This window comes from Chryseobacterium sp. KLBC 52, assembly GCF_003347605.1.
Classification (GTDB): Bacteria; Bacteroidota; Bacteroidia; order Flavobacteriales; family Weeksellaceae; genus Chryseobacterium.
In genome coordinates, this window is record NZ_QDFZ01000015.1 from 1 (window position 1) to 57,671 (window position 57,671).

Consider the following 57,671-nt stretch of genomic DNA (forward strand, 5'->3'; position numbering starts at 1 on the left):
ATCCACGTACATTAAACGCACACAGAAGGATTACAGTTTAAGTTTAAAACTTCAAATCGTGAAAGAAGTTGAATGTGGAGCATCCACTATTACTAGTTGTCGTAAGAAATATGGTATTCAATCTCATGGTACTATTTTAAATTGGCTGAGAAAATATGGTAACTTTGATTGGGAAAACCAAAGACCTTATGCCATGGAAAAAACACCTGAACAACGTATTATGGAATTAGAAGCCCAGGTAAGGCTTCTTGAAAAGCAAAAGGCTTTTTTAGAAAAGCAGGCTTATATTGCAGATAAGAAGTCCATATTTTTTGATATGATGATTGATCTGGCTGAGAAAGAATATCACATTGATATTCGAAAAAACTCACCACCCGAACAATCGATTACTTCCGCAGTAAAGAAAAAGAAACTTTGATTTTTACTTGTGGATTGTTAGGGTTAAATAGACAAATCTATTATAGAAGTATCAAGCGTACGAAAGTTTGTAAAGATAAAGCTTCAGAGGTAGTAAAGCTGGTAGAGAATCTTCGTGTTAAGATGCCCCGGTTAGGAGGCAGGAAATTATATTTTATTTTACAGAGATCCTTAAGCTCCATTAAGGTAGGGAGAGATAAATTCTTTGCCATCTTAAAAGCTAATCATTTATTGATTGAACCTCGCAAAAGCTATCACATTACAACCAACTCTCATCATCGTTTTAGAAAGCATAAGAACCTGCTCCTTGACTATCAGATAACAAAGCCCAACCAGGTATGGGTTGCAGATATTACTTATATAGGGAACCGAAAAAATCCAAGCTATTTAAGTTTAATAACTGATGCGTATTCTAAGAAAATAATGGGACACTTTGTTGCAGACAATTTAAATACACAGAGTAGTATTATAGCTTTAAAAAGAGCTCTAAAGAAGTATAAAGGTATGAGAGAATCTTTAATCCATCATTCCGATCGTGGTTTACAATACTGCTCGAATGAGTATCAAAGACTTTTACAGAAACATCAATTAAAATGTAGTATGACACAAAACTCTGATCCTTATCAAAATGCAGTAGCAGAGAGAATAAATGGTATTTTAAAGCATGAGTTTGATATTGATAAACATGATATAAACAACAATTTAAGGAAAAAGATAGTAAATGAATCTATCGAAATCTACAATAATTTACGCCCACATTTTTCAAATCATTATCTAACTCCAAACCAAATGCATAAACAGTCACAAATTAAAATGAAAACCTATAAAAACAAAAACCAAAGCAATAGTAAAATTACTCTGGTTTAATTATTTATTTTTGTACTATAATCTGTATCAGATTTTCAGGACTAGTCATTAATATGTAAGCATTCAAAGTTAGGAATATGTCCATTATTACCCATTACTCATTACTTATTACTCATTACTCATATTCTAGTCCATTTCCTTCAACGTAATATTCTTGGAAATTTTGTAGCTTTTTTTCTTCTTGTGAGGTTTGGGCTCTTCTCCGAGTAGTCTTCCCCAAGGTTTGAGATCATCCACTCTTTCACAGATGATTTTTATAATTGCAATGGCCGGAATACACAGGAACATTCCCGCAATTCCCCAAAGATGTTCTCCTAAAAGGATTCCAATAAAAGAAAATAAAGCGTTGATCTTTACTTTAGACCCCACCACAAATGGCAGGACAATATTTCCATCTACAGCATGAATGGCAATATACCCTAAGGCGACATAAATGCAGGTTGAAGGCGTAGAAGTAGCAAACGCTATAAAACAGGAAATCAAAAGGGAAATAAAAATTCCCAGATACGGAATAACATTTAACAATCCTGTCAGAACTCCCAGAAGAATAGCATATTTTACTCCCAGAATGGTAAGAAGAGTGGATGTTAAAATGGAAACGATAATCACCTGAAGAAAGAGTCCGAAGATGTATTTCTTAGTCATAATCCGGATCTCGTTCACGGCTTCCTGTACACTCGCTTTATGTCTTTCGTTGAAAACCGTAACAATAAAATTATTTAAAAGTCTTCTGTAATTTAAAATAAAGATAAAAAACAGGGTGAAAAATATAATGAAGCCGAAGCCCGTTGAAAAAATTCCGAATGTAAACCCTAAAATGACTCCCGAAGAAGACAACAGTTTGGTTAATCCCTGGTTAATATAATCCACCTGTTCATCCACTTTCACATTGAATGTTCTGGAAACCCAATGCTGAAGGCTGTTAAAAACAGTGGTAAACTGTTCCTTGAGGTGTGGAAGATCCTTGCTGAAATCAGACAGCTGATTGGTAAAGAAATAAATAATACCGCCTAAAATCATCAGCATAATGAATACTGAAGTCATGGTCGATATAGACCTTGGAAATCTTAGTCTTCTTTCCATAAAAGTAGCTGCAGGCAGAAACAGCATTGCCATAAGGAATGCCAGGAAAAACGGAGCTAAAATACTCTGTCCCAATGCCAGAAGATAGCCAAGTCCAATGATGGAAACCACCACAAGCGTAAGCTTGACAAGGAAAGGAAGTCTAAGAAAATTCATAATCTAAAAATATGCGGTGTGGAATAAAAATAAGAAAACCCTTCCAAATTGAAAAATTTTTTATTCAAACCTTCAGGATTCTCTTGGATTGTATCAAATTTTATTCCACCCAGTCAGGTTGATTGTGATTTTTTTACCTAAAACAGAAACACGCCCTGAATATCAGAACGTGTTTCTTTATTGAGAAGTTAATATGTTATAAGTTGTTTTATTCTTCAATGGCGATGTCAATGACTTCTTCCATTCTGTTGACGTAATGTACTCTCAGATTTTTCAGATAATCTTTTTTGATTTCCTCCACATCTTTTCTGTTGGCCTCACAAAGAATAACATCTTTGATTCCTGCTCTTGTTGCGGCAAGAAGCTTTTCTTTGATTCCGCCTACAGGTAGTACTTTCCCTCTTAAGGTAATTTCTCCCGTCATGGCAAGGTGAGGTTTTACTTTCTTGTTTTTAAACGAAGAAACCATTGATGTCAGCATCGCAATACCAGCAGACGGCCCGTCTTTTGGCGTTGCACCTTCAGGAACGTGTACGTGGATGTTTTTCTTTTCAATATCTTCCTGAGGAATGCCCAATTCATCATGCTTAGCTTTAATATATTCCAAAGCAATAGTCGCAGACTCTTTCATTACCGTTCCCAGGTTTCCGGTCATGGTTAACGCTCCTTTACCATTGCTTAAAATACTTTCAATATAAAGGATATCTCCTCCTACACTTGTCCATGCAAGACCAGTTACCACACCCGGAACTCCGGTGATTTCAGATAAGCTTTTCGGTCTTGGAACTCCAAGAATCTCATCTACTTTTTCCACTGAAATTTTTGGATCGTACTCCTTTACCAAAGCAGTCTGTAGTGCTACCCATCTTCCGATGGCCGCAATTCTTTTTTCCAGGGTTCTCACTCCGCTTTCAGAAGTGTGAGCTTCTATAATATGTTTGAGTTCTGCATTTCCAAGTTTGAATGATTTCGCATCCAGACCATTTTCCTCCTGTTGTTTCCTGATCAGATGTCTTTTGGCTATCTCAATCTTTTCCTCCAAAGTATAACCGGCAATCTGAATAATTTCGGTTCTGTCTAAAAGAGGCGTCTGTATGGTTGAAAGTGAGTTGGCAGTCGCAATGAACATTACTTTTGAAAGGTCATAACCCATCTCCAGGAAATTATCATAAAAAGATTTATTTTGTTCAGGATCAAGAACTTCTAAGAGTGCTGAGCTTGGATCTCCGTGAAGACCCTGTCCGATTTTATCAATCTCATCAAGAACAATTACAGGATTTGAAGTACCTGATTTTTTGATAGACTGTAAAATTCTTCCCGCCATAGCTCCGATATATGTTTTTCTATGTCCGCGGATTTCACTCTCGTCATGAAGACCACCTAGTGATAATCTTACATATTTTCTTCCTAAAGCATCAGCAATAGATTTTCCTAAAGAGGTTTTACCCACACCCGGAGGCCCTACCAATAGTAGAATAGGAGACTTCATGTTGTTTTTTAATTTTAAAACAGCCATGTGCTCCAGAATTCTTTTCTTGATATCTTCCAGACCGAAATGTGCTTTGTCAAGTATTTTTTCAGCTTTTGCAATATCAAAAATATCTTTTGTATAAGTTTCCCAGGGAAGGTCCGTAAAGAAATCCAGATAGTTTCTCTGAACATTATAGTCCGGAGAATTAGGATTCTGACGTTGAAGCCTGCTAATTTCCTTTTGGAAATGCTCTTCTACCTCCTTGCTCCATTTTTTTGTTTTAGCCTTGGCAATCAGATCTTCCACATCACTTTCAGGTCCGCCGCCCAGTTCTTCCTGGATTGTTCTGATTTGTTGATTCAGGAAGTATTCTCTCTGTTGCTTATCTAAGTCCTTTGAGGTTTTCTGATGAATCTGATTTCTCAGTTCCAGTTTTCTGAAATCCTCGTGCATCAGCTCGTAGCATTGGTTGGCTCTCGTCATCAGGCTTTTCTCTTCAAGCAGCTTTTGTTTTGCAATCGAAGAAAAATTAGCATTGGTACAGATGAAATTCAGAAGATCATCATTATTGTTTATATTTTTGATCGCAAAGTTGGCGGCATTAGGAATATTAGGATCCAGTTCAATAATCTTTAAAGCAAGATCTTTGATGTTCTCCAGTAATGCTTCATACTCCTCCTGATCTGTAGGTCGTGTATCTTTTAATTTTGATATTTCAGCTTTGAAATAGGGTTGGTTATCAATGATTTTTTTTATCTTAAATCTGTGAAACCCTTTGGTAATAGCTGTAATATTACCTTCCGGCAGCTTAATGATCTTAATAATCTTTGCCAGTGTACCGGTAGTGTATATGTCTTTTTCGGTCGGCTGTTCCAGCTCCGAATTTTTCTGGCTTACAATGCCAATAAAATCACCGTTTTTCTGTGCCTCTTCAAGAAGCTGAATAGACGTCTTTCTCCCTGCAGTAATAGGAATTACCACATTGGGGAACATCACCATATTTCTTACGGGAAGTATAGGGAATATTTTCTGTTCGGAATTTTTATCAGTCTCTGCGAAGTCGGAAAGATTGATTTCTTCAGTTACGATATCAAATCCGTCACTGATCATTTCTTCTAAACTTATATCTTCAAATTCTGTCATAGTCAATCGAATGACAAATTGTCATTTTCGTTTTTTATCGTTAAAGGAAATTTTTATAATATACTCTGAAAACGTGTGGCATATTATAATATTCTAAAAATGCACAATACTTATGCCATTTGTTTTTTACTTAAAAATACGGTCAAAATTTCCTTTTTTAGATAATCTTTGCATTAAAAATCAAAATAAAGCAGTTCTGTTTCTGTAATTTCTTAAAAATGTGTATTTTCGCAAACTGATAAAAAACTATAATTTATAAAATGGCAATTTTAGGACAGATTAGGAGTAAGCCTTGGCTTTTAATGGGAGTAATAGCCTTAGCGCTTTTGGCGTTCCTGGTGAACCCCGATAGTATCGACAAGGTTTTTGGTAAGAATCCTGACGTTTTAGGAAAAGTAAATGGTGAGAAAATCACCCGCGAAGAGTTCAATGATCAGCTTTTCGTGTTGCAGCAGCAGGCTGAACAGCAAGGTCGTCCGAAAAACGGTCTTGAAGAGCAGGCGTGGCAGTTACTTGTACAATCTAAACTTATCAAACAACAGTTTGAGAAGCTTGGCTTTGAAATGACTGATGATTATTTCTGGAATCAGATCCAGTACGATCAGATGTTTGCTCAGAATCAACAGTTCTTTGATGAGAAAGGTAATTTTAAAACTCAAGAGCTTAAAAAAGAAATTGAAACATTACAAAACACCAATCCTCAGGGATATACTCAGTGGTTGAAAACAAGAAAGACTATCGAGTACAGACTAATGGCAAGACAGGTGTTTACTAATCTTTCAGCAGGGATTACTACAGGTAAAAAAGAAGCTGAAGAATTGATGAAGCAGAGAGATCAGCTTGCAGATATCGACTTTGTAAAAGTAGATTATACGGCTTATCTTCAAAAAACAAAGATCAATGTTACTACACAGGATCTTGCTGATTACATCAAGAAGCACCCTGTAATGTTCAAAGCTGAGCCAAGCAGAAATATCGGTATCGTATTTTTCCCATCTAAACCAAGTGCAGCAGATGATGCAGCAGCTCTGAAAGAAATTACAAAATTATATTCAGGAGGTACAGATGCTAGTGGAGGAACTGAAAACTTCCAGAATACTAAAAACGATTCTATGTTTGTAGCAGCAAATTCTGATGCACCATTCAATCCTCAGTATTTGAATCCTGCTCAATTGCCTCCAACAATCAAAGATCAGATCACTGCAGCAGCAGTAGGTCAGACTTTTGGTCCTTATAAAGAACAAGATGTATATGTAGTTTCTAAACTGGTAGGTAAAAGACCTTCAGATTCTACTTTATCAAGACATATCCTTATTGCATTCAAAGGAAGCCCTGCAGGTGAAGGAGTTACTAGAACCAAAGAGCAGGCTAAGAAATTGGCAGACTCAATTGGGGCAATTGTAAAAGCTACTCCTGCTAAATTTACAGAATTCCTTAAGCTGTCAAGTGACCCGAATTCTGCAGCTCAGGGAGGTAGCCTTGGTTGGACAACACCAGAGACACCTTTCGTTCCGGAATTCCTTGCTTATCTTGCAAACAATCCTAAAGGAGCTACTGGAGTAGTAGAAACACAGTTCGGTTACCATATCATCAATATTGAAGATAAAAAATCAGGATCAATGGGGTATAAAGTTGCTAACCTTGTGAAAGCAATCAAACCTTCAGATGCTACTGAGGCTGAAACAGACAAAAACTCAAGAAAATTCATTCAGCAGGTTCAGGGGAAATCTTTCAACGATTTCGTGAACATTGCTAAGAAAGGAAACTATCAGTTTTCTAATCCAAAAGCAGCAAAAAGATTTGAAGGTCAGCTTCAGGGCTTAGGTACTGAAAAAGATGCTGATATCCTTGCATGGGCTTTTGATAAGAAAAGATCGAAAGGAGATACTGAATTATTTACAGTAGACGGAACAGGTGATAAAATTGTAGTGTATCTGAACGGAAAACAGGAAGCTGGTCTTGCAGATCCTGAATCTGTAAGAGATCAGATCGAAGTTATCGTTAAAAATAAACTGGCAGCCAAACAAATTTCTGATAAAATAGCAGCAGCAAAAGCTTCAAGCTTAGATCAGATTGCTAAATTGTTTGCCGCTCCAAAACAATCTGCTCAGGTGAACCTATTGAATCCTTCAGTAGCAGGTGCTATGGAACCTAAAGTTGCCGGTGCAGCATTCGGTGTTGCAAAAGGTAAACTTTCCAACCCGGTTGAAGGTGGAACAGGAGTTTATGTTTTGATCAAGAAGTCAGAAACTGTAAACAAACAGCCTGGAGATCTTAAGCAGTTTACAGAATCTCTTACTCAGAGAAATGCAGGAATGTTCGGACAGGCCTGGATGAAGAGTCTTCAGGACAATGCAGATATCGAAGATTACAGAATCGAGATCTGGAACAAGCTGGGAAATCAGCAACAATAAGAAATTCATTTCAATGATATAAAAAGCGACAAAATTTTTTGTCGCTTTTTTTGTATTTATGGCAGAATAATAAAGGAAAAGATTTATTTAAAATGTATTATATTTGCTTATTAGAAAAAAATTAGCAAGTGAAGTTCAGTAAAGAATTAAAAGCTGGTGTGATTGCACTTCTAGCTATCGTAGGCTTTGTGGTGTTGTTTCAGTTTATGAAAGGGAAAAGCCTTTTTACTACCGACAATATATTTTACGCAAAATATGACAATGTAGAAGGTCTGGCGCAGTCTGCGGCAGTGTCTATTAATGGTCTGAAAGTAGGGCAGGTAGATAAGATTATTCCTATCACCTCAAAAGATGGAAAGATTAATTTTGTCGTAAAAATTACCGTTGAAAACAAATTCGAATTTTCAAAAAACTCATCATTGGAGATCTTTGAACCGGGATTAATGTCCGGTAAAGAAATGAGAGTAAACCTTATGTATGGAGGACCGACTGCAAAAGACGGAGATACCTTAAAAGGAGCTTTCAAACTGGGAACATTGGGAAGTCTTTCTTCTCAGGTTGGTCCGGTAAAAGATCAGCTACAGGTGGTTTTGCATAGAGTAGACTCTTTAATGGCCAATGCCAATCAGGTTTTTGATGCTCAAAACAGAGCTGAAATAAAAGCTTTATTAGCCAACCTTAACAAAACAGTAGGAGCGTTGCAGTCTACAGCAGGAAGTGTAAATACACTGGTAGGGCACAATGATCCAAAACTTCAAAAAGTGCTGGATGACGCAAGTCTTACGATGCAGAGTGGAAAAGTAACTTTAGATAAGTATGGAAATCTGGCTCAGAGCATTGATACGAAACAGTTGAATGCTACAATTGCCAATTTGGATGCTACCGTTGGAAAATTGAATCAGGTGATTGGAGGTATTGATAAAGGAGAAGGAAGCTTAGGTAAACTGATGAAGGACGATCAACTGTACAACAACCTGAATTCAGCTTCTTCCAATCTGAATACATTAATCGAAGATATGAAAGCGAATCCGAAGAGATATATCAACTTCTCGGTTTTCGGTAAAAATAACAAAGACTAATATGCCTTATGCAGTACATCGATAACATTATTTTCCTGATTTTATTAGTGGCGGGATTTGGGCTGTTTGCCAAAAGTCTCCAGAAGATCTATAGAAATATCAGGTTAGGTCACGAAATCAATAGAAACGACAGAAAAGGAGAGCGCTGGGAAACGATGGCCCGTGTAGCCATGGGACAGAGTAAAATGACAGCACGTCCTGTTGCAGGAATTTTACACCTTTTTGTATATGTAGGTTTTGTGATTATTAATATTGAATTAATAGAAATTGTTGTTGATGGAATATTTGGGACCCACCGCTTTTTATCAAGCATTTTCGGGCATACCTTCTATAGTTTCTTTACTGCAACATTAGAAGTGCTGGCACTTTTAGTGGTGGTTGGGGTTGTCATTTTCTTTATCCGTAGAAATTTTTACGGAGTGAAGAGATTGACGATGAAAGAACTTTTCGGTTGGCCAAAAAATGATGCCAATTGGATTTTGATTATTGAATTCGCCTTAATGATGGCTTTCTTTATGATGAATGCTTCAGATTTTATTTTACAATCAAGAGGTGTTTTACCGGAGCACGGAAGCTTCCCGATCAGTGAGATGACGTTTGTTCCGTTCTTGGAAATCTTCAGCTTTGATAGCGGATTTTTAATGTTCACAGAAAAAGCTGCATGGTGGTTCCACTTTGTAGGGATTCTTTTCTTCATGAACTATCTTTATTATTCAAAACATTTACATATTATCCTGGCATTTCCAAGTACATGGTATGCCAATCTTGATAAAAAAGGAAAATTCAACAACCTTGAGTCTGTAACAAAGGAGATCAAATTAATGATGGATCCTAATGCAGATCCGTATGCTGCTCCGGCTGAAGGAGCTGAGGCTGATGTCCCTTCTAAATTTGGAGCCGAAGATATTTTTGATCTGAATCAGGTACAATTGCTGAATGCTTATTCATGTACAGAATGCGGACGTTGTACTTCTGTTTGTCCGGCTAATATTACCGGTAAAAAACTTTCTCCGAGATTGATCCTGATGAAAACCAGAGACCGATTGGAAGAAGTAGGACGAAACATTGATCAAAACGGAAAATTCGTTGATGACGGTAAAAAACTGTTGAACGATTATATTACAAAAGAAGAACTTTGGGCTTGTACCACATGTAATGCATGTACGGAAGCCTGTCCGGTATTGCTTGATCCGCTTTCCATTATTTTTGAAATGAGAAGATTCCTGGTGATGGAACAGTCTGCTGCTCCACAGGAACTGAATCTGATGATGACAAACGTGGAAAACAATGCCGCTCCATGGCAGTACAACCAGGCTGACCGTCTGAACTGGGCAAACGAAAATTAATGTAACAATGTAAATAATGTAACGATGTAACAATCATTGGTAAACTGTTACATTGGTATATTGATAAATTTGATTTAGAATGGATTTCACTATAAAAACAATGGCAGAATATGCTGCCGAAGGAAAAGCCCCTGAAGTTTTATTTTGGGTTGGATGTGCGGGAAGTTTTGATGACCGTGCTAAAAAAATTACGAAAGCATTTTGCAAGATATTAAATAAAATAGGAGTTGAATTTGCAGTTCTGGGACAGGAAGAAAGCTGTACCGGAGATCCTGCAAAAAGAGCCGGAAACGAATTTGTATTCCAGATGATGGCACTTACCAATATTGAAGTATTGAATGCTTACGAAGTAAAGAAAATCGTAACGGCTTGTCCGCACTGTTTTAATACCCTTAAAAATGAATATCCAAGCCTTGGCGGACACTTTGATGTGGTACACCATACTCAGTTCCTTAAAACCTTAATGGAAGAAGGAAGACTGAAGATTGAAGGAGGTGCATTCAGAGGGAAAAAAATTACTTTCCATGATCCATGTTATCTGGGACGTGCCAATGACGAATATGAAGCTCCAAGAATGCTTCTGGAGAAACTGGACGCTGAGCTTGTAGAAATGAAACGCTGCAAGACCAATGGTCTTTGCTGTGGAGCAGGTGGTGCACAGATGTTTAAAGAACCTGAAAAAGGAAAGAAAGACATCAATATTGAAAGAACGGAAGAAGCTTTATCTTTTGAACCTAAGGTAATTGCTACAGGGTGCCCTTTCTGTAATACCATGATGACGGATGGTGTAAAACATTTTAACAAAAATACAGAAGTTGCCGTAAAAGATATCGTTGAACTTCTTGCTGAAGCAGAAGACTTATAATTGAAATCTTATACAGGCTTATGAAGCTGAAATGGAGACTCTCCTTTTTGTTTATCATTTCGATACTTGCTCTTCTTACATTCTGGAATTATCAGAACAGAGTGTATGACTGGGATATGCCGGGCTATATGGGATGTATGTATACTTCCGAGTTCCCGGATTCTCCTGATAAAGTTAGAATCCTTACGTATGAGGAAATAAAAAAAGAGGCTCCCGCAGAACATTATACGGACATTATCGGAATAAAGCAATGGGACATTCCCAGGCAGTATTTCGTAAAAAATACACAATCTTTTACAGAACAATTACCCTATTTTCAGATCAAAGTAGGGTATATTCTTGTGATCACCCTGTTTTATAAACTTGGGTTTACAGCACCAATGGCCGTATTGTTTACCAGTCTTATTTCTTACTTTTTTTCAGGAATATTATTATTTTATATTCTAAAACTCCTGTTCCCGAAAAAATACTGGCTTGCTATCGTATTAACCATTGCAGCAATGCTTTTGCCACCAATGACGTACATGTCAAGGGTCTCTACACCGGATATGTTTATTTTTCAGTTTATGCTGATCTTTATTATCGGTTTACTTAAAAAATGGAGCAAATGGGCCATGTTTGTACTTCTGTTTGGGATTACCTTTATACGGCCGGATTATATTACATTCACCCTGACTTACATTGTCGCTGTTTTCTTTTTTCATTATTTTCAGGAAAAGAAAATTGATGTTTCTTTTATTGTACAGGGAATAGTTCTTCTGGTCATGTATCTGGCCATCATTAAGTTTTATCATTATCCGGGATGGAAAGATCTCTTTTATGACACTTTTATCGATAGAAGACCTATTATTTCAACACATCCGATAGACGTTAGTCTAATGGACTATCTCAGTATCATTTACATCAAGATTATTTATTTCAAAAAGGTAACTTTATCCTTAGCCATTATGATGGGAATTATCTTCTGGCGTTCCAAAGATGCATGGGTAAGAATGATTTCCATTCTTTTCGTGGTGAATGTCTATATCAAGTTCTTCTTCTTTCCGCAGTCTGCTGCATTAAGGTTTTTCTTTCCATTCATTTTTCCCCTTTTCATTATGACGCTCTATGTGTTGAGTAAAAAATACAATGATCTTAAACTCGGGAAAATTGCGTAATTTTGTATTTAAGATGATAAGGATATTCAATCAGCGTTAAATTGATGTTCTGGTCAGTGATCAGAATTTATTATACTTGATAAGTCCTTGAAAAATAAATATTTACATTATGAAAATCGAAGAATCTAATATTGTAGAAACCAACGACTACAGAGTCATTATATACCCGGCTTCAAGACCTTTCGAAACAAAAGAAGCAAAAGCCATTACGGAGAAACTATTTGATTTCCTTGCAACGTGGGCTGCTCATGGAAAACCCCTTTCTTCTTCCTTTAAAATTGAGAAGAATCAGTTTATCATCGTGTGTGTGGATGAAGAAAAGGAAATGGCTTCAGGATGCAGCATTGATGCTTTGGGAAAGGTGATGAGAGAAATTGATGAAGAATATCAATTAGGCCTTTTTGATAGGATGAAAGCAAGCTTTGTGGAGAATGGTGAAGTGAAGACTTTAAAATTAATTGATTTTAAAACAAAGTTGAGAAACGGAGAACTTGCAGAAGATATCCAGGTTTTTGACTTCTCTAAAAATACGTATCTTGACTTTTTAAGCCACTTCCTTCTTCCTTTGGAGAAGAGTTGGGCGGCTTCTATAAAATAATCGCTGTAAAGCTGATACAAAAGAATAATCATAAAGTGGAAAATATATTTCCACTTTTTTGTTTTAATGTATATTTGTATAGATTCGAGCAGTGACTAATGCCTAAAGTACTTTTTTTAACGACTTCCCACAGCTATAATGATGACCGTATTTTTTATCATCAGGCGAAAGCTCTTAGAGATAATGGGTATGAAGTGAAAATATGCAGTTTATATGCAGAGTATAAAGGCTATATAGAAGGGATTGAAATAGAATCTTTTGCCATTCTGGAAGAAAGTATAGAAACTAAAATGGAAACTTTCCAGAAAGTTTGCAATACCTTTCATCCCGAATGTATCATTTGTTCTGAACCATTGGCTGTTGTAGCGGTAAAGAAATTTGTAAAAGAGCATAAGATAAGTTGTATCTATGACGTTACAGAATGGTATCCTTCCATGTCAATGCTTCAAAAATACAGGTTTCCGGCTAGCATTTTTCAGGCCATAAAGTTTTCTCTTATTCAGTTGTATGCCGGATTTTTAAGTACTCATTTCATTTTTGGTGAAACCACGAAAAAGTTTCCTTTAGCATATTTTTTTGGATTTAAAAAACAGATCGTTGTTCCTTATTATCCAGATTCTATTTACATCAATGAAAGTATAAAGCAACTCGATCCGAACGTCATCAAGTTATGCTATACCGGTCAGATTTCTAAAGATAAAGGAATTGAAAATTTCTTTAAGGCAATAGACAGGCTTCGTCAAAAACTGCCTGCACTCCATATCAGGATTCTGATTATTGGCTCAACGGTACAGGAAAGCGATGAATTCTACTTTTCATCATTATTGAAGAGCTATTCTTTTGATGATATTGAGATCAGAAAACCAACAAGTTTTGAAACATTTACAGAAGCATTTGCTGATGCGGATCTATGTTTTGATCTCAGGGAAATTAACTTTGAAAATAACTATTCTCTGCCAATAAAATTGTTTTACTTTATGGGAGCAGGAAAACCCGTCATTTATTCAAATTTGAAAGGAATCCGGAAGCATATGGGAGAGCTTTCGTTTGGTAGCCTGGTAGAGCCTCATAATGCTGAAGAAGTCTCAGAAGTGATCATTAATTATATCAGGAATCCTGAATTGTATCATTCCCACGCACTCAATGCACGAAAAGAATTTAAAGAAAAATATAATTGGGAACTCATAAAAGATTCCTTCGTTGATTTTGTAAAAAAATCTATTGATAAATAATCACCATGCAGCTTACTATCATTAAAACATTTGTCTCACGCTTTCTTATTCTGATCCTGAGTTTCGGCCTGGTGATCTATTCTACGAATATGTGGGGAAGTGAGGGTAAGGGAACCATTTCTATTGTGGTGGCCAATGCTGCAGCAGTAAGCTTTTTCAGCAGTATCTTTTCCGGAAGCAGTGCGTCTTATTTCGCATCAAGGTTTAAAATAGAAAAGGTTTTATTGTATGCCTATCTGTGGTCTCTTTTGACAGGGCTTTTGATCCCGTTTTTATTCAGTATAGCTTCTATCCAGGGTGAATATCTGTTGTATCTGATCGGAATATCTGTTTTTTCTTCACTTTTATCTACCAATATCAGCTTGTTTATTGGAACACAGAATATTAAAAGATTTAATGTGTATACTGTTTTACAGCAACTGGTCCATATTATCTTTATAGGAATATTGGTGTATGGGTTTAGAAAGAAAGATGTTACTGTGTATTTTCTTGCACAGATCGGGTGTCTGGCGCTTCTTTTCCTCACTAGTTTCTTTCAGATTATCAAAAAATGCAATATTTCTGAAATATCATTCTGTAAAGAGGTAGGAAGAAATATGTTTGAATATGGCTGGAAAACTCAATTGAGTGCTTTTGTTCAGTTTTTGAATTACAGGCTTTCGTTTTATTTCTTAGAATATTTTGAAGGCATCGCCAGTGTTGGAATATTTTCTATCGGAGTTACTTTTTCAGAAGCTATATGGACTATTACCCGCAGTATTGCAGTGATTCTATACTCGGATGTTGTCAATAGTAAAAGCAAGGAAGAATCTATTGAGAAAACCAAAGAATCTTTAAAGCTGACCTTTTTTCTGATGATTGGTTTTGTGCTGGGAATCATTATCATACCCTCTCAGGTTTACGAGATGATTTTCGGAAAAGAATTCAGAGATACCAAAGAAATCATGCTCCTTTTATCGCCGGGAATTTTTGCTATTGCGGTAAGTGATATGGTGGGACATTACTTTTCAGGAATGAGAGAACTGAAAATTCTTAATGTCAAATCAATTGTAGGCCTTGTGGTTACCGTTGTATTTTCTTTCATTGCAATACCAAGATGGGGAATTATAGGCGCTTGTGTTGCTACTACATCGTCCTATTTTGTTTCTGCTTTTCTGTTGTTCAGAAAGTTTTATAATTCTACTCCGTTTACTTTGAAAGACTATATGATTACAAAAGAAGAAATACAGCTTTTAAAGCAAAAATTTGTTAAGAAATAATTACTTCAGAGCTCCCCTTACCATAATGTCATTTTTCCTATTTTTACATATCTATTAATCCTTTACTATGTGCGGAATCACCGGTTATTATTCATTTCATAAAAGTATTTCCTCAACAAATATTCTGGAAATGAATCAGGCGATCAAACACCGCGGGCCGGATGATGAAGGATTCTGGTTATACAGTGCTGATCAGGGAATTTCTTTTTCAGGGAATGATTCCACGCAAAAAATTAAAGAACAGTTTCCGGTTTTACAGGATATAAATTCAGATATTGCCCTGGGTTTCCGTAGATTATCCATTATTGATCTGTCTGAAAAAGGGCATCAGCCTATGCTCTCAGAAAATGAGCAGATCATTATTACCTTTAACGGAGAGATCTATAATTTTAAAAAATTAAGGAAAGAACTTGAATCTTTAGGGTATTCTTTCCACAGTACTTCAGACACTGAAGTTATTCTCAAAGCTTACCAAGAGTGGGGAAACTCTGCTTTTGCAAAACTGGATGGAATGTTTGCAATCTGTATCGTAGATCTTATCTCACAAAAACTGATATTGGTAAGAGATAGAGTGGGGATGAAACCTCTTTTTTATCATCACAGTAAGGATGGACTGGTTTGGGGATCAGAAATAAAAATATTACTGAAAAATGAACTGGTAAAAGCTGAAATCAACTGGAATGGAGTCTATACGAATTTTCTTTTTCAGACAACATTGGCTCCGCAAACCTGTTTTCAGCATATTTTTTCCCTGGAACCGGCTTCTTTTATGACTATTGATTTAAAGGATTATAAGATCTCCAAAGAAAAATTCTGGAAATTACCTTCACCGCTTTCAAACGATATTTCCGAAGAAGAAGCGGTAAAAAAAATAGATGAACTTCTTTCTGAAAGTATTTCTGAACAATTATATGCGGATGTTCCTGTGGCTATTATGATGAGTGGTGGAATTGATTCTACCTTAATTGCTTCAAAATCAAAATCTTTTAATGCTAATATCAATACATATACTATATCTTATCCATTTTCTGAAGAAGAGGTAAAAAATGCATCTCTGGCAGCAAAACATTTTGGAGTTCCGCATGAGATAAAAAAAGTAAATGATGACGAGGCATTAGAAGACCTTAAAGAAAATATTCAGCATTTTGAAGAGCCTTACAGCAGTTTTGAAGTCTTAATCAATGCGGCAAAATACGCTCATGATAAAAACTTTAAAGTTGTATTAAGCGGAAATGGAGCTGATGAACTTTTTGCCGGCTATTCCCATACGCTAAAGCTGAATAAATGGCTTCTGATGAGGAATTTCAATTTTGTAAATCCTTTTATTTTTACAAAAGATAAATTTTCACAACGGGTAAAAAATTATTTCTCCCAGGATCATATGTTTGATTTTTTCAGACAAAGCCAGATCAGTATGAGACCGTTGGAAGTTAAAAGTCTTATAAACCCCGATATTTATGGTAAAATAGATTTACATCTTTCAAAATACCACCTTTCAGAAGCAAAAAACTATGCCGGGTATTTTGAATATGACATGAAATATTCACTCTCTTCCCACCATGTTTTCCGGGATGATCTGAGTGCCATGAAATACAGCGTGGAATTCCGTTATCCTTATCTGAGTAACAGCCTGATAGATTATGTATCTGTACTTCCACAGAATATCAGATTTAATGGAGTTCAGAATAAACCTCTATTACGTAAAACCGCTGAAAAATATCTTCCTCAGGCAGTTTTGAATATGCCTAAAAAAGGATTTTCATTTCCTGTCAGTCATTTCATTAAAAACGAAAAAAGAGTAAGAGACTTTATCGTTGAAAATCTTGAAAGCTTAAAAAAGAGAAATTTCTTTAATGCTGCAGTGATTGATGAGTGGTGGAATCATCAGGAACATGAGTATGATTGGGTGAAAATATGGCAGCTGGTTACCTTTGAGCTATGGTATCAGAAATATTTTGAAGAATAAAGAAGCAGTCTAAAGATTAATATTTTACCTTTGTATTATGATGAAATATTTTTGGGGCATATTGGTTGCAGTTTTCGCACTTATCAGTTGTAAAAATGATGATGATTCTTTGCAGAGAATAGATCAGGAGCTGAATATTTATATGAAAAACAGTGCGGGTCAAGATCTTCTGAACAGTAAACTTACAGGATCTTATACGGGATATTCCGTGAATGATATTTTTGGAACGAAAGATATTTCTCCGGTAAGTATTTCGTTAAAAACGTCACCCGAGTCATTATACTATATGGAATATCTTGCAGGAGCAAAAAGAAGAAGACTGGATTCTATCAGCCCGGATCAACCAGGTACAGGAACTTCTTACCATTCCAAAATGTTGATTACTTTTACAAAGAGTACCAATGTTAGTGATAATGTTACCGGGACATTGGAAGTTCAATATCGTAATACTCCTACGGCTTTTCAGGTTTCAAAGGTTTTGTATGACGGAAATGAAGTGTTTTCAAAAGATGCTGATGCACCTACTTCAATAAATACCGTTACGATCACAAAATAATTTTTAAATTTGTATAATTGTTAGCTTATTATGAGCTAAACATCTAATATTTAACATCTAAATAAAATGTTACAAGTCAATTTTTTGCGCGACAATAAAGAACGCGTTTTAGAAGGTCTTAAGAAAAGACAATTCAAAAATCTTGAGTTGGTAGACGAGGCTATCGCTGCCGACGACGAAAGAAAAAGAATCCAGTTTGAACTAGATTCCCAGCTTTCCGAAATCAACAAAATTTCGAAAGAAATCGGACTTTTGATGAAAGAAGGGAAAAAAGAAGAAGCGGAATCTGCAAAGTCTAAAACAGCACAATACAAAGAGTCGAGCTCAGAATTGAAATCCCAGTTAGAAGGTAAAGAAAACGACTTACTGAATATTCTGTACCTGCTTCCCAATATTCCGAATGAATTGGTAAAAAGCGGAGCTTCTGCTGATGATAACGAAATCATTTTCCAGTCTCATCCGGTAGAAGGTCTTGGTGAAGGAGCTATTCCTCACTGGGAACTGGCGAAGAAGTACAACCTTATTGATTTTGAATTAGGGGTTAAAATTGCCGGTGCAGGTTTCCCTGTGTATTTAGGGAAAGGGGCAAGATTACAAAGAGCTTTGGTTCAGTATTTCTTAGATAAAAACGTAGAAAAAGGATATACAGAAGTAAATCCTCCTCACGTTGTCAATGAAGCATCTGGTTTTGGAACCGGGCAGCTGCCGGATAAAGAAGGACAGATGTATTATATCAATGAAGATAAATTATACCTGATTCCTACTGCTGAAGTGCCTGTAACAAACCTTTACCGCGATGTATTATTTGACGAGAAAGATCTTCCGATTAAGAATACAGCTTTCTCTCAGTGCTACAGAAGAGAAGCGGGAAGCTATGGTGCTCACGTAAGAGGATTGAACCGTCTTCACCAGTTTGAAAAAGTAGAAATCGTAAGAATTGAAAAACCGGAAAATTCTTATGCTGTTTTGGAAGAAATGGTAGAGCATATCAAAGAAATCCTTACCGATCTTGAACTTCCGTTCAGAGTTTTAAGGCTTTGCGGTGGTGATACAGGTTTTGGATCTGCAATGACTTATGATTTTGAAGTTTGGAGTGCCGCTCAGGAAATGTGGCTGGAAGTAAGCTCTGTTTCGAATTATGAAACATTTCAGGCCAATAGACTGAAATGCCGTTACAAAGGAGATGGTAAATCTCAGTTGGTTCATACCTTAAACGGATCAGCAATGGCATTACCAAGAATTATGGCCGCATTGCTGGAGAATAACCAGACAGCGGAAGGAATTAAGCTTCCTAAGAAGATTGCAGAATATGCGAGATTTGATGTTATTAACTAAGAGAATATTTTGATTAAGTATATAAAAAACCACCGATCTCCGGTGGTTTTTGTTTTTTATTCTGTAACGATGGTAATCTTTTTATCTTCGTTTTTGAGTTTTGTATCTTTATCATAAATGGCTTTCAGATCATAGTCTATTCTTATGGAATGGTCGTCAATCTGTTTTACCCAGTCATGTTTACCTGAAATGGATTTTATTTTATTTTCAAATTTTAAGGTTGTACCAATATTTTTGAAAAACATTACCATCATACCGGCTACTTTCTCAGCTTCTTCCTTTGAACTTTTGGTCTTTACAGCCTCTTCAATACTTCTAAGATTAAAATTTTCTGTATCAATAGTGAGCGTTTTTCCATCCCAGTTATTATAAATATTTTGATCTAAAGGGATTTTTTCAGTCTTTGTAAAACTTTTCAAAACCAAATAATCTTCGGGAGTAAAATGTTCCATTTTAAAAGAAAATCCTGCCAGCTTGTTGTCCTCCTTTGTGGATTTCATGAAAACTTTTTTCATGATTCTGATGGAGTCCGGATTTTCGGTTTTTAACTTTCCTTCTTTTTTGGCAAGATCATACATGCTTGTCCAGGTAGTCGGAAGCCTGTCCATTTCCCCAAATTCCTTCTGCTTTAATGAATCCGGTGTCATCGCCATCATTTCAGCCATAAACTCTCTTGTATCAATATCGGTGACAGAAGAGGAGGCTGCATCTTTATGATAGACAATTTCAGAATTGATACTGCAGGATTGCAATATAAAAAGACTGATCAGAAATAAGATGATGGTTTTCTTCATAATAGATTTAAATACAAATTAATGGCAGTTAACAGCTCCGTTCGGATCTTTAATAATTGTCATGGCTTCCGCTTTCGGAGAAACATACGGTATTCCCAGCTCAAGACCCCTCAGAATGAATAATCCTCCCAAAATAATCATAATTACCGGAACGGCTTTTAAAACTTTTACTCTGAAGGCCTGATTCATCAGATTTCCGGCCAGAACGATAGCAAACATGAACGGAAGGGTTCCCAAACCAAATAAAGCCATATACAAAGCTCCCTGCCATATTCCTCCTCCTGCAAGGCTGGCGGTAAGTGCCATATACACCATTCCGCATGGTAAAAAACCATTTAATAAGCCTGTTGTAAATCTTGAACGGTAATCTGCTTTCTGAAGAAGTTTTCCCAGGTTCATTTTTACGCTGTACAGAAATTTGGAGAGAAAAGGAATTTTTGAAGCAAAATCCTTTCCGCCAAATGAAAATACAGCCATAATAATCAGGAGAACTCCTGCTGTTATAGTAAGATATTTCTGGAAGCCTGCCATTTCAAATCCCTGCCCGATAATTCCGAGAAGTGCACCCAATAATGAATAGGTGAAAATTCTTCCGAATTGATAAGTAAGGTTCTGAAGATAGAAATTAGCAGTCTGTTTTTTGGTTAATCCCATCGATAATGCAATAGGTCCGCACATTCCGATACAGTGAAATCCGGAAGCAAAGCCTAAAGCAATAGCCGATACAATAAGTCCTATTTCCATATCACATCATAATCCATTCGGTAGTCTGTTTTATCTTTTGTCCAGCTTAATCTTAAGGTGTAGTTTCCTACTTTCAATACCTGTGCAGGAATTGTGAAAGACTGGCTGGCATCAAGCTGAACAGATTTTTTAATGTCTAAATTCTGGTCGTCGGTTCTGTTTAAAACAAATTTTACCGTAGTATTGGAGTTATTATATTCTTTAGGAAAAGTAATTGTAATGCCTTTAGTATCCTGGCTGTATGCAGGTTTTTCCTGAAGATCATCTGCTTTTTTCTTAGCATCAATCACATCCTGGTACTTCAACTCTTCTTCGTAATAATTATCGGTTACCATTTCAGAGTTCTTCTGCCCGTTCGGGAAAAGAAACATCATGGATAATATAAAAACTATAAATGCTAATAATGCAATTACAACACCATGTCCCCAACTAAAGTTCTTCATTTTTTTCTAATTAAAATTGCAGTTTAAAAGGTCCTTCAAAATAAGTCTGGTATGAATCAATCAGTTTACCTTTCATATCATAAACACCGATAGTAATATTCTGTTTAGAGAGTTTCATATCATTTTCCGGGAAGCTGATATTGATGGTTCCCTTGGAAATTTTATCTCTGTCTACCTGAATCTTACTCGATGCACTATAGGTAATTTCACCATGTGCCGGATCTATCACTTTGATGGTAACGATTTTTTTCTCGTTCGTTTTATTAAGGAATGTATAATTATAAGTATTGGTAATTTTACCGTCTCTTACAAAGAATGTACTTCCCGCAGGTTTGATGAATTTAGCCTCCATCTCACCACGGCTGTAAAGAAGATATCCTAAGAATCCTACAAGAAGGAAAAGGAATATAGAGAAACCTTTCATTCTTCCTGTAAACTTGAACTGAGTTTCTTTTTCAATTTCGTTTTCAGAAGCATAGCGGATCAATCCTTTTGGAAGACCTACTTTTTCCATTACTTCATCACAGGCATCAATACACGCAGTACAGTTGATACATTCCAGCTGTTGTCCGTCTCTGATGTCAATTCCGGTAGGGCATACCACTACACACTGGTGGCAATCGATACAATCTCCTTTTCCGGCAGCTTTTCTGTCTTCACCTTTTCTCCATTTAGATCTGTTTTCTCCTCTTTTGAAATCATAGAATACGTTGATAGTATCTTTATCAATCAATACTCCCTGAAGTCTACCGTAGGGACAAACCAATGTACAAACCTGCTCTCTGAACCATGCAAATACAAAGTAAAATGCAGCGGTAAGAAGAATCATTACAATAAAATTGGTAGGATGTGCAAATGGTCCTTCACCAACAATTTTAAATACTTCTTCATATCCTACAATATACATGAACATGAAGTGAGTGATCACCAATGAAATGATAATATAAACAGTCCATTTCAAACTTCTTTTCCAGATCTTTTCACTGTTCCACTCCTGTCTGTCCAGCTTCATCTGCTTATTTCGGTCTCCTTCAATCAGATATTCGATTTTACGGAAGATCGATTCCATAAAAATTGTCTGAGGGCAAATCCACCCGCAGAAAATTCTTCCGAACGCAATCGTAAAAACAATAATAAAGATTAAAGAGGCGATAGCACCCAAAGTAAGGATAAAGAAGTCCTGTGGATAGAAAGGCTGTCCAAAGATGAAAAACTCCCTGTCTATTACATTAAACATCAGTAATGGGTTACCATTGATTTTGATGAACGGTAATGTAAAATAAATAATTAATAGTAAATAGCTTACAATGTTTCTGTAGTTGGTGTATTTCCCTTTTGGTTTCCTAGGAAATACCCATCTTCTTTTTCCGGATTGCTCCATTGTCCCTATAGAATCTCTGTAAGTCTCAGGGTCCAGAACCTGTCCCTGTCCGCCGCGTACTTCTATTTCTTCTATGTCTGACATATGTAATAGGTTTTAAAAAAGAAAAAACATAATTCGTTACTATTTTAATCTAATAACAAATTATGTTTCTTCATATATTTTCTAATTTTTTTAAATTATTCTTTTTCCCAATGTGCTTCAGTTCCCTGAGGAGCTGCTCCTCCCTGAGCTGGAGTCACTGGTGGTTGTTCCTGGTTGATGTGATATACATACGCTGCAATCTTCTCAATCTCTGCACCTGAAACTTCTCCGTTCTTACCGAATGCTCTCATCGCAGGGTTAGTAGGAGAACCATTCCAGTCCATATGGAATACGTTTTTGAATAACGTTTTCTCAGGCTGGTTGATCCAGTAGTTATCAGTAAGGTTGGGTCCGATACCTCCACTACCATCTTCTTTGTGGCAAGATGCACAGTTTGTTTTGAATAATTCTTTACCTTCTGCAATATTATCCGCTGAATACTTAGCGGTTTCAATAGTTACAGGAGGCTGAGATTTCTGGTATTCTTCAATACTTGCCAACTGCTCTTTATATTCTTTTTCATATTCGCTTAACGGGTGAGCGAAGTCTGTGAAAGAGTATGCTGCAATATATACAATACAAAAAGCGGTCCCAAAATAGAATAAACCTACCCACCATTTCGGTAATTGGTTATCCAACTCCATGATTCCATCGAAACCGTGGTCGATAAGGATATCCTTTTCTTCAGAAGCAGATTGCTTTTTGAATGCACTTTGGTACAATCTTTTGAAATAAGGAACTTTCTTTTCAGCTAAATAAGCTGCCTTTTCTTCAGGAGATAATTTCTTGAATTTGTTGTTCTCGATAAGGTCTCCGATTGCTCCATGAATGTAAGCAAGGATCCCGGCGATTACAACAGTTCCCCAGAAGTAAGGTGAAGAAAGGAACGCGTAGCTCTGTACAAATAAATAATAAAAAACTATTAAAAGTCCGATTATTATTAAGATGTTTATAACAACAGGTGTTCTTTGTTTCATAAAAAATAGTTTAATTTTTTAAATTAAAATCGTCATCTTCATCATCCCCAAGAGGTGCCTCTTCTTCTTCTTTGTAATATTTTTTAGGTCTGCTAAAAACATAGATTACCAAAGCGATGAAGAACAGCATAAAGAAAATCAGAGCCAGCGTCTGGTAGAAACCAGCGTTTTCTGTATTGGATAATATATCTTTAAAATTCTGAGGAATCATAGTATGAACCTTTTAATGTTTTTTAGTTATTACTTGCTGTTTTGATTTCAGTTGTTTTGATATCCGTACCTAATCTCTGAAGATAAGAAATAAGAGCTACAATTTCTTTTTTCTCTAGTTCTCCCTGAGGTCTCTTAGCATACGCCTGCTTAAGGTCATTAGCTTCAGAGAAGATATCTTTCACAATTTTTGCCGATTGGTTGTTAGCCCATTTATCCGCAGAATCGATTTCAGCCTTAGTATAAGGTACATCGAATACATTCTTCATCAGCTTCATTTTGTCTACCATCTTAGTTCTGTCTAAGTCAGTAGCAATTAACCATGGGTAACGAGGCATGATAGAACCTGCAGAAGTAGATCTTGGGTTGTACATGTGCTTGTAGTGCCAAGAACTTGGGTTTTTACCACCTTCTCTATGTAAATCCGGTCCTGTTCTCTTAGAACCCCATAGGAATGGTCTGTCGTATACGAATTCTCCAGCTTTGGAGTATTGTCCGTTTTTACCGTTGAATCTTGTAATCTCATCTCTGAACGGTCTGATCATCTGAGAGTGACAAGCGTTACATCCTTCACGGATATAGATATCTCTACCTTCAAGTTCCAGCGGTGAATAAGGCTTCACAGCAGAAATCGTAGGTACACTTTTCTTAAGCGATAGTGTAGGGATGATTTCAATTGAACTACCGATTGATATCGTGATGAAAGATAAGATCCCTAATAATACCGGAGTTCTTTCCAGCCAAAGGTGAGTACCTTCTCCTTCTTTTCTGTTTTTGCTGATGTTTGCCAACGCTGGAGCTTCAGCAGGAACTTCTTTCTGGAATGATCCTTTTCTTACTGTAGCGATTACGTTTACAATCATTAGGATAGATCCTGAGATATAGAATAAACCTCCTACGAATCTCATTTTGAAGTAAGGAATAATTGCCGTTACCGTATCCAACCAGTTTTTCCATAATAATGTTCCATCCGGATTGAATTGTTTCCACATTAATCCTTGTGTAAATCCTGAAATATACATTGGAACTGCATAGAAGATAATTCCTAAAGTACCTAACCAGAAATGCCAGTTAGCTAATTTTACAGACCAAAGTTTTGTTCTCCACATAATTGGTACCAGATAATAGATAACCCCGAATGCCATGAAACCATTCCATCCAAGAGCTCCTAAGTGTACGTGACCGATAACCCAGTCTGTAAAGTGACCAATTTTGTTGATGTTTTTAGTTGCCAAAAGCGGTCCTTCAAACGTTGCCATACCATAACAGGTAACAGCTACTACAAAGAACTTAAGGATAGGATTTTCTCTTACTTTATCCCAAGCTCCTCTCAGCGTAAGAAGACCATTTAACATACCTCCCCATGATGGTGCAATAAGCATGATAGAGAACCCTGTTCCTACCGCCTGAGCCCAAGCTGGAAGAGCTGTATACTGAAGGTGGTGAGGACCAGCCCAGATATATACGAAAATTAATGACCAGAAGTGAATAATAGACAGCTTATAAGAGAATACCGGTCTGTCTGCAGCCTTCGGAAGGAAGTAATACATTAAACCTAGAACCGGAGTTGTCAATACGAATGCAACCGCATTGTGTCCATACCACCACTGTACAATCGCATCTTTTACCCCTGCATATGCTGAATAAGATTTCCAGCCTGTGAAAGATAAAGGTACTTCAAGGTTGTTGAAGATGTGAAGCATTGCTACGGCAATCCAGGTACCGATATAGAACCAGATAGCTACGTAAAGGTGTCTTACTCTTCTCTTAGAAATAGTCAGGAACATATTGATACCAAAAATGATCCATGAGAATGCGATCAATATGTCGATCGGCCACTCGTGTTCAGCATATTCCTTAGAGGTGTTGATCCCCATAAAGAAGGTAACGAACGTAGCAACGATCATAAACTGCCAGGTCCAGAAATGTAACCAAGACAAGGTGTCACTGTACATTCTTGTTTTTAATAATCTCTGTAATGAGTAATAAATACCCGTGTAAACAATGTTACAAACGAATGCAAAGATTACGGTGTTGGTGTGCAGCATTCTGATTCTACCAAAACCAAATGCACCATGAGTGTTTATTAACCCCTCAATATTACCAGATGCCAAACTTTTAATGGTTGTATCATCCGTCCCGAAAAAGAATTCAGGTAATTCCGGGTAGAAAAGCATTAATGCCGCCGTAAGCCCGAACGTAAATCCAATGAGACCGAAAACTAAGGTCGCATAAAGGAACGCACGGACAATACTATTGTCATAACTAAACTTCTGTGTTTCCATATCAACTATTCACTATTTTTCTCAATTTTTATTATTTTCTCCTATTTCTTTCTCGTCTTTATTTTTGTCGCCTGTTTCATCATTTTCTTTGACTTTTTCATCATCGAAAAGAATTCTGACAGCAGGAGATTCATCATCCTCAAACTGTCCTTTTCGGGCATACACTATAAATACGACCAAGAAAATCGCAGCTAAAGAAACACTGCAGAGGATCATTAAATATAGAATATCCATTGGACAACAAAATTAACCTATTTTCGGGGTTCAAATTTAGTGAAAAATAATGACATTCATCACGAAATGCCGATTTCAGCTAATTTAAAATCAGTCTAAATAAGGGCTTTTACGCCTGTTTTTTGAAATATTTGCGACCTAAAATCCAGGTTGAAAGTGTAGTAAAAGTAACCACTGTAATCGAACTGATTGGCATGATGATTGCAGCGAAGAGCGGATGCATATGCCCTGTAACAGCGTAACTTAAACCAACAATATTGTACAGAAAACTGATTATAAATGTCATTTTCACAATGGTAATAGAACCCTTACAAACGTTCAGGTAATTGTCCAGAGTAACTACTTTATCTCCATTCATAATCACATCAGAAGATGGGGTAAAACTGTTCGTATCGTCAGCAATGGCAATTCCTACATTACTTTGTTTTAAAGCACCTGCATCATTAAGGCCATCTCCAAGCATTGCAACTTTTAAGTGCTGATCCTGAAGGGATTTGATGTAGTTTAACTTGTCTTCCGGGCTTTGGTTAAAGGCCATTCCTTTGTAATTAGGAATAAGCTCTTTAAGCTGATTTTCTTCTGAGGAATTGTCTCCGCTCAGGATAAATATTTTGTAGTGGGTAAGTTTTGTGAAAAGATCTTTCAGCTTCGGACGGTATTCATTTTTAAAAATGAATTTTCCTAAATATTCTCCGTTTTTGCTGATATAAACCGCTGTTTCAAGGTTTTTAGGCTCCTGGTTGTTGTAGCGTGCAGAACCAACTTTATACAGATTTCCTCTTACACTTGCCTCGTATCCTTTTCCTGAAATTTCAACAAATTTGTCTACCGGGAAATACTCATCGTTCACTTCAATGAATTCGTACAATGATTTTGAAAGCGGGTGGTTGGAATTTTTTAATAAAGTCTTAATGTTCAGATAATCAAATTCATTGATCTCGGAACCTTCGTATTTTATATTTGATTTTTTTCTGTGGGTAATTGTTCCTGTTTTATCAAAAACAATCGTGTCCAGCTTAGCAATTTTTTCAATCGTTAAAGTATCTTTTACATAGAACTTATTTCGACCTAAAATCCTCATAATGTGACCGAAAGTGAACGGTGCAGATAACGCAAGCGCACAAGGACATGCAATGATCAGAATGGCTGAAATAACCTGGAACATCTTCTCCAGATCAATAAATGCCCAATAAGTTCCGGCAACAAGAGCAATGCCTAAAATGATGAATGTGAAGTATTTACTGATGTTGTTGGTTAACGTATCAAGTCCGGTTTCATGTTTCTTGAATGCTTCTTTGTTCCAAAGCTGAGTAAGGTAACTCTGGTCTACATCTTTGATAACTTCCAGTTCCAGAGATGATCCTATCTGCTTACCTCCTGCAAAAATTTTATCACCAGGCTGCTTGCTGATACTTTCACTTTCTCCGGTAATGAAACTGTTGTCAATATTTCCTTCTCCGTTGATCAGAATAGCATCTACCGGAATGATTTCCTGGTTTCTAACCAGAATTCGGTCTCCAACTTTTACCTCTGAAAGAAGAATGTTATCCTGTTTTCCTTCGAAGTCTACTTTCGTTACAGCAATCGGGTAGAAAGATTTGTAATCTCTGTCGTAGGAAAGAGCACTGTATGTTCTTTTCTGGAAAATTTTCCCGAGAAGCATAAAGAATAACAGCCCGCAAAGAGTGTCGAAATATCCTGGCCCATAATCTGTTACTACTTCGTAGATACTTCTTCCGTAGAGAACAAAAATTCCTAAGACAATCGGAACATCAATGTTGACGATTTTATTTTTTAATCCGTACCATGCAGATTTGTAATAGTCTGAAGCGGAATAAAATACAACAGGCGTTGCCAGAAGGAATATTAAAGTTCTGAATAAGCCTCTGTAATGTTCCATCCAATAATCTTCTCCTCCGATATATTCGGGAAAGGCAAGGAACATTCCGTTTCCAAAAGCAAACGCTGCAATGGCAAACTTTACCAGTAAAGATTTGTCAAGGTGATCTTCATTTTTATCAGCGGTTTCTAAGCTGATAACAGGTTTGTACCCAAGATTGGTTAAGAATTTAGCGAGTTCGCTTAATTTCAGATCGTTATGGTTGAAGGAGATCTGCAAGGTCTTTCTAGTGAAATTGACCTGAGAATATTTAATATGTTTGTTTAATGTATGAAGGCTTTCCAATAACCAGATACATGAAGAACAATGAATGACAGGGATTTTGAAAGTCACAAGACTGGTGCTTCCTTCAGAAAAATCAGTGACTTTTTCAAAGATTTCCGGTGTGTCCAGGTAATCAAATTGAGAAGAATTTTCATCATTCGGACGAATTCCTGCTCCTTTATTAAGCTCGTAGAAATTGCCTAAATGATTTAAATTTAGAATCTCGTAAACAGACTTACATCCATTACAACAGAAAGTCTTTTCATCAAATAAAATTCTCTCTTTTTCTATCCCTTGACCACAATGAAAACAGTTCTCGCTCACCCCATAAAATATTGAACTACAAAATTATAACAAATTTTTTTGTTTATCGCGTTAAAAAGTTCTATTTTTGTGATAAATATCATATAAAATGCCGCAGGAACAACAGATAGCAATTGAAGAGAGGTTCGCCAGAGTTTTTAATGATAAATCATTTAAAGAAAGACTTTCTAGCGCAGATTTTGAAAAATACATTAATGGCAAAAAGAAACTGAGTTTTCAGAAACATGATACCATTTTCGAGGATGGCGAAACTCCAAAAGGAGTTTTTGTTCTGGAAAAAGGGGCTGCCAAACTTTCGAAATCAGGAGCGTTCGGTAAAGATCAGATTTTAAGATTTATCAAAGAAGGAGATATCATCGGCTATCGTTCTTTGCTTTGCGGGGAAAATTTCCAGGCCAAAGCAGAAGCAATGACAGATATTGAATGTGTATTCTTACCTGCAGATATCTTTATGTATCTTCTGGAAGTAGATCCACAGCTGTCTTTCGTAATGCTTCAGAAAATCTCATACGAATTAGGAGAATCTTCCAATACCATCACTTTCCTTGCACAAAAAACCGTAAGAGAAAGACTGGCAGAAATTCTTTTGCTTTTGGAACAGAAACTGGGAGTAGATCCTGAAGGCTTTATCAAGATTTCCTTAACGAGAGAAGAAATTGCCAATATCATCGGTACTGCTACAGAAAGTGCCATCCGTCTGATCTCGGAATTCAAACAGGATAGCCTGATTGAAGTAGATGGAAGAAATATCAAGATTTTAAATCACGACAAACTCATGAAACTCGGTCACGTAGTTTTATAAATCATACAAAAACTTAAGTCGGCTCAAGGCCGACTTTTTAACTTTTAAAAATAGATAAATTATGTCTGTTCACTCTGAAATTAAAAAAGTTACAACTGAAACCTTGCGTAAAATGAAATTCGACAAGGAAAAAATAACAATGCTTACCGCCTATGATTTTACCACGGCAAAGATGGTAGACGCAGGAGGAGTAGATGCTATTTTGATTGGAGACTCTGCAGCGAATGTAATGGCTGGTTTTGAAACCACATTACCCATTACACTGGATCAAATGATCTATCATGCTCAAAGTGTGGTAAGAGGAACCGACAGAGCTTTGGTGGTAGCAGATTTACCTTTCGGAACTTATCAGAGTAATCCTGAAAAAGCACTGGAGTCTGCGGTAAGAATGATGAAGGAAGGTGGGGCACATGCTGTGAAAATTGAAGGCGGAAAAGAAATTTCCAAGTCTATCAAAAAGATCATCAATGCCGGAATTCCGGTAATGGGACATTTGGGATTAACACCACAGTCTATCTATAAATTCGGAACGTATAAAGTAAGAGCTAAGGAAGAGGCAGAAGCTGAAAAACTGATCGCCGATGCACAGCTTTTGGAAGAACTAGGATGTTTCTCTATCGTATTGGAAAAAATTCCTGCGGATCTAGCGAAGAAAGTTACTGACAGTATTTCTATCCCTACCATCGGAATCGGTGCCGGAGCTCATTGTGACGGACAGGTTTTGGTGTATCATGATATGGTTGGAATGAACAAAGGTTTCAGCCCGAAATTCCTGAGAAGATACCTTGACCTTTATACAGAAATTACAGGAGCTGTTTCTCAATATGTAAAAGATGTGAAAAGTGTAGAGTTTCCAAACGAAAACGAAAGCTATTAATCTATGCAAAACCAACAATCTATCCAGGGAATATTATCTATCGCAGCATTAATTTGTCTTGCTGTGGGATGGTTTAATCTGTTCTCCCCGGAAATTAATCAATTGCTTTCAAGAAAAGTATTCTATGTGCTGATAGGAGCGAGCTTCTTTATTCAGGCACCATTGCTTACGAATAAAAATTTTGTATATGCAATGTACGCTGCAGCAGCAATCTGTGTATTCGGAGCATTTATTCCGGAAGGCTCAAAACTTTCAGCGGTTAAAACGGTTGGCCTTCTGGCAGGGATTATCCTGTCTTTATCCAATAGAAGAAGATAGACGGAAGAAGTATGAAGGAGCAGATTATATATGAAGACAACCATCTTCTGGTGATTAATAAAAAGGTGGGTCAGCTTGTACAGGGCGATAAGACCGGAGATGAATCACTATTAGAATCTATCAAGAATTTTATAAAAATAAGAGATGCTAAGCCGGGAAATGTTTTTCTCGGCTTGGTTCATCGTATAGACCGTCCCACATCCGGGCTGGTGATCTATGCAAAGACTTCCAAAGCGCTTTCCCGTTTGACGCAGATGGTGAAAAACCGTGAAGTGAAAAAAACATATTGGGCAGTTGTTGGAAAAGAAATGATCCCGCAAAGCCAGAGACTGGTGCATTATTTAAAGAAAAACGAAAAAAATAATAAGGCTATTGTCTTTCCGAAAGCTACTGAAGGGGCGAAAGAAGCTATTCTTACCTATCATGTGATCAAAACACTGGATAATTATCTCCTTCTTGAAATTGATCTTGAAACTGGAAGACATCATCAGATCAGAGCACAGCTATCAAAGACCGGAGTTCCGATTAAGGGTGATCTGAAATATGGAGCACCGCGCTCCAATCCTGATGGGGGAATCAATCTTCATGCAAGAAAACTGGAGTTTATTCATCCCGTTACCAAAGAAAACATTGAAATCATAGCTCCTGTTCCGCAGAATGATGCGATATGGAGAGCTTGTGAAGAATAAGCATATCATAAAAAACTATACCATGAAATTCAAATCACTTTTATTAACCACGTTGCTGGTTGTGGCATCTTGTTCAGACAATGATGAATTGCCACCTGATCATTCACAACAGACGATTACTGAAAATACAAGTAAAATATCGTGGAATTATCCTGTTTTGTCACCTGTTTTTAATGGATCGGAGCAAAATTATATGTTCGAATATGATGCTCAGGGAAGAATTATAAAAAAAATAGGAGGGAAGCTGGAACTTTCCGGAAGTACCGGGTTTCCTTATGCTTATTCAAAATCTGTTTATACAGCGGTAACCTACACAGGAAATACAGCAATTATGAAAGATTACAGCTCTGACCCTGGTTTCAATGTTCAGTTGAAGGAGAGAAGGTTTGAATTTGATAATCAAGGTAGAGTTATTAAAGTAGTTATTCCACAGGTTAATAATTCATATATGGATAAGTATCTCACCTATACATATGATGCTTCAGGAAAGTTAACTGAGATTTTAACGCAATATCCTAATGTTCCGTATGATCCAACTGATCCGCAAGATTATATTTTGACTTACGTAGAAAAGTTTGTTTATAATAACTCAGGAAATTTAGAAAAGGCGACTAAAACCGAAAAGCATAATAGCATTGATGCTTATCTCACGAATGAAATTACGTTTGATAATTTTGATTCTGCACAAAATCCCTTTAAAAATTTAGGTATTTTTGAAGAGTATTTCTACTTTTCATTATCAAAAAATAATCCTCAGAGAAAAATTTCAAAAGAGTTTAAACCTTATAGCTCCGAATTTTTTCTCAGTCAATCAAACTGGACTAATCAATATAATTCTGATGGAAGCCTGAAGCTTTTTTACTAAAGAACTATTTAAAATAAAAATGAAGACTGTCTCAAAATTGAGATGGTCTTTTTTCTTTAAAGTTATTTCAGATTTTGCCCATTCTAAAAAAATGTCTAACTTCGTTCCCGACTTTAGGGGTGTCTGTTACCAACAGACTGAGACTTTACCCTTTGAACCTGATCTGGATCATACCAGCGTAGGGAAAAGTAGATGACTTTTGCTGTACATTCTATTGTACAATAATGGCCATTCCTAAAGTATATGTAAAATATTAGGAATGGAACTTATAATCAACCACACCCGAAAAACATTTGATATACTTCCTGAAAATCTGGAAGCATTACTGGCTATGGAGCTGCCTGGAAAAAAGAAAGGTATTGCTGTAGCTGTCAACAACCGCATTATTCCCCTGTCTGTCTGGGCGGAAACCATCCTTAACAACAACGATTCAGTTTTAATCATCACTGCCACTCAGGGCGGTTAATTCTCATATTTAATACCAATACTTATGGCTCACTCCATTACATGTTCGCCATTTCCGAACTCAAAGAAAATCTATGTTGAAGGGAAAATACATCCTATCAATGTAGCCATGCGTGAAATACAGCTTAGCCCCACAAAATTAACCAATGGCGGCTTTGAACATAATGCTCCGGTTACCATTTACGATACTTCAGGTCCTTATACCGATGAAAATGCAGTCATTGATATTCAGAAAGGACTTCCAAGAATCAGAGAACAATGGATTCTGGATAGAAATGATGTGAATATCTTAGACGGAATTACATCTGAATACGGCAAAGCCCGTTTAGCCGATCCTCGTCTGGATGAACTAAGGTTTTCCTATGATCATAAACCTAAAGTAGCACAGGAAGGAAAAGAAGTTACACAGCTTTACTATGCCAAACAGGGAATCATTACTCCGGAAATGGAATATGTAGCCATCAGGGAAAATCAAAGGATCGAACAGCTAGATTCTGTGTCTAAAGAAATGGCTTTTCAACATCCGGGACACAGTTTTGGTGCCAATACTCCAAAAAGTAAGATCACTCCGGAGTTTGTAAGAGATGAAATTGCTGCGGGAAGAGCGATCATTCCCAATAATATCAACCACCCGGAAAGTGAACCAATGATTATCGGAAGAAATTTCTTAGTGAAAATCAATGCCAATATTGGAAACAGTGCCGTTTCATCCAGTATTGAAGAAGAAGTAGAAAAAGCAGTATGGGCCTGCCGATGGGGAGGAGATACTATTATGGATCTTTCCACCGGGAAAAATATTCACGAAACAAGAGAATGGATCATCAGAAACAGTCCGGTTCCGATTGGTACTGTTCCGATCTATCAGGCATTGGAAAAAGTAAAAGGAGTTCCGGAAGATCTGACATGGGAAATTTTCAGAGATACCCTGATTGAACAGGCTGAACAGGGAGTTTCCTATTTCACCATTCACGCAGGAGTTTTGCTGAGATACATTCATTTAACAGCAAAAAGAGTTACCGGAATTGTTTCCAGAGGAGGATCTATTATGGCAAAATGGTGTCTCTTCCATCATAAAGAAAGTTTTCTGTACACTCATTTTGAGGAGATCTGTGAAATCATGAAGAAGTACGACGTGGCTTTCTCTCTGGGAGACGGTCTTCGTCCGGGATCTATTGCTGATGCCAATGATGCCGCTCAGTTTGCAGAACTGGAAACTTTAGGTGAGCTGACAAAAATTGCCTGGAAACATAATGTACAGGTGATGATCGAAGGCCCAGGGCACGTTCCGATGCATATGATCAAAGAAAACATGGAAAAGCAGCTGGAAGAATGCCATGAGGCTCCATTTTATACCTTAGGTCCTTTGACTACTGATATTGCACCGGGTTATGATCACATTACCTCCGGAATCGGTGCAGCAATGATCGGATGGTTTGGATGTGCAATGCTTTGCTATGTAACACCAAAGGAACATTTAGGGCTTCCGAATAAAGACGATGTAAAAGTTGGAGTAATAACTTATAAGCTGGCAGCTCATGCTGCAGATTTGGCTAAAGGTCATCCGGGAGCACAGTACAGGGACAATGCATTGAGTAAAGCCAGATTTGAATTCAGATGGGAAGATCAATTTAACCTTTCATTAGATCCAGAGACAGCGAGAGCTTATCATGATGAAACACTTCCTGCAGAAGGAGCAAAAATTGCCCATTTCTGTTCCATGTGCGGACCGAAATTCTGTTCTATGAAAATTACTCAGGAAATTCGTGAATCTGCCGAACAGGGAATGCTGGATAAATCACAGGAATTCATCGAAAAAGGGAAAGAAATTTATATATGATCCTGGTCATCACTCCTGAATTGATGGTCCCGAACGAAACATATCTTATTAATCAAATGTTTCAGGAAGGCCTTAATCTGCTTCACATCCGTAAACCATGGATTAGCCGGAATGAAATGATTGAATTCCTCACTAAGATTGATGAAACCTTTCATTCACAGCTGGTTTTGCATACGCATTACGATCTTGGGAAGGAATTTACAATTTCAAGGTTTCATTTCAGGGAAATTGACCGGCAGGAAGAAATGGATAGGTCTTTTGTGAAAGAAAATACCATTTCAACGTCGGTACATGATATCACCACCTATAATACTTTGGATAAAGAATGGGAATATGCTTTCATAAGCCCGTTCTTTCCAAGTATCTCTAAAAAAGGATATGGATTGAATTCTACCATTAAAGAAGAAATAAAACATCGGAACAATCCGAATGTAAAATTGATTGCTCTTGGAGGCATTCATCAGGATAATATTCATGAAGTTTTCGAATCAGATGCTGATGGAGCAGCTTTATTAGGTGGAATCTGGGAAAGTGAAGAACCCTTAAAAGTATTCAAAAAATGCAGGAACGTCCTTATGTCATAAGTATCGCAGGCTTCGATCCCAGTGGCGGAGCAGGGTTATTATCAGATAGTAAAACTTTTGAGCAATCAAAGGTGATGGGACTTGGAGTTTGTACCGCATTAACCTTGCAAACTGCTTCGAAATGCCTGAGTTTAGAATGGCGGCCTATAGATGAAGTAACTGAAGCGATTCAGGTGCTGATGGAAAGTTATCCCGTTTCAGCAGTTAAAATCGGGATCGTGAAGGATGCCGAATTTCTGGGTAAGATTGTAGGAACAGTTCAAAAAGGAAACCCTGAAGTGAAAATCGTCTGGGATCCCGTTCTGAAAAGCACTTCCGAATTCACATTTTTTGATCTTGAAACACTTCATCAATTAAAAAGTACGGTTAATAAGCTTAGTTTAATAACTCCTAATTATAACGAATACAGTATTTTAAAAGAAAATCATTTTTTGCCGGATATGAATCAATGCTCATTACTGATCAAAGGAGGACACCGGAAAGATCATTTGGGAACGGATATTTTAGTTGAAAACGAAACAGAAACGCTTTTAATTCCGGCCGAAGGTAGTGCAACTTATTTTCCTAAACATGGTTCCGGCTGTGTTTTATCTTCAGCCATTACAGCAGAACTGGCAAAGGGCGAAAATATGGAAAAGGCATGCCGGAATGGGAAATTATACATCGAAAAATTTTTAAAAAGCAATGCCTCTTTATTGGGGATGCATTCATAGAAACATGGAAAAATTACAATACATTTCACAGGGAAATACCCTTCAGGAACAGGAACTTTGTATCCGGAAAGCCTTAGACAACGGGATCAAATGGGTACAGGTTCGATGGAAAAATGCTCCTGAAAACGAATTAATCAATCTTTGTGAAATTTCAAAACAACTTTGTTCAGAATATCACGCGGTTTGTATCATCAATGACCATGTACATCTGGCTAAAGAAATTGACGCAGATGGTGTGCATGTAGGATTAAATGACTTGGCTGTAGAAGATGCCAGACGAATATTAGGCGAAAATAAGATTATTGGTGGAACAGCGAATACCCTTTCAGATGTCATCCGAAGAATCGAAGAATCTTGTGATTATATCGGTTTAGGACCATTGAGATTTACCACAACCAAAGAAAAACTAAGTCCTGTTCTTGGATTTGCAGGCTATCAGGCGATCATTGATGGATTAAGAGAAAAATCAATAGATATCCCTAAGATATTTGCCATCGGAAGTGTTACTCTAGAAGATATTTTACCGTTACAGGAAATCGGGATTTATGGAGTTGCCGTATCCGGGCTTATTACCAGGCAGCCGACTATTATTAATGAACTAAAAAAAGTAATGATATGAACCATCAGAAATTAGAAATAGCAGGAAGAACTTTTGAATCAAGACTGTTTTTAGGAACAGGAAAATTCGGAAGTATGGGAGATATGGTACAATCTGTCATCGCCTCAGAAAGCAATATGGTAACGATGGCGCTTAAAAGAATTGATGCCCAATCCAATGAAGATGATCTGCTTGATTCATTAAAAGAAACCCACGTTCATCTTCTGCCTAATACTTCCGGAGCAAGAACCGCCAAAGAAGCTGTATTGGCAGCACAGTTAGCAAGAGAAGCATTGGAAACGAACTGGGTAAAGCTCGAAATTCATCCGGATCCTAAATATTTACTGCCGGATCCTATTGAAACATTATATGCCACTGAAGAATTGGCCAAATTAGGATTTATTGTAATGCCTTACATCCATGCAGATCCTGTTTTATGTAAACGTCTTGAAGATGCCGGAACAGCTGTAGTAATGCCTTTGGGAGCACCTATCGGAACAAATAAAGGATTAAGAACACAGGATTTCCTGGAAATAATCATCAGCCAGAGTAATGTTCCCGTAGTAGTAGATGCCGGGATCGGGGCACCTTCAGATGCTGCAAAAGCAATGGAAATGGGAGCAGATGCCGTTTTGGTGAATACTGCCATTGCTGTAGCCAGAAATCCACTGAATATGGCTGTTGCTTTTAAAGAAGGTGTGATTGCCGGAAGAAGAGCATTCGAATCTGGATTGGGAGCGATTGCCAAACATGCTGAAGCTTCAAGTCCGCTTACTTCGTTTTTATTTGAATAAATCAGCCTCATGAAAAGTTTTAAAGATGTTTTTGAAAACTATCAGTGGGATGAAGTGAAGAATAAACTTGAAAAAGTAAGTCTGGCCGATGTAAGATACAGTCTTCAGAAAAAGAATAAAACCCTTGATGATTTCCTGAATCTCCTGTCACCAGCCGCTTCTCAGGAACTGGAGCTGATGGCAGGAATGACACAGATGCTTACCCAAAAACGATTTGGAAAAACCATTCAGCTTTATGCACCATTGTATCTCAGCAATGAATGTCAGAATATCTGCACCTACTGTGGATTCAGTCTTGATAATAACCTGAAAAGGAAAACCCTTTCTGATACGGAACTGATGATTGAAGCGTCAGTATTGAAATCAATGGGAGTGAATCACGTATTGCTGGTAAGTGGAGAAGCCAATAAAATAGTAGGAGTTCCTTATTTTCAGAATGCGGTGCGTAAGTTAAAACCTCATTTTTCCAACATTTCTATTGAAGTTCAGCCATTATTGGAAGAAGAATATAAACTGCTTCATGAAGAGGGAGTGCATTCCGTTTTGGTGTATCAGGAAACTTATCATCAGGATGTCTACAGAGAATACCATCCGAAAGGTAAAAAATCAAACTTCCATTTCCGTCTGGAAACTCCGGACAGGATTGGAAGAGCGGGAATTCATAAAATTGGACTCGGAGTTCTTCTTGGGCTTGAAGATTGGAGAGTAGACAGTTTTTTCAATGCTTTACACATCGATTATCTTCAGAAGCACTATTGGAAAAGTAAATTTTCTGTTTCCTTTCCAAGGCTCAGACCTGCCGAAGGAATTATTGAACCTAATTTTATTATGGAAGATAAAGACCTTCTTCAATTGATCTGCGCCTACAGAATCTGGAATGAAGACCTTGAAATCTCCATATCTACCAGAGAAAATGAAGTGTTCAGAAATAATATTGTATCTCTGGGAGCAACCGCCATGAGTGCTGGTTCAAAGACCAATCCGGGAGGGTATGCGGTGGATAAAGAATCTCTGGAACAGTTTGAAACCAGTGACGAGAGAAGTATGGATGAAATCAGAGTCATGATCAAAAAAGCAGGTTATGATCCTGTGATGAAAGATTGGGATTCCGTTTACAGTGGATTTTAAAATTTTAAAACCATTAAGGATTTTGAAGAAGTGAAGCTGAATTAAGAAAAATCTTAGATTTTTAAGACAGTATCTTTTCCAAGCGAAGCTCAACTTAACTTTCCTTAAAAACTTAAAAAACCTTAATGGTTCAATTATCTATCATAAAGCATGAAAAAAGAAGATCATTTTTCACGGTACAGCCGACAGATATTTATTGAGGAAATTGGAATAGAAGGCCAAAAGAAAATAAGGTCTTCCAAAGTTCTTGTCATCGGTGCAGGAGGTTTAGGAAGTCCGGTTATCCAGTATCTGGCTGCTGCAGGAGTAGGAACTTTAGGCGTTGCAGATTTTGATGAGGTTGAACTTCATAATCTGAACAGACAGATCATTCATACTGAAAATAGGGTAGGACTATCCAAAGTAAAAAGTGCAGAGACATTTGTGAAAGAACTCAATCATCAGGTTAACTTGATAGGAATTGAAGAGAAAATCAATGAAGAAAATGTTAAAGAAATCCTTTCTCAGTATGATATTATTGTTGACGGTTCTGACAATTTTTCAACAAGATATCTGGTGAATGATACCTGCGTAAAACTGAATAAAACTCTGGTTTACGGAAGTATCTTAGGGTTTTCAGGACAAGTTGCTGTGTTTAATCATAATGGAAGCAAAAACTTACGGGATATTTTCCCAGAACCGCCCTTTGATGAAGATCTTCCGGATTGTGACAGTCTTGGCGTTTTGGGAGCTCTTCCCGGAATGATAGGCAGTATGATGGCGCTTCAGCTATTAAAAATCATAACAGATCTTCCGGTAAGTTTAAATCAGTTGACATTGGTAGACACGCTGAACTGGAGATTTCAGACGGTAGATTTCTGATGTAAATGTAAACACTAATGTCACAAATGTTTTCACAAATAATACGATTTTATTAGTAATACATATCAATAGGGACGGGCTTTAGCCCGTCTTACTTGTATAAAACGATCCATCGGCTTTAGCCAAAACTTACCTTACAAAAAATAGGCGGTAATTATTTACCGCCTATTTTTATTTTATTACAAGGAAGAATTACTGTGCCTGCTGCATCACGCCTCCATTATCTTCTTTTTTAGTCTGGTTCAGGATATTCGGATCCTCTTTTGCCAGTTTATTTCTTGTCGGAATTTTATAATTGATGGAAAGCCCGAAGTTTCTCGTGTCATATTTACTGTAGATCATCACCGGATTTCCTGATGGCGGATTAGAACGTACCTGCATTACCTGTCCGTTGAAAATATCATTCGCAAAAACAGAAAGGGTAAGACGGTTGTTCATAAACTTCTTCGTCAGTGTAAGATCAAACGAGTTGCTGAATGGTTTCTCTGCCGTAAAATAAAAATATCCTGCCTTTGGAGTCAGATAGCTGTAGTTGGCTGTCAGTTTGATGTCCTTAGGTAAAATAATCTGGGTCATAATATTGAAAATCCAGAATCCTTTATTATTCAGGTTATCGATTTCATGTTTCTGATATCCTGCATACAGGTACATGAAATTAATTTTATCCGGATTGAAATTGAATTTCATAATTTCACTGAAAGGCTTACTGAAAATCATAAAAGGAACCGGTAATCCCACGTTGAAATTGTGGATTTTCATATTCGAAATATTCACCTGCTCGTTGAAGAGCTTTCTTCCGTCTTTTCGGATGATCTGCGCTACCTGATTGCTTGCCGAACTTACACTATATCCGATAAATGCATAATCAAAAGCTGAAATTTTCAATTCATAATTATCAAAAATAGTAGGCTGCAGATTAGGGTTACCGTTTACTTCCGTGCTGGGTCCGGAGAATGTTACGTTGTTCGGGTTCAGGGCAGAAATACTTGGTAAGCTGATTTTTCTGTTATAATTAGCGGCAATATAAACCTGATTCATCATGTTATACTGCACGCTTGCATTAGGGAAAAATTTAAACTTATTGAAAGGAATTAAATTAGCCTCTACCAGTTTTGCATCTTTATCAAAATATCTTGTTACCCCGGAAATATCATAGTTTTCAGCACGGGAACCCAATGTAAAGTCAAACTTTTTCATTTTAGCCTGAAATTCTAGATACGTAGAAGCGGTTTGTCTTTGATATTCCAGATTGGTCAGTCCAAAACTTTCTGTATCATAATCCTGTCTTTCATATAATCCTCCAAAACTTAATTTTCCACCATCAAGAAGTTGGATAGGTTGAGCGTAATCTACTTTGAAGTTGGCAATATTCATAACCGATTTATTGTTCAGAATATCTTTTAATCCATTGGTAGGGCTATCGAGAGGTTCAGTGGGATAGTCTACAAATGTTCCATCCTGAAAATAATTATCCTGAGCAAACTTGCTGTCTGATCTTGTATATCCAAACTGGAAGTCCAGTTTTTGAGATTTATCAGCAAAACGTTTCTGATAGGTTACCACAGCTTCCTGTCTCCAATTATTGGTATGAGCTACATCCGAAGAAGTATAAAAGGCTTCTCTTAGATCCGTTGGGTTTCTCTTAAAAGGTAAATCTCCGTGTCCGTCACTTAGAGTGTAATTGTCGTTATTATTGTGATAAATATCGTAGTTTAATAATAATCTGTCCTGTCCCAAATCAAAAGTCAATCCGGATTTGGCAAAATATCCGCGTGCGTATCGATCGGTATGGCTGTTCAAAAGTTCATCCTGCTGGCCATTCAGCATACTTTCACGGTAATTTTGCCCCACATTCAGCTGCCACCCGAAGTATTTATTTCTGGCATTTAAATTAACAGAATTAGTCGTTCTGCTTCTATATTTGTCATAATTTGTGAAAGAATAATTTCCGGAATAGGTAGCGGTTAAATATTTATTAGCGTTTTTGTTGGTGATAATATTCATAATCGCACCACCGGAAGTAGCTGGAAACTCAGCACCGGGTTGAGTGATCACTTCAATTCTTTCTACAGAGTTGGCAGGCATTCCTTCAAGGAAAGAGTTCAGTTCATTGGAGGTAATGTTCAGAGGCCTTCCGTTAAGATACACTTCAAGCATTTTTCCCTGATACATCATCCCTGCAATATCGGTAGATACAAGTCCCGGAAGTTTTTTAATTCCTTCCAGAACGTTTCCGTTATTCAGCTGAGGTTGTTCAGAAAAGTCAAAAATAGTACGGTCTGCCTTTTGTTCAACGGCTTTTTTAGTTTTGGTGATCACTACACCTTCAATTTGTTTTTCTTTAGCACCCGTAGTATTCTTTTCCTGTGAGAAAACAAAAACAGAACTTACCAGCGATAAAGCGAAAATAGTTTTTTTCATATTGTTTTTTACTAATACTCTGTTAGACAACAAAAAATGAATTTTGTTACAACCGTCGCAATAATTTTAATGATGTAAAAAGAAAGAAAGGAATAGAAACTCTGTCAGGTAAAGGAGTGAAAGCTTTTTGCAATCTCTCTTTATGGCTATTTTATGATCTCAAAAAATATGATTGTTGTTGGATAAAATTATTGTGCACGGTTTTTCTCTTCAAAATTAACAGCCCTGTTACTTGATTTTACTTTCTGATTTCCAAAATTATAAGTAATGCTGAGTGTCATTCTTCGGGCATCCCAATAGTTGTTGAATGACTGCGTGTTGTCGGTAAAATACATATCAGCCCTCAATCCGGACTGTCTGAAAATATCACTTACAGAAAGATTGACCTGAAGTGCCTTTTCTGCAAAACTCATTTTGATTCCTGCATCCAGACTTGCTGTGTTTTTCATAGAAAAATACCCATCTCTGGAAGGAAGATTGTTCCGGTAGTTGGCAAATAGCATCAATGTTTTTGCCTTATTCAGCTGGAAGGTATTGTTCAAAGAAAAATACAATGACTGTCCGTTTTTAGCAACCAGATTGAATCTTGTAATCTGAGTTTCATTATAACTGAAGGAGGTAGAGATATTACTTTCCCAGATTTTGAAATAGGTGTCCGTGTAATTGAGATTGATTCCGTAAACATCCTGATTATAATAGTTTTCATAGGTGCTGACAAGGTTAATCCCATTCAGAAAGGAAATCTGGTCAAAATTATTTGTAGTCCGCTGGTAGTAAAGGCTGGCAGAAAATTTACTTTTAAAAATATAATTGAATTCGATATTATGATTGAAAGATGGCTGCAGGCTTGGGTTTCCGGTATAATAGGTATTAGGATTAGAATACCATCGGAACGGATCTAATGCCCGGAAGTAAGGACGGTTGATTCTTCGTGAATAATTAATACTGAACTGATTGTTTTCATTGGCTTTATAAGATATATAAGCTGTTGGGAAAAACTTTCCGTAATTATTCTCCGATTTTGATTGGGTAGTAGGAGAGAAGCTGCTGGTTTGGGTATATTCATAACGAAGTCCGGCCTTTACAGACCATTTTTCACCAAGGTCCTTACTGGCACTGATATAACCTGCATAATTCTTTTCATGATAATCAAAAAGATTACTCTTTGCCGGATCTATGGTATAATTCCCCTTGGTGAAATTAAAATATCCAATATCCGAATTATTAGAAAACTGGCTGTATTTTGCACCCGTTTCCAACTGGATTTTTTTGAAATTTAAAGTTAAGTCAGCCTGCCCGGAATATATTTTATAATCTACCGAAGAGAGATTTCTAACGATCTGCGTGGTATTACTGGCAAGATTTTTTGTTGTAAAATTAACTTCAGTATCGGGTAAATTTCCATAATAATTAGCTCCGAAACTAAGTGTATGCTCGCCCAGTTTTTGATCAAAATAGAGATTAAGCATTTGGGTGGTAAAAGGAGAACGATGCTTTGAATCCGTCTCTGTTTGCAAAGTAGATGTACCGTCTGTAAAGTAACTTTGAGTTGAATTAATATCCATATTGGTGTGTCCTTTTGCAATATCGTATACCAGTCCGATATGGGAACTTTTAGAAAGAGAATAGTCAAAATTGGCATTCAGCCCAAGTCCGTCATTCATATCTCTTCTATCATCCTTGCTTAGAGAAGAACTTTGGCCGATAATGTTATATTTTTCTACTGATCTTTTATCTCCGTCATAGCCCGTCACCTTTACGGATGCTTTTATTTTTTCATTCTGATAATTTACTCCAGCCACACTGCTGAAACCGGCATAGGTTCTCTGGGTGTAATTAGTATTCAGATAGCCACTCCATCCAAGATTCCGATTCTTTTTAAGAATGATATTGATAATTCCACTGTTTCCCTGGGCTTCATATTTAGCAGGTGGAGTCGTGATCACTTCTATTTTCAAAATATTTTCAGAACGAATATTTCTCAGATAATTAATGAGTTCTGATCCGGAAAGATTAAGCATCCGGTCGTTCACCATTACAGAAACCCCGTTTTTTCCGGCAATAGAAAGAAGGCCTTTATTTTCATCCACCTGCAATAAAGGAGTTCCCGCCAAAACTTCAGTCCCTGAACTTCCCTGTGAAAGCATCGAGTTTTGAACGTTGTAAACAAGACGATCTACTTTACGTTCTACCAGAATTTTTTTACCATTCACCGTTACTGCTTCAATTTTGTTGACGTTAGCAGTGTCCTTTGTTTGTGCTGTTATAGTAGAACAAACAAGTGTAGCTATTAATAGAAGTTGCTTTTTCATAGGTTATTAATGACAGATTAAATGATCTTTATGTTAAATTTCTCTGACAAAAGTATAAGGGGAGTTTTTGATTGAAAATAGCATTTAGATGAAGCCTTGGATTATACATCTCAAAATAGTTTCATCGGAAAAAAACGGGTTTTTATCGAAAAGGGTTGACGAAATTTGTGCATATAGATTTATATTTGAATATGAATAAAAAGCAAATTATCTGGCTTCAGATTTTTTATTGGAGTTTCAATTTTATAGGAAACAACATTACGCCTTATTTCTTTTTCCCTGAGCGAAGGGGATTTGAAACCTATGTGCTGAACTTTACCTATTTTATTACTGAAATCTCTACTTTTTATCTTTTGTATCTGGTTATTATTCCGAAAGTGTTAAATCTGGAGAAACTTTATTCTGCTGTTTTAGTTTTTTTGATCTCTATATTAAGCTTTGGTGTCATTCGGTATGGAATAGAAGAAGTACTGCTTCCTGTTACCCTTGGATTCAGAAATTATAATAAAGATACCGGACTTTTATATTATTTGACAGATAATATCTACAATGCATCATTGACCGTTTTCATTGCCGGAATTCTGTGGATCGTGGAGAAATACGGTGTTGCTGAAAATGATAAAAAACAACTTTTGATTGAAAAAAAGCAGGCAGAACTGCAAGCGTTGAAGACGCAGATCAATCCTCATTTTATTTTTAATTCATTAAATAATATCTATTCTCTTGTCTATCAAAAGTCAGATAAAGCACTTCCTGCCATTGAAGAACTTGGACAATTGCTGAGGTACAGCACGAAAGATCTTGAAAAAGACTCCATTTCTCTGGATAAGGAAATTGGTTATATTGATAGTCTGATTGCGCTGGAGAAATTGAGAATCAGAAATCCTGAACTACTGCTGATAGAAAAAGATATTCAATATCCTCAATTGAAAATCTCACCCATGCTGTTGGTTCCTTTTGTTGAGAATGCCTTCAAACATGGTGATTTCCGTGATAAAGGTTTTGAAATGAAAATTTCAGATCATAATAAGGTGCTGCATTTTCATCTTTTGAATTTTAAAACAAAGAAAATGAAAGATACTGTTTCAGGGATTGGGATTCAGAATGTGAAAAAAAGACTGGAAATATTATATCCTAAACATCAGCTTGAGATCAAAGATTCAGAAATGGAATTTATGGTAGATTTAAAAATAGATTTACGGGATGAATAAGATAAAATGCATTATTGTAGATGATGAGCCGCTGGCCATCTCTCTTTTGGAACATTATGTAGAAAAAATACCTTTTCTTGAACTGGTTTTTTCTACGGAAAATCCTATTCTGGCCTTGGAGTATCTGCAAAAAAATGATTCCGACCTCATCTTTCTGGATATTCAGATGCCTGAGCTTACAGGAATCAATTTTATGAAGATTGTAGGAGCTGATCAAAAGTATATTCTGACAACGGCTTATTCAGAATATGCCCTGGAAGGCTATGAGCATAATGTAGTGGATTACCTGCTGAAACCTGTTTCATTTGATCGATTTCAAAAGAGTGTATTAAAGGCTCAGGAGCGGTTTTCTTTTCCTCGGGAAGAAAATACTAATTTCTTTGTAAAATCTTCGGGGCAGAGGCATCGTATCGGCTTTCAGGAGATTCTTTATATTGAAAGTATCAAAGACTATGTCAATATCCGGACGGAAAATGATGAGTTTATCGTTCTGGATACCCTTAAATCCATGGAAAACCAGCTTCCTGAAACATTTGTCCGGATTCATAAATCTTTTATTGTCAACCTTGATAAAGTCAAAAGTATTGGAGCTAAAAAAGTGATTCTTCCTGAATATGAGATTCCTATCGGCGAAAGCTATAGAGCGGCGCTTTTGGATAGATTAAAGTGATAGAATATCAGGATATTCATTTGAGAGTTAAACCTTACAGGTTTCTAAAACCTGTAAGGTTTGGAATATGTACCAAAGTTCAGTTCAAGAAAGTTGAAATAAAAAAGACGACTTCTGCTGAAGCCGCCTTTCTATTAATTATTCTAACAATTAATCTTATTTTTCCTGTTGTTTGATCAGGTTTAACGCTGAACCGGCCTTAAACCAATCAATTTGCTGATCGTTGTAAGTATGGTTCGCCATAATGATATCTTTGGTTCCGTCAGTATGAATGAATTCCAAAGTCAGTTGTTTTCCTGGAGCGAATTGATCAAGATCTAAGAAATTAACAACATCATCTTCCAGGATCTTGTCATAGTCTGCCTCATTAGCGAAAGTAATTCCAAGCATACCTTGTTTCTTAAGGTTCGTTTCGTGGATTCTTGCAAATGATTTTACCAATACAGCTTTCACACCAAGATGTCTTGGTTCCATGGCAGCGTGTTCTCTTGAAGAACCTTCGCCATAGTTCTGGTCTCCTACAACAATTGTTGGAATACCAGCAGCTTTATAAGCTCTTTGTACAGCCGGAACTTCACCGTATTCACCGGTTAATTCGTTTTTAACTTTATTGGTTTCCATGTTGTAAGCATTCACCGCTCCAATCAACATATTATTTGAAATATTGTCAAGGTGACCTCTGTATTTCAACCATGGTCCAGCCATTGAAATGTGGTCAGTAGTACATTTTCCGAACGCTTTGATCAATACTCTTGCTCCGGTAATGTTTTTACCATCCCATGCAGGGAATTCTTCCAATAACTGAAGTCTGTCTGAAGTTGGGCTTACGTTAACAACAACGCTTGAGCCATCTTCTGATGGAGCCTGATATCCGTTATCATCTACAGCAAACCCTTTTGAAGGAAGTTCGAAGCCTCTAGGCTCGTTAAGTTTTACCTGTTCGCCAGCTTCGTTCGTTAAAGTATCAGTAATCGGGTTAAAGTCCAGTCTTCCTGAGATCGCTACAGCAGCTACCATCTCTGGAGAAGCTACAAATGCGTGGGTGTTCGGGTTACCGTCAGCTCTTTTTGCAAAGTTTCTGTTGAAAGAGTGGATAATAGAGTTTTTTTCTCCTTTTTCCGCACCTTCTCTGTCCCATTGTCCGATACATGGTCCACAAGCGTTGGTAAAGATTCTTGCGTTTTCAAATTTTCTGAAAGAATCTAAGAAACCGTCTCTTTCCGCTGTAAATTTCACCTGCTCAGAACCAGGGTTGATTCCTAAAATTGCTTTAGGTTTTACTCCTTTTGATACTGCATCCTCTACAATAGAAGCAGCTCTTGATAAATCTTCATAAGAAGAGTTGGTACAAGAACCGATAAGCGCCCATTCCACTTCTAACGGCCATCCGTTAGCTTCAGCTTTAGCTCTGAACTCAGCAACCGGAGTCGCTAAATCCGGAGTGAAAGGTCCGTTTAAGTGAGGAGTAAGTTCAGAAAGGTTGATTTCTATTAATTGGTCGAAATATTGTTCTGGATTAGCATATACTTCAGCATCACCTGTTAAGTGTTCTGCAATTGTATCAGCAGCATCTACTACATCCTGTCTTCCTGTAGCGGAAAGATATCTTCTCATTGAATCATCATATCCGAAAGTAGAGGTTGTAGCTCCGATTTCAGCACCCATATTACAGATTGTTCCTTTACCGGTTGCAGAAAGAGATTCTGCACCTTCACCGAAATATTCTACAATACATCCCGTACCTCCTTTTACAGTAAGAATTCCTGCTACTTTTAAGATAACATCTTTTGCAGAAGTCCAGCCATTCATTTTACCGGTTAATTTTACTCCGATAAGTTTTGGCATTTTAAGCTCCCAGGCCATTCCTGCCATTACATCTACCGCGTCAGCACCTCCTACACCAATAGCAACCATTCCTAATCCTCCTGCGTTTACCGTATGCGAGTCGGTACCGATCATCATTCCTCCAGGGAAGGCATAGTTTTCCAGTACAACCTGGTGAATGATACCCGCCCCAGGCTTCCAGAACCCGATTCCGTATTTATCACATACAGAGCTCAGGAAGTTGAATACCTCAGAGTTTTTGTTGATCCCTTCCTGTAAATCTTTGTCTGCACCTACTTTTGCCTGGATCAGGTGATCCGCGTGAGCGGTAGAAGGAACCGCTACTTTAGCTTTCCCTGCCTGCATGAATTGTAAAAGCGCCATCTGTGCTGTGGCATCCTGCATTGCTACCCTGTCTGGTGCAAAGTCTACATAAGAGTTTCCTCGTTCATATGCTTGTGTAGCATTTCCTTCCCAAAGGTGGGTGTAAAGAATTTTTTCTGAAAGCGTAAGAGGTTTTCCCACAATTTGTCTTGCTGCAGCAATTCTTTCCGGGTAACGCTCGTACACCTTTTTGATCATATCAATATCAAAAGTCATATCGTATTTTAATTTTGTTCTTTTTCCGTTAAAGCTTCTTTTCCTACAGTCTGAAAAAGAAAAATTACTCTTTTGTACATCAAAAAACGTTCCTATAATCTATCAATAGGGTGTTTTTGACTTTAAAATCAATAGATTTTATAACTTTCAATTTAAGAAAAATTAGAATTTATTTTCCTGATTTTATCGAAAAAAAAACGTAATTATCTTAAAATAGAAACGTTCTAAACAAAAAAATGGAAGATTTTAAATCCTTAAGGACCAAAATCTTCCATTTCTATAGCTTTTAATAGTCTTGCGACGTATTTATCAATATCTCTTAGTGAGCGCTTGTACTTGTAAGTTCTTTAATAGAAGGAACAAAAGTCGTAAGGTCAATTCCCTCAACGGCTGCTTTGTACTCGTCAATGCTTGGGATTCTTCCGATAATCGCAGAAAGAACAACAACCGGAGTTGAAGCCAATAGAGATTCTCCTTTTTTACGTTCAGAATCTTCCACTACTCTTCCCTGGAAAAGACGGGTAGAAGTCGCTAAAACAGTATCTCCTTTCGCTGCTTTTTCCTGGTTACCCATACAAAGGTTACATCCAGGACGCTCAAGGTACATTACGTTTTTGTATTCAACACGCGCTTCTCCTTTTGGAGCGTTATCATCAAATTCAAAAGCTGAATATTTTTCTAATAATTCCCAGTCTCCTTCTGCCTTAAGCTCATCAATGATGTTGTAAGTAGGAGCTGCTACTACAAGAGGAGCACTGAATTCTACCTTACCTTGCTGCTTTTCAATGTTTCTAAGCATTTGAGAAACAATCTTAAGGTCACCTTTGTGAACCATACAAGATCCTACGAAACCAAGATCTACTTTTTTCTCACCACCATAGTAAGAAAGATCTCTGATGGTATCGTGAGTATATCTCTTGGAAACATCGTCATTGTTTACATCCGGGTCAGCAATCATTGGCTCAACAATTACGTCAAGATCTACCACTACTTCAGCGTAATATTTAGCGTTTGAATCCGGAGTCAAAGCAGGTTTTTCTCCTGATCTGATTTCTTCGATTCTCTTGTTTGCTTTGTCAATTAATCCCTGAAGAACTTTATTGTGATTATCCATACCCTTGTCGATCATGATCTGGATTCTGCCTTTTGCAATTTCCAGTGATTCGATCAAAGTATTATCTTCAGAAATGTTGATAGAAGCTTTTGCCTTCATCTCAGCAGTCCAGTCTGTAAATGTAAATGCCTGGTCAGCAGGAAGTGTTCCGATGTGAACCTCAATGATTCTACCCTGGAATACGTTTTCTCCTCCAAACTGCTTCAACATCTGAGCTTGTGTAGCATGAACCACATCACGGAAATCCATGTGTTCTTTCATGTTTCCTTTGAAGGTTACTTTTACAGATTCAGGAATTGGCATAGATGCTTCACCAGTAGCTAATGCAAGAGCCACAGTTCCTGAGTCAGCTCCGAAAGCTACTCCTTTGGACATTCTTGTGTGAGAGTCACCACCGATGATGATGGCCCATTCGTCTACAGTGATGTCGTTAAGAACTTTGTGGATCACGTCAGTCATCGCGTGGTATTCACCTTTCGGGTCACGGGCTGTAATCAAACCGAACTCGTTCATGAATTTCATCAGTTTAGGAATATTAGCCTGAGCTTTTTTATCCCAAACAGAAGCAGTGTGACATCCTGATTGGTAAGCACCATCAACAATCGGAGAAATCACAGTTGCTGCCATAGATTCAAGCTCCTGAGAAGTCATAAGACCTGTTGTATCCTGAGATCCAACGATATTTACCTGTACACGAACGTCTGAACCAGCGTGTAAAACTTTTCCTGGTGTAGTGCCCACAGCATTTCTGTTGAAAATCTTTTCTACCGCTGTAAGCCCTTGTCCTTCGTGAGAAATTTCTTTTGATGGAGCAAAAACAACCGGAGCATCAACTCCTAAAAGCTGAGCGGCAAATGTCTGTAACTTTTTACCAAATACGATAGCATAAGATCCTCCTGCTTTGATGAATTCCATCTTTTGTGGAGTGAAAGATTTGGTAAGGTCGATCAATTCCTGATCTCCGTTATATAATTTCTTTTCTTTTGTATTGATTGTTAAAACAGTTCCTGTTGCTACTGAATACGCTTCTTCAAGAACGATGTCTCCATTTTCGTTACGAACAGGGTTTCCGTTTTCGTCCACTTTCTTCACCCAGTTTTTAAGGTCGATACCGATACCTCCGGTAACGTCTACTGTGGTAAGGAAGATCGGGGAAATACCGTTTGTTCCCCCTACAATAGGAGCAATGTTTACGAATGGTACATATGGGCTTGCCTGTTTTCCTGTCCAAAGAGCAACGTTGTTTACTCCGGACATTCTTGATGAACCTACACCCATTGTTCCTTTTTCAGCAATAAGCATTACACTTGCGTCAGGATGTTTTGCCTGTAAAGCTTTGATTTCTTCCTGAGCTTCAGGAGTAATCATACATTTTCCGTGAAGTTCACGGTCTGATCTTGAGTGCGCCTGGTTACCCGGAGAAAGTAAATCTGTTGAGATATCTCCTTCACCTGCGATGAATGTTACTACTTTGATTTCTTCTGCAACTTCCGGAAGTTTAGTAAAGAATTCAGCTTTGGCGTAGCTTTCTAAAATTTCTTTTGCAATTTCGTTTCCGCTGTTGAATGCTTCTTTCAGACGATTGGTATCTGCTTCATAAAGGAAAACCTGAGTTTTAAGAACGTTGGCAGCTTCTTTAGCAATAGCCGCGTCATTACCCAGAGCAAGATCCAACAATACCTCAATAGAAGGTCCTCCTTTCATATGAGATAACAGTTCAAAGGCAAATGCCGGGGAAATTTCTTCTACTACGGATTCACCCAGAATAATTTCTTTTAAAAATTTTGCTTTCACTCCCGCTGCACTTGTCGTACCAGGTAGTGTGTTATAAATGAAAAATTGAAGAGAATCCGGTCGGTCAGCATTACCTGAATCTTTAATTTGTGTAATGATTTCGCTTAGTAATTCAGCACCATCAATTGGCTTAGGATGAAGCCCCTGGGTTTTTCTTTCTTCAATCTCTTTGATGTAATCCTTATAAATACTCATAATAGAAGGTCTTTCAAAATTAAAGGTAGGCCTGCTTTTTCTTTACTGGTGTGTATAAATACAATTAATGACATTTTGAGTTCCCGCATTTTGATGCAACATTAACCGAATAAAGTCAGCATAATCTACACTTTTTCAAAAGTTTTTTAAAATTATCAAACAATTCAAAATGTTCCCAAAATTACGAAATTTTACAATTTTATAAGAATGAAATTATTTAGATTCTTTATAAATATGAATTTTATAATATCTATTTTTGGTCGTATTTTTGTAAACAAATGGAGAATATGAAAAATATCCTGAATGTTTTATGTGTTTTTATTTCGATTTTCGTTTTCTCGCAGACCAAATCTGTGAAGAAAATTCCCGTGAAGAAAGGAACAAAAAGCACAGTTAAAAAAGCTGCTGCAGCTAATAAACCTAATGCTGATCTGGTAGTGATCAACAAAGATCTTCCTGTTTTGATTCCTAAGAAAAAAGGAGATCAGTTCGGGTATGTCAATCAGAACGGGAAATTTATTATCCAACCGGAATATCATATTGCAGTATTTTTTTATGAAGACTGCAACCTTCTGAATTCTCCTAATGAAAAGGTCAGAAAATTTGGAACAAAAGACTATGCCACGGTAGAAAAAAATATGATTTCTTACCGTGTAGACCAGTCTGGGAAGAGAGTATATCAATTCAAAGAAGCCGATTTTGGAAAGTGCAAGTTTGAAGAATATAAACAACAGCTATTTCAGGCTTATATCCTCAATGGTTTTTACGGAATCATTGAAAAGTCAAAGTTTGTGAATGCTGCCGATTACAGGCAATATCAGATCTATCCTCAATATCAGTATCTGTTCATCCTTGAAGGGGATGATGTGGCTAATCCGATGATTGTAGCTTCCAATAATGATAAATTCGGAATTATTGATGTTAATAATAAGATTATCATTCCGTTTGAATATTCCAATATTAAAAGAAACTTCAGCTGGAAACTGGGCAAGATGTTTGAAGTGACCAAAGATGGCTCGAATTACTACTATATCGACGCCAACAACAAAACGTACTAAATAATTATTAATGATGAATGATGAATGATGAATGATGAATGATGAATGATGAATGATTTATTTGATAACTCCTATTTTTCATTCCATAGCATCCACGTATACCGAAACTCAATACCCCGAATCCCGCACCTCGTAACCCGTTATCCCGCATCTCACAACCCCAATTCCAATTCATATATTTTTTGTAATTTTGCGGCTGAAATAAAGGGGTGCTTTAACAGGCTGAGATTATACCCAATGAACCTGGAACAGGTAATGCTGTTTAGGGAACCATTTAAATAATTGATGGATGATTAGCGATAAATATTCGATAAGCATCAGTATCGTTTGCGATTTGTCAATTATCTCATAATCACCCCTTTTATTCATTAAATGTTAAAGATTTATAGAATGAAAGGATTATTTTTTTTAGGGCTTAGTGTAGGCTCAGTAGCTTTTATACAGGCTCAGAATAAAGATTCCCTAAAGGTGAGGGAAATTGAAGCAGTCAACTTTACCAAAAGGCTGCCGGTAGCAAAGGAAATCATCAATGTACAGAAAGATCTGGACAGTAAGAATCTGGGACAGGATCTTCCTATTCTTTTGAAAAATCAAACCTCCATTATTTCTACTTCCGATGCCGGAAATGGTGTAGGATATACCGGTTTTAGAATCCGTGGAGTTTCAGGAAGTGCCATCAATGTCATGATGAATGGTGTTCCATACAACGATTCTGAAAGCCAGGGAACATTTTTTGTCAACGTTCCGGATTTAACAAGTTCTGCCTCACAGATTGTCATCCAGAGAGGAGTAGGAACTTCCAATAACGGGGTTTCTGCCTTCGGAGCAAGTATTAACGTACTTTCTAAAGATCCGGAAGAGAAGTTTTATTTTAAAACAGATGACAGCTACGGATCATTTAATACCTATAAATATTCAGCTGAAATAGGTTCCGGGAAATTCTGGAAAAACCGTCTTTCTGTGATGGGAAGATATACCCATATTCATTCTGACGGATATATAGACAGAGCTTCATCCAACTTACATTCTTATAATTTCACTGCTTTATTTGAAGAAGGTAATACAAAATTGCGTTTAATGGCTTTTGGGGGTAAAGAGAAAACGTATCAGGCCTGGAATGGTATTGACCGAAAGACCTGGGAAACGGATCCTAAATTCAATGTTTCAGGAGCCATTTATGATGCCAACTGGGAGAATATTGTAAGTTTCTATGATAATGAAACGGATAATTACAGACAGAACCATTATCAGTTGCTTTGGGAACAGAAGTTCAGCGACCGCTGGAATCTTGAAACCACATTCCATTATACAAAAGGAAAAGGATATTATGAAAACTACAAGCAGGGAGACCCTTTTTCAAGATATAACCTTCCTAATATAACAGAAGGAGGACAAACCATAAAAGCTTCAGACTTTATCAGAAAAAAATGGCTGAACAATGATTTCTACGGAATGGTTTCTACCTTGTATGGGAAGTTTGAAAACCTGGATCTGAACTTTGGTGCCGTTGTGAATCAGTACTACGGAAGGCATTATGGAAATGTGACGGGAGTATTTTTTCCTCAGATTGATGAAAGCGAATATTACAGAAACCGCTCTGTAAAGAATGAAGTGTCAGGTTTTGCAAAAGCTCTATTAAGAGTGGATAATTTTGAATTCTTTGGAGATTTACAGGTTAGGAAAATCAATTACAACACAAAGATTCTGACGGTAGGTGATGATGAAGGAACAGATTTAAGTAAAAACTGGCTGTTCTTTAATCCTAAAGCCGGAGTGAATTACAGAATTGACGGAGGTAAAATATTCCTTTCATACGCTCATGCTCACCGTGAACCCAACAGAGATGACCTGATGGCTAATAACGATGTGAAAGCAGAAAAACTTCATGATATTGAAGCAGGTTTTGAAAAACAGTTCGGGATTGTTTCATTGACGGCCAATGTTTATTACATGTATTATGTGAACCAGCTGGTGTTGAATGGAGAATTGAATAATGTAGGAGCATTTATCAGAACGAATTCAGGGAAAAGCTATAGAAGAGGTATTGAGGTAGGTGCTTTGGCAAAATTATCGAAACAATGGGAGGTTTCAGGAAATGTAACGTTAAGTCAGAACAGAAACCAGGATTTCAATATTCAAAATGGAGATGTTCCTAAGAGCCTTGGAAATACCCAGATTTCATTCTCTCCGAATGTAATTGCCAATGTAAGCCTGAAATTTAATCCTACAAAGAATTTCCAGTTTGCTTTAATGAATCAGTATGTTGGAAAACAATATCTGGATAATACCGAAGATGCCAATCTTCAGCTTAAAGATTATCTCCTGACAGATTTCAATGCGCAGTATCAGTTTAAAATTGCTAATAACGAAATTGCATTAAAACTATTGGTGAATAACCTGTTCAACAAGAAATATGTGAACAACGGATCTGTATATGAAGGACAGCCATATTATTTTTCACAGGCAGGAACCAACTTTATGTTTGGAGTAAGCTGGAAAATACAATAGCAAAAGATCAGGAATGCGGATATTTAAATTATAAATTAGTTTTAGCAGTTTTACCCTTTTTAAGCTTAAAAAAAGAAGTTTAAATAGTCGTATTCCTTTTTTTTGTACATAATAATCAAAAGACTGTTTCGGCAGTCTTTTTTATATCCATTAAATATTACAAAAAGTCCCGAAAAAGTTATAAATTTGCTGCCAAATGAATATTTCAGCATATATTTTAGAATACTTAAAACAATTTGGAACTACCACAGTTCCAGGCTTTGGGGTGTTTTCACTGAAAAATTCTAAGGCAATTATTAATTCTGAAAACGGAAGCATTCTGCCTCCGGCCAGCCAGATTGAATTTACAATAGATTACGAAGTACAGACTGAAGATCTTGCTGCTTTTATTGCAGAACAAAAACAGATGTCTCTGGAAGCTTCCAAAAGTGATCTTAAAATTCAGACTGATTTTTGGAAGAAAAAACTTCAGGCCGAACAGGTTCTTGAAATTCAAAACCTTGGAACAGTCTTCATTGAAGAAGGGCACACTCATTTCAAGGGAAAAAGAATAGAATCCGGACGTCCGGACTTTTACGGATTGGAAGAGATTAGGTTCTCCGATATCAATAACGGGGAGAAAGTAAATACCACAGTGAATCGTGAAAAGGATTTTAAATTCAAAAAAACAATTCTTTGGATTTTCCTTCTGGCTATTCCGGTTCTTGGAATTGTATACCTGGCGTTTACCCAACAGGAACTTCTTTTTGGAAAAAAATCTTTCAAAAATGTTTCTGTACAAACCTCTACCCATAGAATTGTAAAAGATACGGTGAAAGTGATGGTACATACCCCGGAAACACCCGTTTCAGATTCTTTGAAAAAAGATTCATTAGTAAAACCTGTCGGAAAAGAAATAAAACCTGCTCCGGCTGTCCCAAACAACACTAAGACTAGATGGCAAAAATAAAAAAAGCGTCAGAATCTCTGACCATTATGACCAATATCGTTCTTCCGAACGAAACCAACTCTTTAAGAAACCTTTTCGGTGGTGAACTTCTGGCAAAAATGGACCGTTGTGCGTCTATTTCTGCAGCTAGACACTGTGAAAGAAGAGTAGTAACGGCTTCTGTAAATCACGTATCTTTCAACCATCCGATTCCGGAAGGAGGTGTAGTGGTATTGGAATCTAAAGTTTCCAGAGCATTCTCTACTTCTATGGAAGTGTATGTAGATGTGTGGTTGGATGACCCGATTAACCAGAAGAAAATTCATACCAATGCAGGGATTTATACCTTCGTTGCAGTAGATGAATTCAACCGTCCGATTCCTATTCCAGAAATGATTCCTGAAACAGATGAGGAAAAAGAAAGATTTGCAGCAGCATTCCGTAGAAAAGAACTTTCATTAATCCTTTCCGGAAGAATGAAACCCCTGGAATCTGTAGAGCTTAAAAAACTATTTCAGGAACCACAGGAGTCTAAAAAAGACAAGAAATAAAACACAAAAAACACAAATGATTGGCACAAATTTTCACAAATGGTTTGTGCTCAGTCAGATGAAAAAAAATAATCAAAATGGATATTTCAGAAAATGATATATCAAAAATTGTTTATGAAGCAGGGTATATAGTTCATAAGGCTCTGGGACCAGGACTTTTGGAAAGTGCTTATGAAGAATGTCTGTTTTATGAATTAAGTAAACATGATATTCTTGTAGAAAGACAAAAACCTATGCCGTTAATTTATGATGAGGTTAAAATGGATGTTGGTTATAGACTTGATTTTTTGATTGAGAAAAAATTTGTGCTGGAAATAAAATCCATAGAATCATTACAGGATATTCACTTAGCACAAATACTTACCTACCTTCGCTTAAGTAATTGTAAACTTGGGATGTTGATCAACTTCAATACACTTCAGTTTAAAAATGGTGTTAGGAGAGTAATTAACGGTACTTTATAATTTGTGGTATTTGTGAAATAAATTAGTGTCATTTGTGTTTAAACTATGAAAATACTTCTTTTAGATAAAAACCATCCTCTTATTACTGAACAGCTTTTGGCTGAGAATTTTATTTTAGAAGAGGATTTTACATCGTCTTATGATGAGGTTTGTGATAAAATTGAGAACTACGATGGAATTATTATCAGAAGCCGTATTCCACTAGACAAAAACTTTCTGGAAAAAGGGAAGAATCTGAAGTTCATCGCAAGAGTAGGTGCCGGAATGGAAAATATTGATATTCCTGTTGCTGAAAAACTGGGAATTCAGCTGATCAATTCTCCGGAGGGAAACAGAGATTCTGTGGCGGAGCACGTAGTGGGAATGCTGCTGGTGATCATGAACAGACTTTTTATTGCTTCTCAGGAAGTGAAAAACGGGATCTGGAAGCGTGAAGAAAACCGAGGAGATGAGCTATTGGGAAAAACTGTAGGGCTTATCGGATATGGAAATATGGGAAAAGCTACTGCGAAAAGACTTTCAGGATTTGGATGTAAGGTGATTTTCCATGATATTCTTCCGGGACTTTCAGATGAATATGCAACACAGGTCTCACTGGAAGAATTGAAACAATCTGCGGAGGTTATAAGTTTACATATTCCTTTAACTTCAGAAACCCATTACCTTATTGACAAAACATTCATTCAGGAAATGAAAAATGATTTCTATTTCGTGAATACAGCAAGAGGAAAAAATGTTGAAACTAAAAGTTTAGTAGAAGGGTTGAAATCAGGAAAGGTGAAAGGAACTTGTCTGGATGTTTTGGAGTATGAAAAATCTTCTTTCGAGAATATTGAATCCGAAAATGAAGATCTAAAATATCTTCTGGAATCAGAAAAAGCGATTGTGACGCCTCATATTGCAGGC

At 37.0% G+C, this 57,671-nt stretch carries 49 protein-coding genes and 2 riboswitches (1 of these 51 running past the window's edge); of the genes, 34 read left to right on the top strand and 15 right to left on the bottom strand.

Features of this window, described 5'->3' with window-relative positions; genetic code table 11:
* Positions 1–418, top strand: a 418-nt coding sequence (locus DDF69_RS22315) for a transposase (RefSeq protein ID WP_410494286.1), incomplete at its 5' end; no start/stop codon positions are given.
* A complete protein-coding gene (locus DDF69_RS15835; RefSeq protein ID WP_228411904.1) occupies positions 415–1,284 on the top strand; it encodes an IS3 family transposase in 870 nt (289 codons plus the stop codon). The genes DDF69_RS22315 and DDF69_RS15835, both read left to right, overlap by 4 nt.
* Before the next feature lie 126 nt (positions 1,285–1,410).
* On the opposite strand, the gene DDF69_RS15840 is transcribed toward DDF69_RS15835, so the two are convergent.
* Positions 1,411–2,523: an AI-2E family transporter gene (locus DDF69_RS15840; protein ID WP_114821632.1), complete on the bottom strand. Its 1,113-nt coding sequence runs from the start codon at positions 2,521–2,523 to the stop codon at positions 1,411–1,413.
* Between the two features lie 208 nt (positions 2,524–2,731).
* Entirely contained in the window at positions 2,732–5,137 is a 2,406-nt protein-coding gene (lon, locus tag DDF69_RS15845; protein WP_114821633.1) for an endopeptidase La, read from the bottom strand.
* 260 nt (positions 5,138–5,397) lie between these two features.
* Here lon and DDF69_RS15850 point away from each other — a divergent pair, with 260 nt between their 5' ends.
* The 11 genes from DDF69_RS15850 (at position 5,398) to serS (ending at position 18,944) form a co-directional block, all read left to right on the top strand.
* A complete protein-coding gene (locus tag DDF69_RS15850) occupies positions 5,398–7,551 on the top strand; it encodes a SurA N-terminal domain-containing protein (protein ID WP_114821634.1) in 2,154 nt (717 codons plus the stop codon).
* Positions 7,552–7,679: 128 nt separating this feature from the next.
* The gene (locus DDF69_RS15855) at positions 7,680–8,630 is read left to right on the top strand and encodes an MlaD family protein (RefSeq protein ID WP_114821635.1); all 951 of its coding nucleotides are present in this window, start codon (positions 7,680–7,682) and stop codon (positions 8,628–8,630) included.
* 8 nt (positions 8,631–8,638) lie between these two features.
* Positions 8,639–9,976, top strand: coding sequence for a (Fe-S)-binding protein (locus DDF69_RS15860; RefSeq protein WP_114821636.1), 1,338 nt, complete (start codon positions 8,639–8,641; stop codon positions 9,974–9,976).
* 79 nt (positions 9,977–10,055) lie between these two features.
* A complete protein-coding gene (locus tag DDF69_RS15865; protein WP_034692631.1) occupies positions 10,056–10,841 on the top strand; it encodes a (Fe-S)-binding protein in 786 nt (261 codons plus the stop codon).
* Positions 10,842–10,861: 20 nt separating this feature from the next.
* Entirely contained in the window at positions 10,862–11,998 is a 1,137-nt protein-coding gene (locus DDF69_RS15870) for a hypothetical protein (protein ID WP_114821637.1), read from the top strand.
* A 109-nt stretch (positions 11,999–12,107) separates the two neighbouring features.
* Entirely contained in the window at positions 12,108–12,596 is a 489-nt protein-coding gene (locus tag DDF69_RS15875) for a hypothetical protein (RefSeq protein ID WP_034692627.1), read from the top strand.
* Positions 12,597–12,694: 98 nt separating this feature from the next.
* Positions 12,695–13,828 carry a glycosyltransferase gene (locus DDF69_RS15880; protein WP_114821638.1) on the top strand — a complete coding sequence of 378 codons (1,134 nt, stop codon included), beginning with the start codon at positions 12,695–12,697 and terminating at the stop codon, positions 13,826–13,828.
* A 5-nt stretch (positions 13,829–13,833) separates the two neighbouring features.
* Positions 13,834–15,087, top strand: coding sequence for a lipopolysaccharide biosynthesis protein (locus DDF69_RS15885; RefSeq protein ID WP_114821639.1), 1,254 nt, complete (start codon positions 13,834–13,836; stop codon positions 15,085–15,087).
* 67 nt (positions 15,088–15,154) lie between these two features.
* A complete protein-coding gene (gene asnB / locus DDF69_RS15890; protein WP_114821640.1) occupies positions 15,155–17,053 on the top strand; it encodes an asparagine synthase (glutamine-hydrolyzing) in 1,899 nt (632 codons plus the stop codon).
* Between the two features lie 37 nt (positions 17,054–17,090).
* Positions 17,091–17,609 carry a hypothetical protein gene (locus DDF69_RS15895; RefSeq protein ID WP_114821641.1) on the top strand — a complete coding sequence of 173 codons (519 nt, stop codon included), beginning with the start codon at positions 17,091–17,093 and terminating at the stop codon, positions 17,607–17,609.
* A 66-nt stretch (positions 17,610–17,675) separates the two neighbouring features.
* Positions 17,676–18,944: a serine--tRNA ligase gene (gene serS / locus DDF69_RS15900; RefSeq protein WP_114821642.1), complete on the top strand. Its 1,269-nt coding sequence runs from the start codon at positions 17,676–17,678 to the stop codon at positions 18,942–18,944.
* A 56-nt stretch (positions 18,945–19,000) separates the two neighbouring features.
* Here the strand turns inward: serS and DDF69_RS15905 are convergent, their stop codons facing one another.
* The 9 genes from DDF69_RS15905 to DDF69_RS15945 all read right to left on the bottom strand — a co-directional run bounded on the left by DDF69_RS15905 (position 19,001) and on the right by DDF69_RS15945 (position 28,584).
* Positions 19,001–19,738 (bottom strand): hypothetical protein, encoded by a 738-nt coding sequence (locus tag DDF69_RS15905; RefSeq protein WP_114821643.1) that lies wholly within the window; start codon positions 19,736–19,738, stop codon positions 19,001–19,003.
* A gap of 18 nt (positions 19,739–19,756) precedes the next feature.
* Positions 19,757–20,482, bottom strand: coding sequence for a sulfite exporter TauE/SafE family protein (locus DDF69_RS15910; protein WP_114821644.1), 726 nt, complete (start codon positions 20,480–20,482; stop codon positions 19,757–19,759).
* A complete protein-coding gene (locus DDF69_RS15915; RefSeq protein WP_114821645.1) occupies positions 20,473–20,925 on the bottom strand; it encodes a FixH family protein in 453 nt (150 codons plus the stop codon). Before DDF69_RS15915 ends, DDF69_RS15910 begins: the two co-directional genes overlap by 10 nt.
* A gap of 10 nt (positions 20,926–20,935) precedes the next feature.
* Positions 20,936–22,390: a cytochrome c oxidase accessory protein CcoG gene (ccoG, locus tag DDF69_RS15920; protein WP_114821646.1), complete on the bottom strand. Its 1,455-nt coding sequence runs from the start codon at positions 22,388–22,390 to the stop codon at positions 20,936–20,938.
* Between the two features lie 95 nt (positions 22,391–22,485).
* Positions 22,486–23,367 (bottom strand): cbb3-type cytochrome c oxidase N-terminal domain-containing protein, encoded by an 882-nt coding sequence (locus DDF69_RS15925; protein ID WP_062676011.1) that lies wholly within the window; start codon positions 23,365–23,367, stop codon positions 22,486–22,488.
* Between the two features lie 10 nt (positions 23,368–23,377).
* Positions 23,378–23,578, bottom strand: a complete 201-nt coding sequence (locus tag DDF69_RS15930) for a cbb3-type cytochrome oxidase subunit 3 (RefSeq protein ID WP_002983870.1) — start codon at positions 23,576–23,578, stop codon at positions 23,378–23,380.
* A gap of 22 nt (positions 23,579–23,600) precedes the next feature.
* Positions 23,601–25,862: a cytochrome-c oxidase, cbb3-type subunit I gene (gene ccoN, locus DDF69_RS15935; RefSeq protein ID WP_076595424.1), complete on the bottom strand. Its 2,262-nt coding sequence runs from the start codon at positions 25,860–25,862 to the stop codon at positions 23,601–23,603.
* A 21-nt stretch (positions 25,863–25,883) separates the two neighbouring features.
* Entirely contained in the window at positions 25,884–26,096 is a 213-nt protein-coding gene (gene ccoS, locus DDF69_RS15940; protein WP_034692599.1) for a cbb3-type cytochrome oxidase assembly protein CcoS, read from the bottom strand.
* Between the two features lie 109 nt (positions 26,097–26,205).
* A complete protein-coding gene (locus DDF69_RS15945) occupies positions 26,206–28,584 on the bottom strand; it encodes a heavy metal translocating P-type ATPase (protein ID WP_114821647.1) in 2,379 nt (792 codons plus the stop codon).
* 88 nt (positions 28,585–28,672) lie between these two features.
* On the opposite strand from DDF69_RS15945, the gene DDF69_RS15950 reads away from it, so the two are divergent.
* From DDF69_RS15950 to DDF69_RS16010, 13 genes are all read left to right on the top strand, one after another.
* The gene (locus tag DDF69_RS15950; RefSeq protein ID WP_034692595.1) at positions 28,673–29,386 is read left to right on the top strand and encodes a Crp/Fnr family transcriptional regulator; all 714 of its coding nucleotides are present in this window, start codon (positions 28,673–28,675) and stop codon (positions 29,384–29,386) included.
* Between the two features lie 61 nt (positions 29,387–29,447).
* On the top strand, positions 29,448–30,263 hold the full coding sequence (panB, locus tag DDF69_RS15955; protein WP_114821648.1) for a 3-methyl-2-oxobutanoate hydroxymethyltransferase: 816 nt from the start codon (positions 29,448–29,450) through the stop codon (positions 30,261–30,263).
* A 3-nt stretch (positions 30,264–30,266) separates the two neighbouring features.
* Entirely contained in the window at positions 30,267–30,581 is a 315-nt protein-coding gene (locus tag DDF69_RS15960; RefSeq protein WP_114821649.1) for a hypothetical protein, read from the top strand.
* 11 nt (positions 30,582–30,592) lie between these two features.
* Positions 30,593–31,270 (top strand): RluA family pseudouridine synthase, encoded by a 678-nt coding sequence (locus DDF69_RS15965; RefSeq protein WP_114821650.1) that lies wholly within the window; start codon positions 30,593–30,595, stop codon positions 31,268–31,270.
* Positions 31,271–31,292: 22 nt separating this feature from the next.
* Positions 31,293–32,135 (top strand): hypothetical protein, encoded by an 843-nt coding sequence (locus tag DDF69_RS15970; RefSeq protein ID WP_162800949.1) that lies wholly within the window; start codon positions 31,293–31,295, stop codon positions 32,133–32,135.
* Between the two features lie 105 nt (positions 32,136–32,240).
* Positions 32,241–32,337: riboswitch (TPP riboswitch) on the top strand.
* 57 nt (positions 32,338–32,394) lie between these two features.
* Complete coding sequence (gene thiS / locus DDF69_RS15975; RefSeq protein ID WP_114821652.1) at positions 32,395–32,601, top strand: sulfur carrier protein ThiS; 207 nt, start codon at positions 32,395–32,397, stop codon at positions 32,599–32,601.
* A gap of 24 nt (positions 32,602–32,625) precedes the next feature.
* Positions 32,626–34,437, top strand: coding sequence for a phosphomethylpyrimidine synthase ThiC (thiC, locus tag DDF69_RS15980; RefSeq protein ID WP_114821653.1), 1,812 nt, complete (start codon positions 32,626–32,628; stop codon positions 34,435–34,437).
* The gene (locus DDF69_RS15985) at positions 34,434–35,021 is read left to right on the top strand and encodes a thiamine phosphate synthase (RefSeq protein ID WP_114821654.1); all 588 of its coding nucleotides are present in this window, start codon (positions 34,434–34,436) and stop codon (positions 35,019–35,021) included. Before thiC ends, DDF69_RS15985 begins: the two co-directional genes overlap by 4 nt.
* Positions 34,997–35,734 carry a hydroxymethylpyrimidine/phosphomethylpyrimidine kinase gene (locus DDF69_RS15990; protein ID WP_114821655.1) on the top strand — a complete coding sequence of 246 codons (738 nt, stop codon included), beginning with the start codon at positions 34,997–34,999 and terminating at the stop codon, positions 35,732–35,734. Before DDF69_RS15985 ends, DDF69_RS15990 begins: the two co-directional genes overlap by 25 nt.
* Before the next feature lie 4 nt (positions 35,735–35,738).
* A complete protein-coding gene (locus DDF69_RS15995) occupies positions 35,739–36,353 on the top strand; it encodes a thiamine phosphate synthase (protein ID WP_114821656.1) in 615 nt (204 codons plus the stop codon).
* Positions 36,350–37,126, top strand: a complete 777-nt coding sequence (locus DDF69_RS16000) for a thiazole synthase (RefSeq protein ID WP_114821657.1) — start codon at positions 36,350–36,352, stop codon at positions 37,124–37,126. The genes DDF69_RS15995 and DDF69_RS16000 overlap by 4 nt, the downstream gene beginning before the upstream one ends.
* Before the next feature lie 9 nt (positions 37,127–37,135).
* The gene (gene thiH, locus DDF69_RS16005) at positions 37,136–38,254 is read left to right on the top strand and encodes a 2-iminoacetate synthase ThiH (RefSeq protein ID WP_114821658.1); all 1,119 of its coding nucleotides are present in this window, start codon (positions 37,136–37,138) and stop codon (positions 38,252–38,254) included.
* Between the two features lie 150 nt (positions 38,255–38,404).
* Positions 38,405–39,115, top strand: a complete 711-nt coding sequence (locus DDF69_RS16010; protein WP_114821659.1) for a HesA/MoeB/ThiF family protein — start codon at positions 38,405–38,407, stop codon at positions 39,113–39,115.
* Positions 39,116–39,307: 192 nt separating this feature from the next.
* Here DDF69_RS16010 and DDF69_RS16015 read toward each other — a convergent pair whose 3' ends face one another.
* The gene (locus DDF69_RS16015) at positions 39,308–41,536 is read right to left on the bottom strand and encodes a TonB-dependent receptor domain-containing protein (protein ID WP_114821660.1); all 2,229 of its coding nucleotides are present in this window, start codon (positions 41,534–41,536) and stop codon (positions 39,308–39,310) included.
* Positions 41,537–41,724: 188 nt separating this feature from the next.
* A complete protein-coding gene (locus tag DDF69_RS16020) occupies positions 41,725–43,848 on the bottom strand; it encodes an outer membrane beta-barrel family protein (protein WP_114821661.1) in 2,124 nt (707 codons plus the stop codon).
* 191 nt (positions 43,849–44,039) lie between these two features.
* Between DDF69_RS16020 and DDF69_RS16025 the strand changes: the two genes are divergently transcribed.
* The gene (locus DDF69_RS16025; protein WP_114821662.1) at positions 44,040–45,059 is read left to right on the top strand and encodes a sensor histidine kinase; all 1,020 of its coding nucleotides are present in this window, start codon (positions 44,040–44,042) and stop codon (positions 45,057–45,059) included.
* The gene (locus DDF69_RS16030) at positions 45,052–45,729 is read left to right on the top strand and encodes a LytR/AlgR family response regulator transcription factor (RefSeq protein WP_114821663.1); all 678 of its coding nucleotides are present in this window, start codon (positions 45,052–45,054) and stop codon (positions 45,727–45,729) included. Before DDF69_RS16025 ends, DDF69_RS16030 begins: the two co-directional genes overlap by 8 nt.
* 156 nt (positions 45,730–45,885) lie before the next feature.
* On the opposite strand, the gene DDF69_RS16040 is transcribed toward DDF69_RS16030, so the two are convergent.
* On the bottom strand, positions 45,886–48,153 hold the full coding sequence (locus tag DDF69_RS16040; RefSeq protein WP_114821665.1) for an aconitate hydratase: 2,268 nt from the start codon (positions 48,151–48,153) through the stop codon (positions 45,886–45,888).
* Positions 48,154–48,472: 319 nt separating this feature from the next.
* Entirely contained in the window at positions 48,473–51,256 is a 2,784-nt protein-coding gene (locus tag DDF69_RS16045; protein WP_114821666.1) for a bifunctional aconitate hydratase 2/2-methylisocitrate dehydratase, read from the bottom strand.
* Between the two features lie 287 nt (positions 51,257–51,543).
* Here DDF69_RS16045 and DDF69_RS16050 point away from each other — a divergent pair, with 287 nt between their 5' ends.
* From DDF69_RS16050 to DDF69_RS16075, 6 genes are all read left to right on the top strand, one after another.
* The gene (locus DDF69_RS16050) at positions 51,544–52,314 is read left to right on the top strand and encodes a WG repeat-containing protein (protein WP_228412018.1); all 771 of its coding nucleotides are present in this window, start codon (positions 51,544–51,546) and stop codon (positions 52,312–52,314) included.
* Positions 52,315–52,509: 195 nt separating this feature from the next.
* Positions 52,510–52,601, top strand: a riboswitch (TPP riboswitch).
* Between the two features lie 103 nt (positions 52,602–52,704).
* Positions 52,705–54,822, top strand: coding sequence for a TonB-dependent receptor (locus DDF69_RS16055; RefSeq protein WP_114821729.1), 2,118 nt, complete (start codon positions 52,705–52,707; stop codon positions 54,820–54,822).
* Positions 54,823–55,018: 196 nt separating this feature from the next.
* Positions 55,019–55,771: a hypothetical protein gene (locus DDF69_RS16060; RefSeq protein WP_114821668.1), complete on the top strand. Its 753-nt coding sequence runs from the start codon at positions 55,019–55,021 to the stop codon at positions 55,769–55,771.
* Positions 55,759–56,301 carry an acyl-CoA thioesterase gene (locus tag DDF69_RS16065; RefSeq protein ID WP_105702355.1) on the top strand — a complete coding sequence of 181 codons (543 nt, stop codon included), beginning with the start codon at positions 55,759–55,761 and terminating at the stop codon, positions 56,299–56,301. Before DDF69_RS16060 ends, DDF69_RS16065 begins: the two co-directional genes overlap by 13 nt.
* A 77-nt stretch (positions 56,302–56,378) precedes the next feature.
* On the top strand, positions 56,379–56,765 hold the full coding sequence (locus DDF69_RS16070; protein WP_114821669.1) for a GxxExxY protein: 387 nt from the start codon (positions 56,379–56,381) through the stop codon (positions 56,763–56,765).
* Positions 56,766–56,810: 45 nt separating this feature from the next.
* Positions 56,811–57,671 carry the 5' portion of a 2-hydroxyacid dehydrogenase gene (locus DDF69_RS16075; RefSeq protein WP_114821670.1) on the top strand. It continues 69 nt past the right edge of the window, so 861 of the gene's 930 nt are visible here — the first part of the coding sequence; its start codon is at positions 56,811–56,813; its stop codon lies beyond the right edge, outside the window.

Coding starts and splice junctions, on each gene's coding strand:
- DDF69_RS15910 (WP_114821644.1), bottom strand. CDS start 20,482: ATGGAAATAGGACTTATTGTATCGGCTATTGCTTTAGGCTTTGCTTCC.
- DDF69_RS16030 (WP_114821663.1), top strand. CDS start 45,052: ATGAATAAGATAAAATGCATTATTGTAGATGATGAGCCGCTGGCCATC.
- DDF69_RS16015 (WP_114821660.1), bottom strand. CDS start 41,536: ATGAAAAAAACTATTTTCGCTTTATCGCTGGTAAGTTCTGTTTTTGTT.
- DDF69_RS15840 (WP_114821632.1), bottom strand. CDS start 2,523: ATGAATTTTCTTAGACTTCCTTTCCTTGTCAAGCTTACGCTTGTGGTG.
- thiS (WP_114821652.1), top strand. CDS start 32,395: ATGGAACTTATAATCAACCACACCCGAAAAACATTTGATATACTTCCT.
- DDF69_RS15885 (WP_114821639.1), top strand. CDS start 13,834: ATGCAGCTTACTATCATTAAAACATTTGTCTCACGCTTTCTTATTCTG.
- DDF69_RS15895 (WP_114821641.1), top strand. CDS start 17,091: ATGATGAAATATTTTTGGGGCATATTGGTTGCAGTTTTCGCACTTATC.
- ccoS (WP_034692599.1), bottom strand. CDS start 26,096: ATGGATATTCTATATTTAATGATCCTCTGCAGTGTTTCTTTAGCTGCG.
- DDF69_RS15915 (WP_114821645.1), bottom strand. CDS start 20,925: ATGAAGAACTTTAGTTGGGGACATGGTGTTGTAATTGCATTATTAGCA.
- DDF69_RS15930 (WP_002983870.1), bottom strand. CDS start 23,578: ATGATTCCTCAGAATTTTAAAGATATATTATCCAATACAGAAAACGCT.
- DDF69_RS15960 (WP_114821649.1), top strand. CDS start 30,267: ATGCAAAACCAACAATCTATCCAGGGAATATTATCTATCGCAGCATTA.
- DDF69_RS16070 (WP_114821669.1), top strand. CDS start 56,379: ATGGATATTTCAGAAAATGATATATCAAAAATTGTTTATGAAGCAGGG.
- asnB (WP_114821640.1), top strand. CDS start 15,155: ATGTGCGGAATCACCGGTTATTATTCATTTCATAAAAGTATTTCCTCA.
- DDF69_RS15970 (WP_162800949.1), top strand. CDS start 31,293: ATGAAATTCAAATCACTTTTATTAACCACGTTGCTGGTTGTGGCATCT.
- lon (WP_114821633.1), bottom strand. CDS start 5,137: ATGACAGAATTTGAAGATATAAGTTTAGAAGAAATGATCAGTGACGGA.
- DDF69_RS15865 (WP_034692631.1), top strand. CDS start 10,056: ATGGATTTCACTATAAAAACAATGGCAGAATATGCTGCCGAAGGAAAA.
- thiC (WP_114821653.1), top strand. CDS start 32,626: ATGGCTCACTCCATTACATGTTCGCCATTTCCGAACTCAAAGAAAATC.
- DDF69_RS16045 (WP_114821666.1), bottom strand. CDS start 51,256: ATGAGTATTTATAAGGATTACATCAAAGAGATTGAAGAAAGAAAAACC.
- DDF69_RS16040 (WP_114821665.1), bottom strand. CDS start 48,153: ATGACTTTTGATATTGATATGATCAAAAAGGTGTACGAGCGTTACCCG.
- DDF69_RS15990 (WP_114821655.1), top strand. CDS start 34,997: ATGCAGGAACGTCCTTATGTCATAAGTATCGCAGGCTTCGATCCCAGT.
- thiH (WP_114821658.1), top strand. CDS start 37,136: ATGAAAAGTTTTAAAGATGTTTTTGAAAACTATCAGTGGGATGAAGTG.
- DDF69_RS15965 (WP_114821650.1), top strand. CDS start 30,593: ATGAAGGAGCAGATTATATATGAAGACAACCATCTTCTGGTGATTAAT.
- DDF69_RS16060 (WP_114821668.1), top strand. CDS start 55,019: ATGAATATTTCAGCATATATTTTAGAATACTTAAAACAATTTGGAACT.
- DDF69_RS16025 (WP_114821662.1), top strand. CDS start 44,040: ATGAATAAAAAGCAAATTATCTGGCTTCAGATTTTTTATTGGAGTTTC.
- panB (WP_114821648.1), top strand. CDS start 29,448: ATGTCTGTTCACTCTGAAATTAAAAAAGTTACAACTGAAACCTTGCGT.
- serS (WP_114821642.1), top strand. CDS start 17,676: ATGTTACAAGTCAATTTTTTGCGCGACAATAAAGAACGCGTTTTAGAA.
- DDF69_RS15880 (WP_114821638.1), top strand. CDS start 12,695: ATGCCTAAAGTACTTTTTTTAACGACTTCCCACAGCTATAATGATGAC.
- DDF69_RS15985 (WP_114821654.1), top strand. CDS start 34,434: ATGATCCTGGTCATCACTCCTGAATTGATGGTCCCGAACGAAACATAT.
- DDF69_RS16000 (WP_114821657.1), top strand. CDS start 36,350: ATGAACCATCAGAAATTAGAAATAGCAGGAAGAACTTTTGAATCAAGA.
- DDF69_RS15870 (WP_114821637.1), top strand. CDS start 10,862: ATGAAGCTGAAATGGAGACTCTCCTTTTTGTTTATCATTTCGATACTT.
- ccoN (WP_076595424.1), bottom strand. CDS start 25,862: ATGGAAACACAGAAGTTTAGTTATGACAATAGTATTGTCCGTGCGTTC.
- DDF69_RS16050 (WP_228412018.1), top strand. CDS start 51,544: ATGAAAAATATCCTGAATGTTTTATGTGTTTTTATTTCGATTTTCGTT.
- DDF69_RS15850 (WP_114821634.1), top strand. CDS start 5,398: ATGGCAATTTTAGGACAGATTAGGAGTAAGCCTTGGCTTTTAATGGGA.
- DDF69_RS15950 (WP_034692595.1), top strand. CDS start 28,673: ATGCCGCAGGAACAACAGATAGCAATTGAAGAGAGGTTCGCCAGAGTT.
- DDF69_RS15905 (WP_114821643.1), bottom strand. CDS start 19,738: ATGAAGAAAACCATCATCTTATTTCTGATCAGTCTTTTTATATTGCAA.
- DDF69_RS15925 (WP_062676011.1), bottom strand. CDS start 23,367: ATGAAACAAAGAACACCTGTTGTTATAAACATCTTAATAATAATCGGA.
- DDF69_RS15875 (WP_034692627.1), top strand. CDS start 12,108: ATGAAAATCGAAGAATCTAATATTGTAGAAACCAACGACTACAGAGTC.
- ccoG (WP_114821646.1), bottom strand. CDS start 22,390: ATGTCAGACATAGAAGAAATAGAAGTACGCGGCGGACAGGGACAGGTT.
- DDF69_RS16020 (WP_114821661.1), bottom strand. CDS start 43,848: ATGAAAAAGCAACTTCTATTAATAGCTACACTTGTTTGTTCTACTATA.
- DDF69_RS15995 (WP_114821656.1), top strand. CDS start 35,739: ATGGAAAAATTACAATACATTTCACAGGGAAATACCCTTCAGGAACAG.
- DDF69_RS16065 (WP_105702355.1), top strand. CDS start 55,759: ATGGCAAAAATAAAAAAAGCGTCAGAATCTCTGACCATTATGACCAAT.
- DDF69_RS15860 (WP_114821636.1), top strand. CDS start 8,639: ATGCAGTACATCGATAACATTATTTTCCTGATTTTATTAGTGGCGGGA.
- DDF69_RS16055 (WP_114821729.1), top strand. CDS start 52,705: ATGAAAGGATTATTTTTTTTAGGGCTTAGTGTAGGCTCAGTAGCTTTT.
- DDF69_RS16010 (WP_114821659.1), top strand. CDS start 38,405: ATGAAAAAAGAAGATCATTTTTCACGGTACAGCCGACAGATATTTATT.